This window comes from Promicromonospora sp. NPDC059942 (assembly GCF_042731755.1).
In the GTDB taxonomy this organism is placed as follows: domain Bacteria; phylum Actinomycetota; class Actinomycetes; order Actinomycetales; family Cellulomonadaceae; genus Promicromonospora.
This window is the reverse complement of the sequence record NZ_JBHWLR010000009.1, coordinates 92,076-148,897: the sequence shown is the minus strand read 5'-3', so window position 1 is coordinate 148,897 and position 56,822 is coordinate 92,076. Positions and strand designations below refer to the sequence as shown.

The window sequence follows — 56,822 nt, the reverse complement described above, 5'->3', positions numbered from 1 at the left end:
GTCGCTGTAGGCGTTGCCGATGCCGGCGATGGCCCGCTGGTCGCGCAGCAGGCCTTTGACCTGCTGGTTCTTCGCCGCGAGCAGCCCCGCCAGCACCTCGGTGGTGAACTCCGGCGCGAGCGGCTCCACGCCCAGCGAGGCGATCATCTCGACGTCGGCCGGGTCGCGGACCACGTGCACGGCGAGTCGCTTGCGGGTCCCGGCCTCGGTCAGGTCGAACCCGGAGCCGTCGTCGAGCCGCACACGCAGTGCCAGGATCGCCCCCCGGCTGGAGCCGCCGAGCGACGGCCGGACGGGCTTGGTCGACAGGGCGTCCGACCAGCGCACCCAGCCGCCCCGGGAGAGATGGAAGACCAGGTGGAGCGGGGCGCCGTCGGCCACCGTGCCGCCAGGAGCGGGCGTGACCTCCAGGTCCAGCCACTTGCCGTGCCGGGCCACACCGGTCACCCGGCCCCCGGCGAGCGCCGCGGGCGGTGGGTCGAACGTCTTGAGCGCCGCGATCGAGCCGACCTCCACCGCGCTGACCGTGCGCCCCGCGGTCCGGGCGCGCAGGAAGTCGGCGAGCGCGGCGACCTCGGGCAGCTCCGGCATGGCCTCATCCTCCGCAACTTCCCGGGACACGGCAAGGTAAGCACCACAAATTCCAGGCGAGCCGCGAGGCTCCGCGCGGATAGGCTGTGCCCCATGTCTTCCGCACGCCTCACTCAGGGCGACGTGCTGCGCATGTCGTCCCTCTTCGTCCGTACCCTGCGCGAGGACCCGGCCGAGGCCGAGGTCGCCAGCCACAAGCTCCTCGTGCGGGCCGGGTACATCCGCCGGGCCGCCCCGGGCATCTACTCGTGGCTGCCGCTCGGCCTGCGGGTGCTGGCCAAGATCGAGGCGATCGTCCGCGAGGAGATGGTCGCGATCGGCGGCCAGGAGGTGCACTTCCCGGCGCTGCTGCCGCGGGAGCCCTACGAGGCGACGGGCCGCTGGGAGGAGTACGGCGCCGGCCTGTTCCGGCTCAAGGACCGCAAGGACGCGGACTACCTGCTCGCGCCCACGCACGAGGAGATGTTCGCGCTGCTGGTCAAGGACCTGTACTCGTCGTACAAGGACCTGCCGGTCACGCTCTTCCAGATCCAGACCAAGTACCGCGACGAGGCGCGCCCCCGCGCGGGCCTGATCCGCGGCCGCGAGTTCATCATGAAGGACTCGTACTCGTTCGACGTCAAGGACGAGGGCCTGGACGTCAGCTACCAGAAGCACCGCGAGGCGTACGAGAAGATCTTCACGCGCCTCGGCCTGGACTACGTGATCGTCTCGGCGATGTCGGGCGCCATGGGCGGCTCGCGCTCCGAGGAGTTCCTCTCGCCCTCGCCCATCGGCGAGGACACGTTCGTGCGCTCGCCCGGCGGCTACGCCGCCAACGTCGAGGCCGTGGTCACGCCCGTCCCCGAGGCGATCCCGTACGACGACGCCCCCGCGGCCCACGTCGAGGACACGCCCGACACCCCGACGATCGCCACGCTGGTCGACGTCGCGAACGCGAAGTTCCCCCGGCCCGACCGGGCCTGGACCGCCGCCGACACCCTGAAGAACGTGGTGCTCGCGCTGGTGCAGCCCGACGGGACCCGCGAGCTGGTCGTCGTCGGCCTGCCCGGCGACCGCGAGGTCGACCTTAAGCGCATCGAGGCCGCGCTGACCCCGGCGGAGCCCGAGGCAGCCACCGAGGAGGACTTCAAGAAGTTCCCCGAGCTCGTGAAGGGCTACATCGGCCCGCAGGCGCTCGGCCCCCAGGGTGAGCAGGTCGAGGGCGAGGACGGCGAGAAGGTCCCCGCCATCCGCTACCTCCTGGACCCGCGCGTGGTGCCCGGCACCCGCTGGATCACGGGCGCCAACGAGCCCGGCAAGCACGTCTTCGACCTGGTGGCCGGCCGTGACTTCACGGCCGACGGCACCGTCGAGGCCGCCGAGGTGCGCGCCGGCGACCCGGCCCCCGACGGCTCCGGCCCGCTGGAGCTCGCGCGTGGCATCGAGATGGGCCACATCTTCCAGCTCGGCCGCAAGTACGCCGAGGCCCTCGGCCTGGTGGTGCTCGACGAGAACGGCAAGCAGGCCGTGGTGACGATGGGCTCGTACGGCGTCGGCGTCACGCGGGCCCTGGCCGCGCTGGCCGAGGCCAACCACGACGAGCGCGGGCTGGCGTGGCCGGCGCACGTGGCTCCGGCGCACGTGCACCTGGTCGCGGCGGGCAAGGACGCCGCGGTGTTCGAGGCGGCCGGGAAGATCGCGGACGAGCTCGCCGCCCGCGGCGTCGAGGTGCTCTACGACGACCGGGCCGGCAAGACGTCGCCGGGCGTGAAGTTCAAGGACGCCGAGCTGCTGGGCGCCCCGCTCGTGGTCACTGTGGGCAAGGCTCTGGCCGACGGCGTGGTCGAGGTCCGGCCCCGCGCCGGCGAGGCGGAGCAGTTCCCCGTCGACGGCATCGTGGACGCCGTGGTCGAGCGGGTCGAGGCCCTGCTCGGCTGAGGCCGGGGTCGAGCCCGACCGTCACGTGAGGCCGTCAGGCGAGCTCCGGCAGTCCCGGGAACGGGACTGCCGGGGCGCCCCAGCGGGCGCCGGCGAGCGTGGAGTCGGTCAGCAGCGCGACCAGCACGGCGCGGGTGCCCGGTTCGGCGAGGCCGACCAGCGAGGCGTAGTTCTGGGCCAGGCCGTTCTCCAGATCGCGGGCGAGGTCCGTCGTGGCGGCGTCCGGTCCGGGCACCGCGTAGGCGACCCGCCGCGGGTCCTGGTCGGTCCCGGCCGTCCCCGCGAGGACGGCCCAGTCCTGGGCCCGTGCGCGGTGCACGACGGCTCGTTCGAGCGCCTGGGTGCGGATCGGCTCGTCGGCCTGCGCCGCCCGTACCTCGAGCGCGTAGGCCGCCGTGTCCTCGGCCAGGACCAGGGCGCTCAGGTCCTCGGCCGCCAGGCCGGTGGGCGCCACGGGTGCCTCGTCGGTCTTGGCCGAGGCCGGCGTCGCCGAGGCCTCGTCGCCGTCGCTGGGCTCCGGGGCGGGATCGGTGGGCTCGGGGATCTCGGTGGAGGGCAGGGCGGGGCCTTCGGCGCCGGTGAGCTGCGCGAGGGTCCTGGCGTGCTGCGTCTGCGACGTGGAGATCGAGGCGAGCAGCCGGCCCAGCGGCCCGGACGGCGCCTGGTCGGCGGCTGCCCGGGTGCGCGTCGCGGCGTCGCGCAGCGACGTGACGACGGCCCGTGGTGTGGGCTCCTCGGCGGTCGCCGAGGGGGAGGAACCGGAGTCGTCGGCCACGATGTCGCCGAGACCCGAGTCGTACTCGCCGCCGAGCTCCTCCGCCTGCAGGGTCGCCGTCTCGGCGATGACGCCGAGCTCCGTCTTGACGTCGGCCCTGATCGTGTCCGACGTCGCGGCGGTCTCGGCCTGGTCGGCCACGAGCAGCGCGTCGGCCACCGCCGTGCGCCGCAGGACCTCCGCCGCGTCCGGCACGGGCTCGGTCGGCGGCGGCGTCTCGAGCCGTACCCCGCAACCTGAGAGAATGATCGCGCAGGTCAGGGCCAGCGCGGTCAGGCCTGACCGGCGTCGGGTACGGGCCGTGCGGTTCGAGGCGTTCATCGTGGCCGATGATGCCATGTTCCGGAACTCCGTTCGTCCCTGACCGGTTGCGGTCGGGTCACGGACATCACGTTCTTCGCGAAGTGCCGAGGTCCGACGCTTCGTTAGGCTTGACGCAGACAACAACAGCACATCGGTCGAACCGTTCCGGCTCGAACCGTGCCCCCGCCCGGGGGAACCGACGGGAGGCAGTCGATGACACAGCAGGCGGATGCGGTCCGCGAGGTGGTGGGACCGGTGGTCGAGGCCGCAGGGCTCTACCTCGAGGAGGTGAGCGCCACCCGGGCGGGCAGCAAGTCCGTGGTCCGGGTCACCGTCGACCTGCCGGACGACGCCGTGGGCAGCCTGGACTCCGACGCCCTCGGCGACGTGTCGCGCGCGATCTCCGCGGCGCTGGACACGGACGACGTCGTCGCCGGCGCCTACACGCTCGAGATCTCGACGCCGGGCACCTCCCGGCCGCTGACCGAGCTGCGGCACTTCAAGCGCGCCCGGACGCGGCTGGTGACGCTCAAGCTCACCGACGGCAGCCTCGTCGAGGGCCGGCTGACCGACGTGCTCGACGGCGCCGACGGGGCCGTGCTGGTGCTCGACGAGGACCGTCAGGTCCCCGTCGGCGACGTCCGCCGGGGCAAGGTCGAGGTCGAGCTGCGACGGCTCGAGGACGCCCAGGATGCCGAGGATTCGGAACTGGGCGAGAGTGCAGGTGAAGACACCGACGAGGACTCGGACGGTGCCGCTACGGACAACACGACCGAGGGTCACCCCGGCCGCAACGAGGAAGGCTGACATGGACATCGACATGAGCACGCTCCGGATGCTGGAGCGCGAGCGGGACCTCAGCCTGGACGTGCTCGTCGCGGCCATCGAGCAGGCCCTCCTCTCGGCCTACCACCGCACCCCGGACGCCTACAACCGGGCCCGGGTCGAGGTGGACCGTGCGTCGGGCCACGTGACGGTGTGGGCGCGCGAGGAGCTGCCCGTCGCCGAGGACCCCGAGGACCCGGACGCGCGCCCCGTGGTGGAGCTCGGCCCCGAGTTCGACGACACGCCCCAGGACTTCGGCCGCATCGCGACCGCGACGGCCCGCCAGGTGATCGTCCAGCGGCTGCGCGACGCCGAGGACGACCAGGTGCTCGGCACCTTCCGCGGCAAGGAGGGCGAGGTCCTGGCCGGCGTCATCCAGCAGGGCCGCGACCCGCGCATGGTGCTCGTGGACGTGGGCGGCACCGAGGCCGTGCTGCCCCCGCACGAGCAGGTGCCCACCGAGGAGTACGTGCACGGCGAGCGGCTGCGCGCGTACGTGGTGGAGGTCAGCCGCGGAATGAAGGGTCCTCAGATCACGTTGAGCCGTACGCACCCGAACCTCGTGCGCAAGCTCTTCGAGCTCGAGGTCCCGGAGATCGCGGACGGCTCGGTGGAGATCACCGCCATCGCCCGCGAGGCGGGGCACCGCACCAAGATGGCCGTGCGTTCCCGCGTGTCGGGGCTCAACGCCAAGGGTGCGTGCATCGGCCCGATGGGCGCCCGCGTCCGCGCGGTGATGGCCGAGCTGCACGGCGAGAAGATCGACATCGTCGACCACAGCGACGACCCCGCCTCCTTCGTGGCGAGCGCGCTGTCGCCGGCCCGTGTGTCGTCTGTCACAGTGGTCGACGCCGACGCCCGTGCCGCACGGGCGATCGTCCCCGACTACCAGCTGTCCCTCGCGATCGGCAAGGAAGGGCAGAACGCCCGGCTCGCCGCGAAGCTGACGGGATGGCGGATCGACATCCGCTCGGACGAGGCGGCTGACGCCGACGCAGGTGGCGCCGCCGCCGACGCACAGAGCGGTCGGTAACGCCCGGTGGGTCGGCGCGGTAGACTGTCCGAGTCTGGGCCGCGTGCTCGTCCTTCGACATACCCCGCTCCGCCTGTCATGGGCCCGGTGCGGACGTGTGTCGGATGCCGGGGGCGCGACCAGCGGTCTGCACTCCTGCGTCTGGTGCTGGACACCCCGATGCATGATGTCGACGTGGCAGAGCCACGGCGCGTCGTGGTCGACGTCCGTGCCTGTCTGCCGGGTCGCGGCGCCTGGGTCCACCCGGTGTCGCAGTGCCTGGAGCTCGCCGAGCGCCGCAGGGCCGTCCCCCGCGCACTGCGCGCCGACGGGCCCCTCGACCTCGGCGAGGTGCGAGCACACCTCGGCCGGTGAGGGTGCCGACCGCAAGACCGTTCCGACCGGGCGCGACAGAGCGCCCGGCCGAATCATGAAGTTCGTCGACAAGGAAGCGGGTTTGAAGCCGATGGGCACCCGATGAGTCCCCAGCGATGAGTACGCAGTACTAACGGTGGTCCTCCCTGTCCCGGGACGGACCGAGACAGGAGAGATGTGGCGAAGATCCGCGTTCACGAGCTGGCTAAGCAGCTCGGAGTGGAGAGCAAGACCCTGATGGGCGAGCTGAAGGCCGCGGGCGAGTTCGTCCGCTCGGCCTCCTCGACCCTCGAGGCCCCGGTCGAGCGAGCGATGCGCGACAAGTTCCCCGTCGGTGGCGCCTCCGGCGCGTCCGACAAGGGCGCAGCGGCGAAGCCTGCCGCGAGCGCGCCGAAGCCGGCCGCGAAGCCCGCGGCCCGGAAGCCTGCCGAGGCGGCACCCGCCCCGGCGCCGGCTCCCGCCCCGGCCCCGGCCCCCAAGTCCGAGGCGGCACCCGCACCTGCGCCCGCCGCGGCACCGACCCCTGCGCCGGCGGCTCCCGCCCCGGCCCCGGCGGCCGAGCAGACCCCTGTGGCCCCTGCGGCATCGGCCTCGCCGGCCGCCGCGGCGCCCAAGCCCGGCGCGCCGAAGCCGGCCGCCGCGGCCCCCAAGCCCGGTGCCCCCAAGCCCGCCGCCGCCCCCTCGGGCGCGCGTCCGGGTGGTCGCGACGGCGGCCGTGACGGCGGCCGTGGTGGCCGTCCGGGCGGCGGCAACCCGCGCCCGGGCAACAACCCGTTCGCGACCAGCCAGGGCATGCCCCGTCCCGGTGGCGGCCGTGGTGGCCGTCCCGCGGCCGGTGGCGGCGAGCGCCCCGGTGGCGGTAACCCGCGTCCGGGCAACAACCCGTTCGCGACCAGCCAGGGCATGCCGCGTCCGGGGCAGCGCCCCGAGCGCAGCGAGTCGGCCGGCGAGCGCCCGGGCGGTCCCCGCCCCGGTGGCCCGCGCCCCTCGGCGCCCCGTCCCGGTGGCACCGGTGGCGGCGGCCCGCGCCCGAACCCCGGCATGATGCCGGGCAAGACCAACATGCCGCGTCCGGGTGACCGCCCGGCTCCGGGTGGTGGCCGTGGTCGCCCCGGTGGCGGCGGCGGTGGCCGTCCCGGTCCTGGTGGCGCCGGCGGTGCCGGTGCTCCGGGTCGTCCCGGCGGTGGCGGCGGCGGCTTCGGCGGCCCGCGCCGGGGTGCCGGTGGTCGCGGTGCGACGCAGGGTGCCTTCGGGCGCGCCGGCGGCAAGCCGGTCCGCGGTCGTAAGTCGCGCCGGGCGAAGCGCCAGGAGTTCGAGGCGATGCAGGCCCCGTCGCTCGGCGGCGTGCAGGTTCCCCGCGGCAACGGCAGCACGGTCGTGCGCCTGCGCCACGGTGCGTCGCTGAACGACTTCGCCGACAAGATCGACGCGAACCCCGCGGCGCTCGTGACCGTCCTGTTCCACCTGGGCGAGATGGCCACGGCCACGCAGTCGCTCGACGAGGACACGTTCGGCACGCTGGCGACCGAGCTCGGCTACCAGATCGAGATGGTCTCGGCCGAGGAGGAGGACCGCGAGCTGCTCGGGGCCTTCGACATCGACCTGCAGGCCGAGGAGGCGGGCGAGTCGGACGACGACCTGGTCGCCCGTCCGCCGGTCGTGACCGTCATGGGTCACGTCGACCACGGTAAGACCAAGCTGCTCGACGCCATCCGCAAGTCGGACGTGGTGGCGGGCGAGCACGGTGGCATCACGCAGCACATCGGTGCCTACCAGATCACGCACGAGCACGAGGGCACCGAGCGTGCCATCACGTTCATCGACACCCCGGGTCACGAGGCGTTCACCGCCATGCGTGCTCGTGGTGCCCAGGTCACGGACATCGCGATCCTCGTGGTCGCGGCCGACGACGGCGTGATGCCGCAGACGGTCGAGGCCGTGAACCACGCGCAGGCGGCCGGCGTGCCGATCGTCGTCGCGGTCAACAAGATCGACGTCGAGGGTGCCAACCCGGCGAAGGTGCGTCAGCAGCTCACCGAGTACAACCTGGTGGCCGAGGAGTACGGCGGCGACACGATGTTCGTCGACGTCGCGGCCAAGCCGGGCATCGGCATCGACGACCTCGTCGAGGCCGTCCTGCTGACCGCCGACGCCGCTCTCGACCTGCGCGCCAACCCGTCCAAGGACGCGCGCGGTGTCGCGATCGAGGCCAACCTCGACCGGGGTCGTGGCCCTGTGGCCACGGTGCTGGTCCAGTCGGGCACGCTGCACGTCGGCGACTCGATCGTCGCCGGCACGGCCCACGGCCGTGTGCGTGCGATGTTCGACGAGCACGGCAACGCGGTCGACGCCGCGACGCCCGCCCGTCCGGTCCAGGTGCTGGGTCTCACCAGCGTCCCGAGCGCCGGCGACACGTTCCTCGTGGCGCCGGACGACCGCACGGCACGTCAGATCGCCGAGAAGCGTGAGGCGGCCGAGCGCGCCGCGACGCTGGCCAAGCGCCGCAAGCGGATCAGCCTCGAGGACTTCGACACCGAGCTCAAGAAGGGCAAGGTCGAGAGCCTCAACCTCATCCTCAAGGGCGACGTGTCCGGTGCCGTGGAGGCACTGGAGGACGCGCTGCTCAAGATCGACGTGGGCGAGGAGGTCGAGCTGCGCGTCATCCACCGTGGTGTGGGTGCGATCACGCAGAACGACGTCAACCTGGCCACCGTCGACAGCGCCGTGATCATCGGCTTCAACGTGAAGTACGGCGAGCGCGTCGAGGAGCTGGCGGAGCGCGAAGGCGTCGACGTCAAGTTCTACTCGGTCATCTACCAGGCGATCGAGGACGTCGAGGCGGCCCTCAAGGGCATGCTCAAGCCGGAGTACGAGGAGGTCCAGCTCGGGACCGCGGAGATCCGCCAGGTCTTCCGTTCCTCGAAGTTCGGCAACATCGCCGGTTCGGTCATCCGCTCGGGCACCATCCGACGCAACTCGAAGGCGCGCGTGCTGCGCAACGGCACCGTCGTGGGGGACAACCTCACGATCGAGTCGCTGCGTCGCGAGAAGGACGACGTCACCGAGGTCCGCGAGGGCTTCGAGTGCGGTATCGGTCTCGGGTCGTTCAACGACGTCACCGAGGGCGACATCATCGAGACCTTCGAGATGCGCGAGAAGCCGCGCGACTGACACCACTGTCGCCGAGTCAGCATGCTGGTCCGTCCAGATCCCGGGATTTCCCGGGGTCCGGGCGGACCAGCATGCTGACTCGGCGGAGTCGGAAAGGATATGGACCATGGTCGACAATCCGCGGGCTCGTAAGCTCGCCGACCGCATCAAGGTGATCGTCGCGCAGATGATCGACTCGCGGATCAAGGATCCGCGGCTCGGCTTCGTGACGGTCACGGACGTCCGCGTCACCGGTGACCTGCAGAACGCCTCGGTGTTCTACACGGTCTACGGCTCCGACGAGGACCGCGAGGGCACGGCCGCGGCGCTGAAGAGCGCCACGGGCATGATCCGCTCCGAGGTGGGCAAGCAGACCGGTGTGCGCCTGACGCCCACCATCGAGTTCCACCTCGACTCGGTCCCCGACACGGCCGCCCACCTCGACGCCGCGCTGATCGAGGCGCGCAAGCGGGACGCCGAGCTCGAGGCACTGCGTGCCGGGGCCCGGTACGCGGGCGACGAGGACCCGTACAAGAAGCCGCGCGAGGACGACGCCGAGGCCGAGTGACCTCCGACCCCACGCTCGCGCGTGACATCGACGCCGCCTGCCGCCTGACCGGGAAGTTCACGCTCCGGTCGGGCCAGGTGGCGTCGGAGTACTTCGACAAGTACCTGTTCGAGAGCGACCCGGCGCTGCTGGCCCGGGTCGCGCGCCAGATGGTGCCGCTGGTCCCCGCGGACGCCGACCTGCTGGGCGGCCTCGAGCTCGGCGGGGTGCCGATCGTGACCGTGCTCAGCGGCCTGACCGGCACGGGCGCGCTGTACGTGCGCAAGCAGGCCAAGGAGTACGGCACCGCGAAGCTCGCGGAGGGGCCCCCGGTCGAGGGCCGCAGGGTCGTGCTGGTCGAGGACGTGATCACCACCGGCGGCGCCGTCCGCGACGCGACGTCGGCGCTCCGGGCTGCCGGGGCCGTGGTGGAGACGGTGGTCTGCGCGATCGACCGCAGCCCGGCCGGCAGCACGCCCCTCGCCGACGTCGGCGTGGAGGTCCGCGCCGTCCTGACCAAGGCCGACCTCGACGCCGCGCGGCACTCCTGAGCCACGGGATACTGAACCCCATGACCTCTCCCACCCCGCGGGCTCCCGCGCGCCGTCCCACGGCCGCCGACGGGTTCGTCGTGGTCGACAAGCCGCAGGGCTGGACCAGCCACGACGTCGTCGGGCGGATGCGGCGCCTGGCCGGGACCCGCAAGGTCGGCCACGCCGGCACGCTCGACCCGATGGCGACCGGCGTGCTCGTGCTCGGGATCGGCAAGGCCACGCGCCTGCTCACGTACGTGGTGGGCGCCGACAAGGACTACGACGCCACGATCCGGCTGGGCGTGGCCACGACCACGGACGACGCCGAGGGCACGGTGGTCGAGGTGTTCGGCCCGGACGCCGTCGGGCGCGTGGACCGGGCGGCGCTGGACACCGCGGTCGCCGACCTCACGGGCGACATCCTGCAGGTGCCCACGTCCGTGTCCGCGATCAAGGTGGACGGCAAGCGCGCCTACGCGCGCGTCCGGGCGGGGGAGGAGGTCGCGCTGAAGGCGCGGCCCGTCACCGTGTCCCGGTTCGAGGTCGTGGACGTCCGCGCGGCGACGGCGACCGTGCCGGACGGCGACCTCGAGGAGTACGTCGATCCGGGGGACGGCGATCCCGGCGCCGAGCCCGGCATCGCCCCGACCGCCGCCGAACCCGGCGACGGCCCCACCCGGGAGGTGCCCGTCGTCGACGTCGACGTGCGCGTCACCGTCTCGTCCGGCACCTACGTGCGCGCCCTGGCCCGCGACCTCGGCGCGGCGCTCGGCACGGGCGGTCACCTGACCGTGCTGCGCCGCACCCGGGTGGGCGGTTACCCGCTGGACGGCGCCCGCACGCTGGAGGAGCTGGAGGCGCAGGCCGACGCCGACGGCACGCTGGCCACGCTCCCGCTGGCCGACGCCGCGCGCGGCACGTTCCCGGTGCGTGAGCTCGACGAGGCCGAGGTGCGCGCGCTCGGCTACGGCCAGTGGGTCGAGCCGTCCGGGCGCGCCGACGTCGTGGCGGCGCTCTCGCCGTCGGGCACGCTCGTGGCGCTGCTGGAGGACACGCGGCGCCGCGGCGAGAGCCTCGCCAAGCCGGTCCTGGTGCTCGAGCCCGCCCCCTGACCGGGCCGGCGCGCGCCGGGTGCGCGCGCCGGGTGCGCGCGCCGGCCCGGTCAGACGAGCAGGCCAGACCAGCGGGTCAGGCCGGCACGGTCATGACCGGTGCCCGCCGGGTGCGGCCCGTGGTGCGGGCGTGGCCCACGACGGACAGCAGCACCCCGGCCCCCGCCCAGAGCGCGAGCGCCAGCCAGGCCGCCGACGCGTCGGCGTCGGGGAAGTACGAGACGTCGCGCAGCAGGGTGGCGCTGGCGCCCGGCGGCATCCACTGACCGATCGCGCCCCAGTGCCAGGGCAGGAACTCGGGCGGCATCGCCGCGCCCGAGATCGGGTTCCCGATCAGCATCATCAGCACCGGGCCGAGCGCGATGCCGGGCCTGCCGAGCACCGCGACGAACCCGGTGATGGGTGCGGCGATCGCGGCGATCGAGAGGGCGAGCGTGGCGCCGTCGAGCAGCCAGTCGCCCTGCACGGTGCCGAACCAGAAGTGCAGGATGCCCACGAGGATCCCGCCGCCGACCACCGAGTACACGGTGACGGCGAGCACGCGACGCAGGGCCCCGTTGACGGCGAGCGAGATGCCGATGCCGCCGATCATGCCGCCGAGCAGGATCGGGAACATCGCGGCCGCCAGGCCGGAGCCGCGGGGGTCGTCGGCGGACAGCGGGACCACGTCCGTGACGGTCACCTGGGGAACCTCGGGCAGCGACGGGGCCTGGGCCGCGCCGGGCTCCGGCGCCTGCGGCTGCTCGCCGCGTGCGGCGGCCTCAAGCGCCTGCTGGACGGCGGCCTGCGCGGCCTGGGCCGCCTGTTCCTGGGCGGCGGCGAGCGCCGCCGCCGTCGCAGCGTCGGCCTGCTCCTGGATCCCGCGCTGGAGCTGCGCGGCGATCTGCGTCATGAGCTGGTGCGTGGCCGTGCTCGCCGCGGAGGCGGTGAGCACCTCGGGCGCCTCGCCCGCCTTCGGGTCGCCCAGCACGACGCCGCCGTAGACGTCGCGGTTCTCGACGGCCTCGACGGCTGCGGCCCGGTCGTCGGCCTCGATCAGCTCGACGGCTCCGGGCTGGGCCTCGTCGAGGTTCTCGCGGACGGCGCTGACGGCCTCGGCGGACCCGACGACGGCGACGGGCAGGTCGCGTGGCTCGGCCGTGACCGAGGGCCACGAGAAGGCGAGAACGAACACGGTCAGCACGAGGGTGAGGGCCAGCGCGACGCCGACGACCCGGCCTGCCGGGGTGTGGGGCGCTGGTGCTTCGTAGGACAAGGGTTGCTCCATATCTAAAAAAACGAACGCTCGTTCTTTATGGGCAACGATGCTCCGCGACCTTATGCTTGTCAATCTCCTGGGCGTCCCCCAGGTCCCGACGACGGAGGTGCCGGTGCCGAAGATCAGTGACGCTCGTCGGGACGCCCGCCGTGCCGAGATCCTGGAGGCGGCCCGCCGCGCGTTCGCCGCGAAGGGCTACCAGCACACCTCGATGGCCGAGGTGATCGCCGAGGCCGGGCTGTCGACCGGTGCCGTCTACGGGTACTTCGAGGGCAAGCGCGAGCTCTTCGCGGCTGTGGCGAGGACCACCCTGAGCCGCCGGAGCGCCGACCTCGAGGAGGCCGCGGCGGGCGGCGACCCGCCGGCTCCCGCCGAGATACTGGAGATCGTGCTCCGGGGTGTGCTGTCCGAGGGCTTCGAGCTCCCGCTCCTGCTCCAGCTCTGGGGCGAGGCGACCGTGGACCCCGAGATGCGCGGCGTGGTGAACATGGGCTTCAAGGAGCTCAGGAACGCCTTCCGCGCCGCCCTGACGCGCTGGTTCGCGGCGCACCCGGAGCACGCGCCAGACGGCGCCGAGTCAGCCGCGGAGGACCTGCTCCCGGCCCTCATGGGCCTCGGCCAGGGCTACATCTTCCAGTCGGCGATGTTCGACGAGTTCGACTCCCGGGCCTACCTGGACGCGGCGCGCCGGATCCTGCCGCGCTGACCGCGGATCGCCCCGACGGCGCCGGGCGGGCGCACGACCGCCGAAACACGCCGTAGGCTTTTGGCGACCGGTGCGGGGCGCGGCGTGAGCGGCTCCCGCACCCGCGCCACCCGATTCATGAGGAGCAACCCGCGTGCAGCTGTGGACGGACCTGGAACAGGTTCCCCCGGGATTCGGGCCATCAGTGGTGACGATCGGCAACTTCGACGGCGTCCACCGCGGCCACCAGGCGGTGCTCGACCGCATCCTCCGGCTCGCCCGGAGCGACGCGGCCCGCGCCGTCGCCGTGACGTTTCACCCGCACCCGTCCGCGGTGCACCGGCCCGACTCGGCCCCCGAGCTGATCACGGGCCTGGAGGACCGCCTCGCGCTCATGGAGCGCACCGGTCTCGACGCGACCCTGCTGGTCAGCTACACCCTCGACTTCGCGGCTCAGACGCCCGAGGAGTTCGTGTCCCGGTACCTGGTCGACGGCCTGCGGGCCCGCACCGTGGTGGTGGGGCACGACGTGCGCTTCGGCAAGCAGAACGCGGGCACGCTCGCCACGATGGTCGAGCTCGGCGGGCAGCACGGGTTCGAGGTCGTCGCCATCGAGGACGTCGGTGACTCGGCCGGCGAGGGCGACGGGCACCAGCGGTGGTCGTCGACGGCGGTGCGCGCGCTGCTCGCGGAGGGCGACGTCGACCAGGCCGCCGACGTGCTGGGCCGCCCGCACCTCGTGCGCGGCACCGTGGTGCACGGCGACGCCCGCGGCCGCGAGATGGGCTTCCCGACCGCCAACCTCGGCGACATCACCGGCCTGGTGCCGGCGGACGGCGTCTACGCGGGCTGGCTGCGCCGCGGCACCGCCGCGACCTGCGCGAGCCTCGCCGGGCCGGAGCACGACCGGGCGACCGCCTCCGGGGCGGGCCTCGGGCAGGAGGAGATCCTGCCCGCCGCGATCTCCGTGGGCACCAACCCCACGTTCGACGGCGTGGAGCGCCGCGTCGAGGCCTACGTGCTCGACCGCACCGACCTCGACCTGTACGACCAGACGGTCGTGCTCGAGTTCGTGGCGCACCTGCGCCCGACGCTGCGGTTCGACGGCATGGAGCCGCTGATCGCCCAGATGAACGACGACGTGGCGCGTGCCCGCAAGATCCTGCGGCCGTAGGGCAGTGCGCCGGGCAAACTAAGATTCAATCTTACTAAGATCCGATCTTAGTTTGCGGGTGCGCGCGGCCTGGAGATGAGGCCCGGCGGGAGATCTTCCGGCCGCTCGCGCGTTGGGGTGGACATGACGTACCTCGAGCTGTCCGACCTGGTGGTCGGGTACGGCGGCAACGCCGTCTGCGCACCCGTGAGCCTCACGCTGGGGGCCGGCGACATCGTCGCCGTGATCGGCGCCAACGGCACCGGCAAGTCCACCCTGCTGCGCACCGTGCTCGGCCTGCAGGAGCCGCTGTCCGGCACGGTGGGCGCCTTCGGCCGGGCGGTGGACGAGCGGGAGCGACGCTTCCGCGCCCGCGTCGCGGGCGTGCTGGACGACGACGCGTTCTTCCCCGGCGTGACCGTCCGCGAGCACCTCGTGCTCACCGCGCGCGGCCACGGCGTGCCGGACGCCGGTGCCGTCACCGACCGGGTGCTCGACCACGTGGGCATCACGGAGCGCGCGGGCGCCATGCCCCACACGCTCTCGTCGGGGCAGCGCCGCCGGTTCCTGCTCGCGAGCGCCCTGGTGCGCCCGCGCGACCTGCTCGTGCTCGACGAGCCGGAGCAGCGCCTCGACACCGCGATGCGGGCCCGGCTGGGCGACACGCTGCGCGCCGAGGCGGAGGCCGGCGCGGCCGTCCTGTTCGCCACGCACGACGACCGGCTCCTGGCCGCGACCGGCGCGAGCGCGCTGTACCTGTCCGACGACGACGCCGTGCTCCTGGAGCCGGCCGAGGCGCCGGGCGTGCTGGCGGGCTTCCGGTGACGGGCGAGGCGCCGGACGCCGGGGCCACCGCAGCCGCCGGGGCGGCCGCGCCCGCCGCTCGTGCCGGTGGGGTTCCCCGGCTCGTCGCGTCCGACGAGGAGAGCCTCACCGGCGCCGAGCTGCGCCGGCTGACCGCCCGCGTGCGCGCCCACAACCTCCCGGCCGAACCGGGCCGGGTGGCGCTCGACGTGGCCGAGGTGGTGATCTCGCTCGCCCTGGTCGTGCTGTACCTGTGGGGGTTCGGCGGCCCCGTGCGGGAGCTGCTCGGCTCCGACGCGACCGCCTTCGGGCTCGGGCCGGGCCTGGTCCAGGCCCTCGTGCTCGCGCTCGCGGTGGTGGCCGGGGCGGCGGTCGCGCTCCGGCTCGGCCCCGCCGGCCTGCCCGCGGCGGGGGTGCGCTGGTGGGTGCCGACGCCCGCCGACCGGGCGGGGCTCACCTCGCCCTCGGTGGTCCGCGCGCTGCTCGCCGGGGTCGGCGCGGGGCTCGTCGCGGGCGGCGCGCCCGCCGTGCTGGCCGGCGTCGGCCTCGCGGGGATCGGCCTGGACGCGGCGTTCGGCGCAGCCCTCGGACTGCTCGTCGTCGCCGGCGCGGGCGCGCTCCAGGTGAGCGGGGCGACGTCGGGCAGCCTGCCGGGGCGGGTGCTCGACGTGCTGCTCGCCGCCGTACCAGTGGTCGGCCTGGGCCTCGCGCTGTGGGCGCCCGCCTGGGGCGCCTGGACCGTGCCGTGGGGCGTACCCGCAGCACTGGGCGCCGTCGGCGCCGCCGCCCTCGTCGTGTGGGTGCGCGGCCTGGACCGGCTCCGGGCGGGCGAGCTACGCGCCCGCGCGTCGGCGGCGATGCAGGCCTCCGCCGCCCTTCTGTCGCTCGACGGCGGCGGCGTGAGCCGCGCCCTGGGCACCGGGCCGACGGCGTCGCGCACCTTCGCGTGGGTTCCGCGGGCCGCGCGCGGTCCCGCAGGCGCCCTGCTCGCGGCCGACGCCACGCTGCTGCTGCGCTCGCCGGCGGCCCTCGCCGCGCTGCTCGCGCTGGCCTCCGCCGGGGCCGTGGCCGTGCAGGTGCCCGCGCTGGCCGACGGGATCGGGCTCTGGGCCGTCCTGGCCGGTGCGGGGTACGCAGGGGCGCTCGCGGGCGCCGGCGGGCCGCGCTCGGCGGGGGAGAACCCGCGGCTGGACGCCCTGGTGCCGCTGGGCGGCCGGGCCACCCGCGCCGTCCGCACGGTGTGGCCGGTGCTCGCCGCGGGCGTCGTGCTGGCGCTCGTCGCGGTGGTGGGCGGGGGCGGGGCGTGGCTCGCGCTGGCCGGGCCCGCCGCCGTCGTGCTCGGGGCGGCCGCCGTCCGTGCGGCCTACCGCGGACCCGTGCCCTGGGACGTGCCGATGATCGCCACCGCGGCGGGCGCGCTCCCGACGGGGCTGGTGCTGCACCAGCTCAAGGGGCCCGACGTGGCGCTGCTCGGCACCCTCCCGCTCGCCCTGTCCGTCGTGACGGGGGTGACGCCCGCCCTCGTCGTCGCGCAGGTGGTGGCGGCCGCCGGGGCGGTCTGGCGCGCGGCGCGCTGACCTCCGGTACCGGACGGGCCGCGCCGGCCGTCGGCCTGGTCGGGGGCCATTCACCCGCCGGCGTGTACGTGGGTGTGGCCCACGTCACTCCGTCACTGGTGGAGGACCTGCACCCCCAGCGAAGGAGAGACCCATGGTCCAGACCACCCAGGCACCGCCGCAGGGCGACCCGAACCACAGCCCGCACGAGGCGGTCGACCTGGCGCAGACGCCGGCCGGCCGCACGGTCCGTCGGATCGGCCACGGCGGTGTGTTCGTGCCCGCAGACCCGGACGCCCCGGAGGACCCGAAGGACAGCACGGCCACGCTCATGCCGCGCACGGAGGCGGCGGTGCGTCGCGACCTGCGCGAGCACCGGTTCGACGCGACGACGTCGTTCGACTACCTGCTGCGTGACCTCGCGCGGGAGTTCCCGGACGCGCACCTGCCCGTGGGCGAGCGCGTGGCGGCGACCCGGGACGCCCTCATGCGGCTGGGCGCCGGCATGATCGAGGCGCCGGCACCGGCCCCTGGAGCGCCACCGGCGCCGGCCGCGCCGCCCCGCGACTCCACGATCCCCAGCATCTACACGTACTGGGGCCAGTTCATCGACCACGACATCACGCTCAACACGAACGGCCCGGACGACGGCAGCGGCGCGCACGGCGACCAGGCCCTCGGCGACGTCGTGAACGACCCGTTCCGGGTGTTCGAGCCCGACGTCGTGCGCCGCAGCCTGCACAACGGGCGTATCCCGCTGCTCGACCTCGACAGCCTGTACGGCTCGGGGCCGCGGTTCGCGGGCGAGAAGGACCGCGGCACCACACGCAGCGAAGCGGCCTACGTGCCGGACTCGGCCAAGCTGCGGCTCGGCCGGATCGGCACCGAGCCCTTCGGGCCGTTCTCGCTCGTGGCGCCCGGCGACGACCCGCAGCGCGACCTGCCGCGGAGCACCGAGGCGGGCAGCGAGCGCATGCCGCTCATCCCGGACAGCCGCAACGACGAGAACCTGATCGTGGCCCAGTTCCACGTGGCGATGATCCGGTTCCACAACGCGGTCGTGGACTGGGTGGCGCGGCACGAGCCGTGGTTCGCGGTGACGCCGCGCGAGCTGTTCGACCGCGCGCAGGAGCTCGTGCGGTTCCACTACCAGTGGCTGGTGGTGAACGACTACCTGCGCACGCTGACGAAGGCCGGCGTGCTCGACTCGGTCCTGGCCACGGGGCCCACGCTGTTCCGGCCCGCCCGGCGGGTGTCGATGCCGCTGGAGTTCGCGGTGGCGGCGTTCCGGTTCGGGCACTCGATGGTGCGCGGCGCCTACGACTTCAACGTCAACTTCACCGGGAACGGCCCGGGCGGGGTGGCGTCGCTCGACCTGCTGTTCCGGTTCACCGGCAACGGCGGGCTGTCGCCCAACCCGGCGAACCCGAGTCCGGCGCTGCCGTCCAACTGGCCCGTCGAGTGGCCCCGGCTGACCGACAAGGGTGACCCCCTGGCGTTCCGCATGGCCCGCAAGATCGACCCGTTCCTGGCGGACGGGCTGGGCCACCTCCTCAACGAGGGCAACACGGCTCCGGAGCCGGTCAAGGCGCTGCTCAAGCAGCTCGCGCAGCGCAACCTGCTGCGGGGCTACATGCTGGCGATCCCGACGGGGGAGGCCGTGGCCGCCGAGCTGCGCGCCCGTCCGCTCACGCCCGCGCAGCTCCGGCAGAACGCGTCGCCCGAGGTGGTGGCCGCGCTCGACGCCCTGGACGGCACGCCGCTCTGGTACTACGTGCTCAAGGAGGCCGAGGTCCAGGGCAACGGCAACTTCCTGGGCGAGGTGGGCAGCCGCATCCTGGCGGAGACGTTCGTCTACCTGCTGCGGCTGGACCCCGAGTCGTTCATGCGCCGCCCCGGCGGCGACTGGACACCGGCGTACGGGGTCCGGTTCGAGGACGGCCGCCTCATCACGACCATCTCGGACCTCCTGGCGTTCGCCGGGGTCTTCCCGATCGGGCAGGACGACGCGGGAGCCCCGCTCTTCCGCCGCAACGGCGACGGCTACGCGGGCCACGACGGGGCGTGAGCCCGTCCGTGTCAGACGTCCAGGTCACCCGGGTGACCTGGACGTCTGACACGTGGCGGAGGTCTCGGGGCCGCAGTCGGGCGGGGGCGTCAAGCACTGGTAATGTGGTACCGCCGTCAGAACGGCCGCGGATCCAGAGCGCCCCGGTGAATCAAGTCCCGGAGCACCGCGCAACAACACCGAAGGAGAGCCATGCCGCTCGACACTGCCACCAAGCAGCAGATCATTTCCGAGTACGGAACCAAGCCGGGCGACTCGGGTTCGCCGGAGGTGCAGATCGCGCTCCTCACGCAGCGCATCAAGGACCTCACCGAGCACCTGAAGGAGCACAAGCACGACCACCACAGCCGTCGTGGTCTGCTGCTCCTCGTGGGTCAGCGCCGTCGTCTCCAGGGTTACCTCAAGGGGATCGACATCGAGCGCTACCGCGCCCTGGTCGACAAGCTCGGCCTGCGTCGCTGATCATGCTTCCCACCAGCCCGGCCCCCGTCGCGGGGGCCGGGCTGGTCTGGTGAGATGCTGTAGTACGACAACTGAACACCGCCGCCCGTGACCTCGTCCGGTCCTCGGTAGTGGCTTCCTGAGTCTCTTCCGCTCCACGCGAGCGGCGGCTCGGTGGGCCTCGATCGATGACCGTCAGGCACGGGGGCGTTCCAAGAGAACACCGAGAGAAGGAGGGCACCCGTGGAGGGTCCCGAGATCCAGTTCGCCGAGGCCGTGATCGACAACGGTCGCTTCGGCACCCGCACCGTCCGGTTCGAGACCGGACGCCTCGCCAAGCAGGCCGCCGGCTCCGTCGCCGCGTACCTCGACGGCGAGACCATGCTGCTGTCGACCACCGCGGCCGGCAAGCACCCCAAGGACCAGTTCGACTTCTTCCCGCTGACGGTGGACGTCGAGGAGCGGATGTACGCCGCGGGTCGCATCCCCGGCTCGTTCTTCCGCCGCGAGGGCCGTCCCTCGACCGAGGCGATCCTGGCCTGCCGCCTGATCGACCGCCCGCTGCGCCCCCTGTTCGTCAAGGGCCTGCGCAACGAGGTCCAGGTGGTCATCACCGTCATGGCGATCCACCCGGACGACGCCTACGACACGCTGGCCATCAACGCCGCGTCGGCGTCGACCCAGATCTCCGGCCTGCCGTTCGACGGCCCGGTCGGCGCCGTCCGCATCGCGCTGATCGACGGCCAGTGGGTCGCGTTCCCCAAGTACTCCGACAAGGAGCGCGCGGTCTTCGACATGGTCGTGGCCGGCCGCGCCGTCGGTGACGACGTCGCGATCGCCATGATCGAGGCCGAGGCCACGGACGGTGCGTGGAACCTCATCAAGAACGAGGGCGTCGCCGCGCCGACCGAGGAGGTCGTCGCCGAGGGCATCGAGGCGGCCAAGCCGTTCATCAAGGCCCTGTGCGACGCGCAGGCGGCGCTCGCCGCGCAGTCCGCCAAGGAGACGCAGGAGTTCCCGCTCTTCCCGGACTACCAGGCCGACGCGTACTCCGCCGTCGAGGCGGCCGTGACCGCGCCGACGCGCGACGCGCTGACCATCGCCGACAAGCAGGAGCGTGAGAACACGCTCGACGCGCTCAAGGCGACCGTCCACGACCAGCTCGACGCGCAGTTCGAGGGCCGCGAGAAGGAGCTGTCGGCCGCGTTCCGCTCGCTCCAGAAGCAGCTCGTGCGCCAGCGCGTGCTGACCGACGGCGTCCGCATCGACGGCCGTGGCCTCGCGGACATCCGCACCCTCTCGGCCGAGGTCGAGGTGCTGCCCCGCGTGCACGGCTCGGCGATCTTCGAGCGCGGCGAGACCCAGATCCTGGGTGTCACCACGCTGAACATGCTCCGCATGGAGCAGCAGATCGACTCGCTCGGTCCGGAGACGCGCAAGCGCTACATGCACAACTACAACTTCCCGCCGTACTCGACCGGTGAGACGGGCCGCGTGGGCAGCCCGAAGCGCCGCGAGATCGGCCACGGTGCGCTCGCCGAGCGTGCCCTGGTGCCGGTCCTGCCGAGCCGCGAGGAATTCCCCTACGCGATCCGCCAGGTGTCCGAGGCCCTCGGCTCCAACGGTTCGACCTCCATGGGCTCGGTGTGCGCCAGCACGCTGTCCCTGCTGAACGCCGGTGTGCCGCTGCGCGCCCCGGTCGCCGGCATCGCCATGGGCCTCGTGTCCGACACCGTGGACGGCGAGACCCGCTACGCCGCGATGACGGACATCCTGGGCGCCGAGGACGCGTTCGGCGACATGGACTTCAAGGTGGCCGGCACCAAGGAGTTCGTCACCGCCATCCAGCTCGACACCAAGCTCGACGGCATCCCGGCGTCGGTCCTCGCGGCCGCCCTGGGCCAGGCGCGCGACGCCCGCCTGACGATCCTCGAGGTCCTCGCCGAGGCGATCGACGTCCCGGACGAGATGTCCCCGAACGCCCCGCGCGTCATCACGGTGAAGGTCCCGACCGACAAGATCGGCGAGGTCATCGGCCCGAAGGGCAAGATGATCAACCAGATCCAGGAGGAGACGGGCGCGGACATCTCCATCGAGGACGACGGCACCGTGTACATCGGCGCCACCGACGGCCCCTCGGCCGAGGCCGCCCGCGCGGCGATCAACGCGATCGCCAACCCGCACGTCCCCGAGGTGGGCGAGCGGTTCGTCGGCACCGTCGTCAAGACGACGTCGTTCGGCGCGTTCATCTCGCTGTCCCCGGGCAAGGACGGTCTGCTGCACATCAGCCAGATCCGCAAGCTCGTGGGTGGCAAGCGCGTCGAGAACGTCGACGACGTGCTGTCCATCGGCCAGAAGGTCCAGGTCGAGATCGGCGAGATCGACCCGCGCGGCAAGCTCTCGCTGGTCGCCGTCACCGACGAGGAGGAGTCGGCCTCGTCCGACGCCGCCGAGCCGGCCGCCGAGGCCACCGCACCCGCGGAAGCCTGACATGACGTGGCACCTGCCGCTCGTACCCACGGGCGAGCCCGGTGCCGAGCTGACCGCCGGGCAGGACGGCGCGACGATCCGTCGCTCCGTCCTGCCCGGCGGTGTCCGTGTGCTCACCGAGAACATGCCGGGCCAGCGCTCGGCCACGGTGGGCGCCTGGATCGGCGTCGGCTCGCGGGACGAGACCGACGGCCACTTCGGCTCGACGCACTTCCTGGAGCACCTGCTCTTCAAGGGCACGGCACGCCGGTCCGCGATGGACATCGCCGAGGCGTTCGACGCCGTCGGCGGTGAGGCCAACGCGGCCACCGGCAAGGAGCACACCTGCTACTACGCGCGGGTGCTGGACTCCGACCTGCCGATGGCGGTCGACGTCATCTCCGACATGGTCACGTCCGCGCGCCTGGACACCGACGAGCTCGAGACCGAGCGCGGCGTCATCCTCGAAGAGCTCGCGATGAACGACGACGACCCGACCGACGTCGTGCACGAGCAGTTCTCCGCCGTCGTGCTGGGCGGCCACGCCCTGGGCCGCCCCATCGGCGGCACGCCGGAGACGATCAACGCCGTCCCGCGCGACGCCGTCTGGGACCACTACCGCTGGAACTACCGGCCGGAGACCCTGGTCGTCACGGCGGCCGGCGGCATCGACCACGACAAGCTCGTGCAGCAGGTCACGCAGGCCCTGACCGACGGCGGCTGGGAGCTCGACGCCGCGACGCGGCCGCGCGACCGCCGCCCCTCCACGGAGGACCGGGCCGGCGTGCCCGAGGCGGGCGCCGAGCTGACCGTGAAGCGCGCCGTGGAGCAGGCCAACATCATCGTGGGCTCCACCGGCATCTCGGCCACGGACGACCGGCGCTTCGCGCTGTCCGTGCTGAACGCCGTGCTCGGGGGCGGCATGTCGTCGCGGCTGTTCCAGGAGATCCGCGAGAAGCGGGGCCTGGCGTACTCGACGTACTCGTTCGCCTCGGCGCACGGCGGCCTCGGCACGTTCGGCCTGTACGCGGGCTGCGCGTCCGCCAAGGCGGACCAGGTCACCGAGCTGCTCGTCGAGGAGCTCGAGAAGCTCGCGCACGACGGCATCACCGAGGCCGAGCTCAAGCGGTCCGTGGGGCAGCTCTCAGGCGGCACGGTGCTCGGCCTGGAGGACTCCGGGTCGCGGATGAGCCGCCTGGGCAAGGCCGAGCTCGTGTACGGCGACCTGCTGTCGCTGGCCGAGTCGCTCGAGCGCATCCAGGCGGTCACGGCCGCTGACGTGCAGGACCTGGCGCAGGACCTCGCGGCGCGGCCGCGCTCGGTGGTCCGCGTGGGCCCGTTCGACAACTGAACCGCACCGCTGAGTGCTGGCTATCTGCGCTTCCGGACGCCTCGGAGGCGCAGATATCCAGCACTCATCGAGGAACTAGGGTGTAGATCGTGAGTGACATCAAGGTGGCCGTGCTCGGTGCGACCGGGCGCATGGGCACCCAGGCCTGCGCCGCGGTCGAGGCGGCCGACGGGCTCCAGCTCGTCGCCCGGCTCGGGCGCGGCGACACCGTCTCCGCCGAGACCCTGGCCGGGGCCGACGTCGCGGTGGACTTCACCGTGCCGGCGGTCACCGAGGCCAACGTGCACGCGGTGCTCGACGCCGGCGCGCACGCCGTGGTCGGCACCACGGGATGGGACGACGCCTCCCGCGCGCGGGTGTCGGCCCACCTCGCGGAGCTGTCGCCCGGGGGCCAGGGCAGCACGAGCGCGCTCGGCGTGCTCATCGCCCCGAACTTCGGCCTCTCGGCCGTGCTCGCCATGACGTTCGCCGCGAAGGCGGCGCGCTACTTCGAGTCGGCCGAGGTCGTCGAGCTGCACCACCCGAACAAGGTGGACGCGCCGTCGGGCACCGCCCGGCACACCGCCGCGGCGATCGCCCGGGCGCGCGCCGAGGCCGGCCGCGGCCCGTCGCCGGACGCGACCGAGACGGGCTGGGAGGCCCGCGGCGCCGACGTCGACGGGGTGCGCGTGCACGCCGTGCGGCTGCGCGGGCTCGTGGCGCACGAGGAGATCCTGTTCGGCAACGAGGGGGAGCAGCTCGTGATCCGGCAGGACTCGTTCGACCGGGCCTCGTTCATGCCCGGCGTGCTGCTCGCGATCCGGTCCGTGGTCTCCCGCCCCGGGCTGACCGTGGGCCTCGAGAACGTGCTGGACCTGTCGTGAGCGAGTCCGCGCCGACGTCGTCGCGCCGGAAGCTGCCCCGGGGACTGCCCGGGGCCATCGCCGTGACGGCGCTGCTCGCGCTGTACGTGTGGCAGATCGCCGGGCGTGGCGTCTCGATGATGCGCACGGGCGAGCCCGTCCTGATCGCCATCGGCCTGGGCGTGCTGATCATCCCGCTGCTGGTCATCGGGCTGATCGCGCGCGAGTACTGGCTCGCGGCGACCGTGCAGCGCATGGCGGACAAGCTGTTCGCCGAGGGCGACCTCCCCGTGGACGACCTCCCGCGCTCGCCCGGCGGGCGCATCGACCGCGCAGCCGCCGACGAGGCCTTCGAGCCGTACCGCGCGGCCGTCGAGGCGACGCCCGAGAGCTGGCGCGCCTGGTACCACCTGGCCTTCGCCTACGACGCGTCCGGCGACCGCCGCCGCGCCCGCGAGGCTCTGCGCCGCGCGTCGCGGCTGTTCCGCACCGCCTGAGGGCACCGCCCGCCGGGCGCGCCGCCGTGTGGGCGCGTCCCGGCCGCAAGGGAGCGTCGTCAGGCGGCCTCGGACGCCGGTACGGCCTCCGTCCCCAGGTGCGTCGGCACCCACCGCACCGCCACCAGCACGAGCCCGGCGACGAGCAGCACCGACGTGAGCATGAACGGGTAGGTGCGGTCGATCCCGGACAGCCAGCCGGAGATCCAGCCGAACGGCGCCGCGGCGAGCATGATGCACGTGCGCTGGAGCGCCATCACGCGTGACCGCTCGGCCTCGTCCACGTGCAGCGCCACGAGCGACTCCGAGAGCATGAAGAGCATGCCCGCGCCGAAGCTGTCCAGCAGCAGGCACAGGCCGAGGAACGCGTACGTGGGCGCCGTCGCGGCGCCCGCGGACGCGGGGATCGCGACCAGCACGACCTGGCCGGCGAGGTGCACGCCGAACCCCAGCAGCGTGGCGCGCCGCAGGTCCACGGCCGTGGTCAGCAGCGGGATGAGCGTGAAGAAGAAGACCACCGACAGCACCGAGCGGACCATCGGGAAGAACGGCAGCAGCGCGTCCGGCACGTTCAGGTGCTGGCTGGCCACCACCTGCCAGAACGTGCCGTTGACGAGCGTGACCGCCGCCGTCAGCGCGGCGATGGCCAGCGCCAGGAGCGACCCGCGCGAGCGCAGCAGCAGCCCGAGCACCCCGCGGTACCCGGCCAGCAGGTGCCATACGCTGTGCCCGCGGGTGGCGGCCATGCGGACCTCGCCCTGCCGGGTCTCCTTCGACCACAGGTAGAGCCAGACGATCTTCACCGTCATCACGATCGCCGCGTTGATGTACAGGATGCGGACGGCGGGCTCGAGCCCGAGCTGGGCGACCAGGAGGGCGGCGAGCGGCGCGAACAGCGCCGAGCAGTCGGCCGCGACCTTGACCAGCGAGTAGATCCGGGTGATCTGGCCCCGCTCGGCGTCCTCGACCATGAGGCAGTCCCACGAGTTCTGAGTCACCTGCAGGGCGCCGTTCACCAGCGACGCCGCGAGGAAGAACCAGAAGTTCTCCGCGAACGCCCACAGCAGGCACGGGATCACCCAGGCGATCACGTCGAACCATGCCGTCGTGGCGCGCCGCCCGAGCCGGTCCGTGATGATGCCGCCGGCCAGCCCGAAGCCGACCTGGGAGATCATGGCGATGGTCGCGAGCAGGCCGATCTGCTCGTCGTGCAGGCCCAGGGCCAGCATGAACACCGACGCGTACGGCAGCACCAGGGCCATGGACAGCCCCCACAGCGGCTCGGTCCACACACAGGCGCGAGGGTTGCCACGGAGCTCGACGAAGGTCCGCCAGAGCGGGTTGCGGGTGCGGTTCACCGGGAAAGTGAAGCACCTCTCCGGCCCGGGTCGCGCCATGTTTCCACGCTGCGTTCCATGCAGACGAGGTCCTCCCGCTCGTCCCACGGGTCGACGACGGTGAACCCCAGCCTCTCGTACAGACCGATGGCACCGGCGCGCCAGCTCCAGACCGAGAGCGCGACCGTGCCGAGACCGGCGTCGGCCGCGTGGTCCAGCGCCGCGCCGACGAGCCGCGAGGCCACGCCCCGGCCGCGCAGCCCCGGGTCGGTCCAGAGCCGCTTCAGCTCGGCGCGCCCGCCGGCGGCCGTGGTGTTCCCGGGGTCGGCCGTGGTCACCACGAGGCAGCCGACGGCGGCGTCGCCGCAGTGTGCGAGCAGCACGACGTCGTCGGCGAACGCGGCGCGGGGGTCGTCGATCTCCGCCCGGTAGCGCCCGGGCAGGGCCGCCGGGTCCGTGACGGGAACGCCCTTCTCCTCCTCCGTGCGCAGGTGGTAGGCGGTCAGCAGGGCGACCAGGCCGGCGGTGGGGGAGGCGGGCATGAGCCGCCGGACGACGACGGGGCGCGCGTCGAGGGAGTCGGTCATGGTGCGGTGGTGCTCTTCCGGTCGGTCAATCGGTGAGGCTCGTCCAGCAGTACATCCCCAGCCGCTCGTCAGCCGCGCGGGCGGCGAGCGCCCCGAGGGAGAGCAGCGCCGTGACGAGGGCCTGCGGGGAGACGGCGGGCGTCGTCGTGCCGGACCACTCGCGGGCGGCCTGGGCCAGGCGGGTCGGGCCGGCGGAGGCGAGGTCGTCCACGAGGGTCTGGGCGACCGTCACGATCCACGGCCCCTCCTCCCCGCCGCTGCCGACGAGCGCACCGTGGCGCGGGTGCGCCGTGACCTCCGCGTACGGCCGGCCGGACAGCACGCCGGCCAGCCCGCCGAGCATCACGAACGGGTCCACGGCCGGCACGGCGACGGAGTCGAAGCGCGGCTGGTCGGTGCGCAGGTCGGGCTCGGACGGCCCGCCGGGCGCGTGGAGCGCCGTCGCCGCCACCTCGTCGGTGGGTGCTGCGAAGTACTCCGTGCGAATCCCCATGCCGCCGATGGTCGCAAGGTCGTGTCACGGGACTGTCACGCGGGCGTGAAACCTTCAGTTCGCCTGCCGAACACGGCGGGGCCGAGCGCGGCGGCGCGGACGACCCGCGACGACGTCAGATCTGCGCGGACCAGCGGTGCTCGACGACCTCTCGCACGCCCGTGGCGAGCGTGCGGCTGCGTCCGTCCTCGCCGAGGCCGCTGGCCTTCAGAAAGGAGGCGCGCGCCGTGTCGTCGACCAGGGCCCACGTGGTGACGGTGTCGGAACCGTCCGCGCGGAGCCGGTCGACGGCGGCGGCCAGCAGCCGCGAGCCGTGCCCGCCGCGCTGCACCTCGGGCAGCACCTCGAGCGAGAGCACCTGGCCCGGGGAGACGGCGGCGAACCCGACGACCTTGGGCCCGGCGAGCGCCACGAACACGGCGAACCCCGGCCCGGGCGGCGACGTGATCGCCGACGCCCAGCGCTCGCGCATGGCGGGCACGTCGAGCGCCTCGAGCACCCCCTCGCCCAGCACGCCGGTCGCGCGCCAGGACGCGACCTGCACGTCGGTCACCGCCGACTCGTCACCGGCGACGGCGGGGCGGACGGACACGTCTGCGGTCTCGCGGAACAGGGCCATCACAGAACCCTAGCGCCCGCCGCCGGAGCGGTGCGCGTCAGCCCCAGCCCAGGGCGCGCAGGCCGGCCGCCGTGGCCGCGGCCAGGACCACCACCAGGATGAACGGGGCGCGCAGGGCGAGGGCCAGGGCCGCGACCGCCAGGGCGGGCACGCGGGCGTCGACGACGAGCGTGCGGCCGTCGGCGAAGCCCTGGACCACGACGAGCGAGACCAGCAGCGCCACCGTGACGAGCGTGGTGACCCGCGAGACGCGCTCGGAGGCGAGCCACGAGCGCGGCACGAGGTGCCCGCCGAGCTTGAGCGCGAAGCAGGCCAGCGAGGCCACGAGCACGGTGGTCCAGAGGGCGGCGGTGGTCATCGGGCGGGCTCCCGGTCGGTCTCGTTCTCGGGGCTGTCGGTGGAGGCCTCGTCGTCGGGCACGTCGTCGGCGAACATGTCGTCGTCGGGCAGGTCGACCGGCGGCACGACGGCGGACGACGTCGGCGCGACCAGCCCCACGACGATCGCGACGGCGGCCGCGGCCAGCACGGGGATGCCTGGTGGCACGAACGGGATGAGCGCCGTGGTGGCCACGACGGCGAGCCCGGCCACGACCTGGGCGCGGCGCGGCGCCAGCCGGGGCCAGACCAGGGCGAGGAACGCGGCGGCAGCGGCGGCGTCGAGCCCCCAGGCCCGCGGGTCGCCCAGGGCGTCGCCGGCGAGCGCCCCGAGCAGCACGAACGCGTTCCAGAGCACGAAGACACCGACCCCGGTGACCCAGAATCCGATCCGGGACGCGGCGGGGTCGGGCTGGGCGACGGCGACCGCGGTCGACTCGTCGATCGTGACCTGCGCCGCCGCGAGGCGCCGCCAGCCGCGCACCTGGAGCAGCGGCGAGACCACCGCGCCGTACAGGGTGTTGCGCAGGCCGAGCAGCGTGGCGGTGGCGATCGCGGCCACGGGCGTGCCCGCCGCACCGATCACGCCGATCAGCGCGAACTGCGAGCCGCCCGAGAACATGAGCAGGCTCAGGGCCATCGTCGGACCGAGGCCTACGCCTGCCGCGACGGACAGGGCGCCGAACGAGATGCCGTACAGGCCGGTCGCCACGGAGACGCTCACGCCCTGGCGGACGGCGGCCCGGGCCGCCGGGTCGGTGGGGAGGACCTTCACGTGGTGAGGCTACGTGGTCGCCGGCCCGGCCCGGCACGGCGCCCGCGCTCCGGACGCCGCCGCCCGGGTCGCGACCACCGGCCGCGCGGCCCGGCTACATCGCCACGTACACCGTCTCCTGGTACTCCTCCATGCCCGCCTCGGCGCCCTCGCGGCCCAGGCCGGAGGCCTTGACGCCGCCGAACGGGGCGCTCGCGTCGGACACCAGGCCGCGGTTGATGCCGATCATCCCGGCCTCGATCTCGTCCATCGCGCGCTGGGCCCGGGCGAGCGACGTCGTGTACGCGTAGGCGGCCAGCCCGAACGGGGTGCCGTTGGCCAGCTCGTACGCCTCGTCGTCGGACCCGAAGGCGACGATCGGGGCCACCGGGCCGAAGATCTCCTCGGTGACGACCCGCGCGTCCGCGCTGACGCCGGTGAGCACCGTGGGCTCGTAGAAGTGGCCGGGGCGGTCGAGGCGCCCGCCGCCGGTGAGCACCTGCGCGCCGTGCGCGGCGGCGTCGTCCACGAGGTCGCTCACCTTCTCGACCGCGGCCTCGTTGATGAGCGGGCCCACCTGGGCGCCGGGCTGGTTGCCCGGGGCGGTGACCAGCGCGCCCACCGCGCTGGCGAACTTCTCCGCGAAGGGGCGCGCGACGGCGTCGTGCACCAGGAAGCGGTTGGCCGCCACGCACGACTGGCCGGAGTTGCGCAGCTTGGCGATCAGGGCGCCCTGCACGGCGGCGTCGAGGTCGGCGTCCTCGAAGACGACGAACGGCGCGTTGCCGCCCAGCTCCATCGAGCTGCGCAGCACGTTCTTCGAGGCCTGGGCGAGCAGGATCTGGCCCACCCGGGTCGAGCCGGTGAACGAGACCTTGCGCAGGCGGGGGTCCTCGAACAGGGGCTCGGTCACGGGGCCCGCCTGCGTGGTCGGGACCACGTTGACGATGCCCGTGGGCAGGCCCCGGCCGGCCGCCTCGGACCGGATGATCTCCGCGACCAGGAGGGTGGTCATCGGGGTGAGCTCGGCGGGCTTGACCACCACGGTGCAGCCGGCCGCGAGCGCGGGGGCGATCTTGCGGGTGGCCATGGCGATGGGGAAGTTCCACGGCGTGATGAGCAGGGACGGCCCCACGGGCCGGCGGCTCACGTACTGCTTGTTGCCGCCCGACGGCGCCGTGCGCACCAGGCCGTCGGCGCGTACGGCCTGCTCGGCGAACCAGCGTAGGAACTCGGCGCCGTAGATCACCTCGGCGCGCGCCTCGGCCAGGGGTTTGCCGGCCTCTGCGGTGATGAGGGCGGCGATGTCGTCGGCGCGCGAGATGAGGCGGACGAACACGGCGCGCAGCAGCTCCGAGCGTTCGCGGGGCGGCACGGCGCGCCAGGCGGGGGCCGCGGCGTGGGCGGCGTCGAGGGCGCGCACGGCGTCCGCGGGTGTGGCGTCGGAGACGTCGAAGATGGGCTGGGCCGTCGCCGGGTCGGTGACCTCGAACGTGGCGCGGCCGGACGCGGGGCCCCAGTGCCCGTCGATGAGCAGTCCGGTGGGCAGGTGCGCCACGAGGGCGGGGGAGAGCGTCGTCGCCGTCATATTCCGAGTATCCATGTCGGCGCAAGCGCCGTCAGGTGCCGCCTACGCGGCGGGGTTGGCGGACGTCGCGCGCACCTGCGACCTGCTGCGCCTCGTCAACGACGACGTCGCCGGCGCCGCCGCGCGGCTGGAGCTGCTCGTCCAACCGGTGTGAGCGCGGTGCGTGAGCCCTTGTGCCCGTCGGGAGAACGCCCGGCGGGTCGGCGGCCACAAGCCCGGTGACGGGGCGGAGAACGGTACGGTAGGGCCATGGTTCTTCCCACTGATCCCGCGCGCCCGTTCGGCGCGGTCCTGACTGCCATGGTCACCCCGATGACGCCCGACGGCGCCGTGGACCTGAAGGCAGCGGTCAAGCTGGCGAAGAAGCTCGTGGACGACGGCAACGACGGCATCGTCCTGTCCGGCACCACCGGTGAGTCGCCGGTCACGCACACCCCGGAGAAGGAAGAGCTCGTCGCCGCCGTCGTGGAGGCCGTGGGCGACCGCGCCGCCGTCGTGGCGGGCGCCGGCTCGAACGACACGGTGCACGCGATCCGCATGGCCGAGCAGGCCGCGGAGTCCGGCGCGGACGGCCTCCTCGTCGTCTCGCCGTACTACTCCCGGCCCAGCCAGGAGGGCCTGTACCAGCACTTCGTCGCCGTCGCCGACGCGACCGACCTGCCCGTGATGCTGTACGACGTGCCCGGCCGCACCGTGGTGCGCATCGCGCCCGAGACCTACCGGCGCCTGGCCCGGCACCCCCGGATCGTCGCGAACAAGGACGCCACCGGCGACGTCTACTCCGCCAGCAAGCTCATCGGTGAGACCGGTCTGGCGTGGTACTCCGGCGACGACGGCCTGCTGCTGCCGTTCCTGAGCGTCGGTGGTGCGGGTATCGTGTCCGTGTCGGCCCACGTGGTCGGCGCTCACTTCGCGGAGACGGTCCGCCGGTTCGACGCCGGCGACATCGCCGGGGCGATCGAGGTCTTCCGTACCACGACCGGTGTGATCGACGCGCTGAACGGCGCGGGCGCCCAGGCCGTGATGGCCAAGGCCGCCGTCGAGATCCTCGGCGTCACGGACAACCGCTTCCTGCGTCTGCCGAACGTCGCCGCGTCGGACGACGAGGTCGCCGCACTGCGCGCGGTGCTGGCCGAGGCCGGCCTGCTGCGCGTCGACGACACCGCACACCAGCCCGAGGTGAACGAGCTCGCTCAGGCGAGCTCCGCCGGGCACTGAAACTTTCTGTTGGAACGAGGCCTTGGAGGCCACGTGAGTCATCCTCACCCCGAACTGTCCCTGCCCCCAGCACTGCCCGAAGGCGGTCTGCGCGTGGTCGCCCTCGGCGGCCTGGGCGAGGTGGGACGCAACATGGCGGTCCTGGAGCATGCCGGCAAGCTGCTCGTCATCGACTGCGGCGTGTTGTTCCCCGAGGACAACCAGCCCGGCGTCGACCTGATCCTGCCGGACTTCGACTACATCAAGGACCGTCTCGACGACATCGAGGCGATCGTGCTGACGCACGGCCACGAGGACCACATCGGTGCCGTGCCGTACCTGCTGCGCCTGCGCAAGGACATCCCCCTGGTGGGCTCGCGCCTGACGCTCGCGTTCATCGAGGCGAAGCTCAAGGAGCACCGCATCAAGCCCTACACCCTCGAGGTGAAGGAAGGGCAGCGCGAGAAGCTCGGCATCTTCGACTGCGAGTTCGTCGCGGTCAACCACTCCATCCCGGACGCGCTCGCCGTGGCGGTCACCACCGCCGCCGGCACCGTGCTGCACACCGGTGACTTCAAGATGGACCAGCTGCCGCTCGACGGCCGCATCACGGACCTGCGCGCCTTCGCCCGTCTCGGCGAGAAGGGCGTGGACCTCTTCATGGTGGACTCCACCAACGCCGAGGTGCCCGGCTTCGTGACGCCCGAGGCCGAGATCGGCCCCGTGCTCGACAACGTGTTCGCGCACGCCGACAAGCGGATCATCGTCGCGTCGTTCTCCTCCCACGTGCACCGCGTGCAGCAGGTGCTGCGCGCCGCGCACGCCCACGGCCGCCGCGTCGCCCTGGTGGGGCGCTCCATGGTGCGCAACATGGGCATCGCCGCCGACCTCGGCTACCTCGACGTGCCGCCGGGCGTGCTGATCGACCTGAAGAAGGCCGACTCGGTGCCCGACGACCAGATCGTCTACATGTCCACCGGCTCGCAGGGCGAGCCGATGGCGGCGCTCTCGCGCATGGCCAACGGCGACCACAAGGTCCAGGTCGAGTACGGCGACACCGTGATCCTCGCCTCGTCGCTGATCCCGGGCAACGAGAACGCCGTCTTCCGCATCATCAACGGGCTCACCCGCCTCGGCGCGCGCGTCGTGCACGGCGGCAACGCCAAGGTGCACGTCTCCGGGCACGCCTCGGCCGGCGAGCTCATGTACTGCTACAACATCCTCAAGCCCAAGAACGTCATGCCGGTGCACGGCGAGGTGCGCCACCTCGTGGCCAACGGGGCGCTCGCGGTCCGGACCGGCGTACCGGCCGACCGCGTGGTGCTCGCCGAGGACGGCGTGGTCGTGGACCTCGTGGACGGCAAGGCCTCCGTGGTCGGCGCCGTGCCCTGCGGGTACGTGTACGTCGACGGCTCGTCCGTCGGGGAGATCACCGAGGCCGAGCTCAAGGACCGCGTGATCCTGGGCGAGGAGGGTTTCGTCTCAGTCTTCGCCGTGATCGACACGGCGACGGGTAAGGTGCTGGCACCGCCGCAGGTGCTGGCGCGAGGTATGGCCGAGGATGCCTCGGTGTTCGACAAGGTGATGCCGGAGGTCACCGCGGCGCTGGAGAACGCGATCGCGGGCGGGGCCACGGACACGCACCAGCTGCAGCAGATCATGCGCCGGACCATCGGTCGCTACGTAGCCACCCGGCTGCGGCGCAAGCCGATGATCGTGCCGGTGGTCGTCGAGGCGTGATCGGCACGGCCGGGGCCCGACCACTACGGTCGCGGCCTCGGACCGGCAGGTAAGCACTACCCCTCGGGCGGGGTAACGCTGAGGTAGCACTGCTACCTCAGCGTTACCCCGCCCGTTGTGTTGTCGTCCCCTCGGCCGGGCCGGATGTCGCGATCTGCGAAGATCACCCGCTTATTGGCTCAACGTCCTGGTTTCCCGGGGCTAGCGTTCGGGTGTTTCACACCGCACGCACCCCGAAGGGCACCACCCGTGACGCAGCCGTTCGACCCGTACGCCCCGCACGAGGGTTCGACGCCGCCCGTCAAGGCCGGCGCTCCGCAATACCCGTACGGGTCACCGCTGTACACGGTGCCTCCGGTCACGGTGCACGCGGGGCTCGGTGCTGCCGCCATCGCTCTTGCCGTGGCCTGGACCGTCGTCCAGGTGATCCAGACCGCGCTCGCGCCCCAGGCGGCGGAGGCCTATGCGGTCGCGGCGGACCTCGGGCTGAGGCCCTACGAGTCGGCGTTCACCGCCTACGACCTGGTCGGCATGTTCATCACTCCGACCATCCTGGCTACGTATGTCGTCTCATGCCTGTGGCTGTACAAGAGCAGGGTGTCCGCAGCAGGCGCGACGCCGACTCTCGTCCACGAACGATCGAAGGTCTGGGCCTGGCTCGGCTGGTGCGTACCTCTCGTCAACCTGTGGTTCCCGTACCAGGTGGTCCGTGACGTGCGGAGAGCGACGTCACCGCGGGTGGTCACGGGGATCGGCTGGTGGTGGGCCGCGTGGCTGGTCGGCTACTTCGTCGGTGAGGCGGCGGACAAGCTGTCGAGTCGCACGTCGGCAAGCATGACCGGCACGGCGGCGAACCTCGTGGTGCCGCTGGAGGTCGTATCGAGCATCGGGATGGTTGTCGCGCTGGTCCTCTGGATCCGGATCGTCCGCGAGATCACCGGCTGGCAGCGCGAGCGCGTCGCGGCGCAGGGCGGCGTGAACCCCTACTGATCGCCTGGCGTCAGGGCGCTCAGTTTTCGGGCGCCGACCGTCTAACCAGGTAGGACGCCGGCAGCCCGCCGGCGCGACGGCCCCGGAGGATGGCATGGCACAGGAGACGGAGTTCGACACGGCGGCCGCGGTGACGCGGTCGATGCTCGGCTGGGGCGTGGTGGCGGGGCCGTTCTACCTGGTGGTCGGGCTGACCCTGGCGCTGACCCGGGACGGCTTCGACTTCTCGCGGCACCCGCTGAGCGTGCTCATGCTGGGCGAGCTCGGCTGGATGCAGGTCACGAACCTGGCCCTGAGCGGTCTGATGGTGCTCGTCGCGGGCGTCGGCATGGCGCGGGCCCACGCCCGCGGCACAGGGATCGCCGTGGGGATCTACGGCGTCGCGATGATCGCGAGCGCGGTCTTCCCGCCCGACCCGATGCCAGGGCTCCCGCCCGGCCAGGACGGCGCCACGACGCCGGGCACCTCCGGCATCCTGCACCTCGCGTTCGGCGGCGTCGGGTTCGTCTCGCTCGGGGTGGCAGCACTGCTGCTCGGCGCCTGGTTCGCCCGGCGCGGCGAGGGCCGGGCCGCCGTGTGGTCCCGGGTGGCGGGCGTCGTGGTCCTCGTGGGCTTCGTGGGTGGCGTCGCACTGGGTACAGCGGGCGTGGCCGGGTTGTGGCTGGCCGTGGTGGTCGGGTTCGCCTGGCTCCTGCTGGCCTCGGTGCGGCTGTACAAGACCGTGCCGCACCCGGTCGTGGCGCGCCGCTGACCGGGTATGCCGGCCGGACGCGCCACGAGTCGGTCAGCTGGTGACCTGGTCGCGGATCCAGCCCGCGTGGCCGCCGAAGCCGCGCAGCTCCTCGTCGCCCTCGATCCGCGCCTCCACGGCCGCGACCAGCTCCAGGCCGCTCGCGGTGCTGCCCGACTCGACCGCGAGCTCCGCGGCGAGGAGGGCGCCGCGGCACCAGCGGGCGACGTCGTCGGACTCCCGCAGGAGGGACTCGGCGCGGCTCGCCAGCGCGTACGCCTCCTCCAGGGCGCCGGCGTAGAGCCCGCCGAAGCGGCCGGTCTCCACGTCCTCGTCGGCGATCACCCGGGCGTGCTGTTCGAGCGTCTCGGGCAGCTGGAGCCGCAGCTCGGCGAGCTCGTCGGGGTCGGTCGAGTCGGCGAGCGCGGCCTCGCACACCCGGGTCGCGCCGGTCATGATCCGGCCCGCCTCGGCGACGTCGCGGCCGCGGACGGCCCACGCCCAGGCGCGGGTGGTGCGCACCTGACGGAGCGCGTCGCCGGTCTCGACCCAGAGGTCCGCCGCCCGCTCGTACGCCAGCTCCGCCGACAGGTTCTCCCCGGCCCGCTCCAGGGCCTCGGCGGCGAGGGTGGCGAGCATCGCGTGGTCGTCCTGCTCCGGCCAGTGCTGTGCCACCTGCGCGGCGGCGAGCCAGTGCTTGGCGGCCTCAGCGGGTTCGTGGCGGTCGGCGGCGCAGTCGCCGAGCCACCAGCGGACCTGCACGAGGGTGCCCTCGCCGTGCACCTCGGGGGAGGGGTCCAGGTCGGTCAGGGCCTGTTCCAGCACCGGTGCCGCCTCGTCGAACCGGCGGCCCGCCATCAGGTGGGCGCCGAGCCGGGTCCTGGCCACGACCGCGACGTTCCGGTCGGAGAGGTCGGCCCAGGCCACGGCCTCGTAGGCGTGGTGCACGGCGCCGGGCAGGTCCTCCTCGGCGGCCAGCACCTCGGAGAGCTGCAGGTGGGCGCCCGCGCGCCAGCCGGGCGCCGGGGCCTCGCCGGCCTGGTCGATCGCCTCCGACATGCCCGCCCGCATACCCGTCAGGTCCTCGTTCTCCCGGGCCTTCTCGTACCGGTCGAGCGCCGCGCGGACGGCAGCGGGCATCTCGTCGCCGCCGTCAGCACCCTCGGCATCCGCCACGTCGCCGGCCTCCGCCGTCGCGACGCCGGCGGTGCCCGCGGGCGTGCCGACCAGGCCCTGCGCCACGGCGGACGTCGGCGTCCCGCCGGCCGGGGACACTCCGGCCCCGGCCGTCGGCAGCACCGCGCGCAGACCCAGCGGCAGCCGGTCCAGCAGCGGCCGGGCGTCCAGCCCGGCCTGCACCCGCTCGCTCACGGCCGTCGTGCCGTTGCGTGCGTCGAACCGGCCCGCCAGCGTGAGCGCCTCCGTCCGGGCGTGCCCGGCCAGCTCGGCGGCGGTCCACGCGCGGCCGGCAGGGCCGGTGACCCGCAGGTCGCCGCGGCCGAGGGCGACCAGGCGGTCCATGAGCAGCGCGGTCACGGCGTAGAAGCCCATGCGGGGCTCGGGCTCGCCGTCGGCCTGGAAGTAGCCGGGGGTGTCGGCGAGGAGCTCGAGCGCGCGTGCCTCGTTGCCGGTCAGCGCGCAGAACTCGATGTGCTTGGCCACGGAGTGCATCAGGCTCTCCGAGCCCTTGACCATGGGGTAGCCGCGCAGGTGGTTCGTCCGGGCCTCGTCGAGGCGGCCGAGCCGGACCAGGGGCAGCAGCGACCGCGCGAGCGCCCGGTGCGGCTCCTCGGCGCAGGTCAGCCGGCCGTCGAGGACCGGCTCCCAGTGCCGGACCGCCTTGGCGTCGTCACCCTGGTCGGAGTAGAACTCGCCCTGCCGGGCGGTCTCGCAGGCGTGGCAGTCCGCCATCTCGTCGCGCTCGGCGGCGAGCCAGCCGTCGAACGCCCGCCCCGCCCGCTCGGTGTCGCCCACATGGTCGGCGATGTAGAACTCCGACATCCGCACGGCCCGGTCGGTGTGGCCGGCCAGCCGGTAGCGCCGCTCCATCTCCGTCTGCCAGTTCTCGATGGCGGCGAGCGGCACCCGGGGCAGGTCGAGCATGCCCGTCGTCACCCACTTGAAGTCCCAGAACAACGCGCGGGTGGCGGCGTGGTCGAACACGCTCGGGTCCTGGTCCCACAGCCGCAGGGCGCGGGCGAACGGGACCAGCACCTTGTGCCGGTCCGCGCTGAACTCGTAGGCGCTGATCAGGTGGAAGACCGCCTTGATCTCGGCCTCGGGCCCGAGGAGCTCGGCCTGGGCGAGGATGTTCTCCGCCGCCGCGGCCTGCGAGGTGCCGTGGGGACGCTGGTTGTTCTCCCAGATCGCCTCCTGGAGCATCGCGAGGTCGGTGATCTCGGTCATCGGTCGGTCTCCTGGGTGTCGGGCCGGTCGCCCGGCCGGTCGTGGCGGGCGGGTGGCACGACGGGCGCGGCCCACTCCAGCAGCTCGCCGAACGCGCGGTTCACGAGCGCCTGGTCCACCGGGCGCAGGGGGCGACGGGCCTGGAGCAGCGACTGCCCGTACAGGGCCTCGACGGCCACGCCGGCCAGGTCGGGCTCGGCCAGACCCGCGATGCGGCGCACCAGCGGGTTGAGGTGGTTCAGCACGAGCCGGGCGCGGGGCGCCTCGTCCCGCAGGGAGCCGAGAATGCCGGCCCACAGGTCGTCGGCCTGGCTCTCGGCCTCGGCGCGTGCACGTTCGTGCCGGGCGGACCGGTCGTCGAGGTGGATCGCGGCCAGGGACGCCGGGTGGAACGCCCGCACGGCGACGTCGCAGTCCAGCGGGTCGAGGCGCGCCCGCGCGGTGGCGAGGAACGGGGCCAGCGCGAGCTCGGCCGCCGGGTCCACGTGGTCGAGGTGCGCGGTGACGACCGAGGCGTCGAGCTCCTCGACGCTGATCTCGGGCCGGACCAGCGGGAGCGCCTCGACCAGCGCGGCGTCGTAGGTGTACCCGCCGTTGACCACGGCCATGCCCTGCGCCGCGGCGATGGCCGAGACCTGCCGGAACTCGTCGACGGTGCGCGTGAAGTGCACGGTCCGGTGCCGGCGGGCGAGGTCGTCGAGCGTCAGCTCGCCCTCCGACGTCTCGAACGGCAGCCAGGGGAGCATGGTGCGCAGCACGTCGTCGTCGTGCAGGGCGAGCGCCTTGACCCCCAGGTGGTGCACGGCCAGGAAGCGCCGCAGGCGCTCCGGCGAGGTGGTCGCGAGCTGCGCGAGCCAGCCGCGGACCCGGTCGCCCAGCGCGTCGCGGACGGCGGCCAGCGTCTCGTCCTCGTAGAGCTGCTCACGGCTGGCCGTCGGGCGCAGGGTGTCGGTGTCGAGCACGCACCGCACGAAGAACGCCCAGTCGGGCAGCAGGGTCTCGGCGCGGTCGGTGAGCAGCATGCCCTTGAGGTGCACGCGGTGCCCGCCGCGCTGCGCGGGGCTGACGACGCCCGGCAGCACGTAGGCGACCCCGCGGATGCCGACCAGCGGCAGGTCGAGCTCGACCGAGTCGAGCGGCGCGAACCCGAACGTGTCCTGGCAGTAGGCGGACAGCGCGGCGGCGCGCGCCGTCGGGCTGGGGTGCTCGGCCTCCCACGGCGGCCGCTGCCCGGTGATCGGCTCGTCGCCCACGCGGACGTCGTACGGCAGGAGCGCGCCGAAGTCGGCGGCGAGGTCGGCCACCCGGTCGGCCTCGAACCACTGCTCGCTGCCGCGGCGGGCCGCGAGATGGACGGTCGTGCCGGGTTCCGGGTGCTCGGCGACGTCGAGGGTGCGGACCGTGTACGAGCCGTCGCCGCGGGCCACCCACTCGACCGGCAGGGCGTCGGGGGTCCGCGCCGAGCGGCTGACCACCCGGATGGTCTCCGCCACGACGAAGCAGGCCAGCAGTCCGATGCCGAACTGGCCGAGGAACTCCTTGCGGGCCTCCTGGAGGCCGTCACGCTTGGAGCTGCGCCCGATCGTGGCCAGGAGCTGGTGCACCTCCGGCTCGGTCAGGCCGATCCCGGAGTCGGTGACCCGCAGGTCGGTGCCCGTCGCCCGGATGCGCACCGTGCCGGGAGCGCCGGGGTCGAGGGCGCGCCGCGCGGTGATCGCGTCGACGCCGTTCTGGAGCAGCTCGCGCACGTAGACGCGGGGGCTGGCGTACAGGTGCTGGGACAACAGGTCCACCAACCCACGAAGGTCGACCTGGAACGTGTGCGGTGAATCCGTCGGGGTCTCTTGCGTCGTCATGGTGGGCGCGATGCTAGTAGCGCCCTCTGACACTCCCCACGAAAGTCCGCCACGTAACCTGCCGTCATGACCACGAGCGCACCGTCGTCCCGTCCGCCGCGGGCAGAGCTGCACGTGCACGTCGAGGGCACCCTGGAGCCGGAGCTGGCCTTCGAGTTGGCGGCCCGCAACGGCGTCGTCCTGCCCCACCCGGACCCGGAGAGCCTGCGCGCCGCCTACGACTTCGCCGACCTGGGCTCGTTCCTCCAGCTCTACACCGCGAACATGGCCGTGCTGCGCACCGCGGCCGACTTCGCCGACCTCACCCGCGCCTACCTGACCCGCGCGGCCCGCGCGGGCGTGCGGCACGCGGAGCTCAGCTTCGACCCGCAGGCGCACCTCGCGCGCGGCGTCCCGCTGGACGACGTCGTCGGCGGCATCGCCGGCGTGCTGGAGACCAGCGCCGCGGACCACGGCATGTCGACCCTGCTCATCGCCTCGTTCCACCGCGACCGGCCCGTCGCCGACTCGCTCGACGTCCTCGACCGCCTCCTCGCGATGCGCGCGCCGATCGTCGGCATCGGGCTGGACAACGCCGAGATCGGCTACCCGCCCGCCCTGTTCACCGACCTCTACGCGCGTGCGCAGGCGGCCGGGCTGCGCCGCACCGCCCACGCGGGGGAGGAGGGCCCGTCCGCGAACGTCCGCGACGCCCTCGACCTGCTGCACGCCGAGCGCATCGACCACGGCATCGCCGTGGTCCAGGACCCCGCCCTCGTCGCCCGCGTCGCCGCCGACCAGGTCCCGTTCACCGTCTGCCCGGTGTCCAACGTGCGCCTGCGCGCCGTCCCCTCCCTGGCCGAGCACCCGCTGCCCGCCATGATCGACGCGGGCATGCTCGTGAGCATCAACTCCGACGACCCGCCCTACTTCGGCGCCTACGTGGACGACGTCGACGACGCCGTCACCGCCGCCTTCGGCCTGACCCGCGACCAGCGGGCGGCGCTCGCGGCGGCGTCCTTCCGGGGGTCGTTCCTGCCCGGCGACCGGGTCGCGGCACACCTGGCCGACGTCGAGGCCTGGCGCGTGGCGGGGGACTGAGCGCCCGGCCGCAGAGCGCCCGGCCGCTTCGAGCGCTCAGCCCCGCAGCAGCGCGGACCCGACCGTCCCGGCGGCCGCGTCGAACGCGGCCGCCCGCGCCGTCTCGTCGCCCGGCAGCAGCCCGGCGAGCTCCAGCGACACCAGCCCGTGCACCAGACCCCACAGCCCCAGGGCGGCGGTCCCCACGTGCTCGGGTGGCGCGTCGCGCAGCACCCGGGCGACGGCGTCGCGCAGCACGCGGAACGTCGCGCTGTCGACGGCGGCCGCCGGCTCGTGGTCCGCCGGCGCCACCCCGCGGTAGAACATGACGCGGTAGAAGTGCGGGTCCGCCAGGGCGAACCTCCGGTAGACGCGGCCGAGGTCGCGCAGGTCCGCCGCCGGGTCGTCGCCCTGCCGGACGGCGGCGAGGTGCTCCGCGAACCGCCGGAAACCTTCCTCCGCGACCGCCCCGACCAACGCCTCGCGTGAGCCGAGCAGCGCGTAGACCGCCGACGCGCTGGTCCCGGCCTGGGCGGCGACCTTGCGCACGGTGACCGCTCCCTCGCCGTCGGACGAGACCACCTGGGACGTGACCTCCAGGAGCCGGGTGCGCAGGGCGTCGTCGTGCAGTCGGGGTCGGGCCATGCCGTGAGTCTAGAAGCCTTGACGGGGGTTTGCGAACGATGTTTGATAACACTGTTACAGAACAACGGACCGCTCCCTGGAGGACGTCGTGCTCGAGCTCTCCGACCCCGCCCGCATCACCGCGGGCATCGTGCTGCTGACCGTCGTCGGGATCGAGTCCGGCGGCTTCTTCCTGCTCAAGGTCTTCGGCGGCCGGATGCCCACCACCGACCTGCAGAAGAGCTTCTTCCGCGCCGGTCACGCGCACGCGGGCGTGCTGGTGATCCTCGGCCTGCTCTGCCTGCTGCTCACCGAGGCGACCGACCTGACCGGCTTCGCCCGCTGGCTCGCCGCCACCGGCGTGCTGTGCGCCGCGATCCTCCTGCCCGCGGGGTTCTTCCTCTCCGCGATCGGGCAGGGGCGCACCCGCCCCAACCGCGCCGTCGTGCTGCTGCCGGTGGGCGCGGTGGCCCTCGGCGCGGGCGTCGTGATGCTCGCGATCGGCCTGCTCCTGGCCTGAGCGGGTCGGGCAAACCGGACGACGGCCCGGTCCGGGACACACCGCGAGGGTTCCTGGGCCGGGCCGTCGCCGCCGGTTACGGTGGCGACATCATGGCGACCCGCACGTCGGCCCGGCGAGGTTCCGGGAAGAGCTCCGGGCAGGGCGCGAAGAGCGCCAAGCCCCGGGCCGCAGCGTCGAAGCGATCGACACAGCGCCGGGGGGCTACCCGCCCGGCGGCCAAGGCTGCGCCCGCACCGTCCCGCCCGCCGTGGCCGGTCCGGGCGGTCCGGGGCCTCTGGATGGGCATGGCGCACGCGGTCGGTGGTGCCACCCGCGCCGCCGGGCCGAGGACCGCGCCTGACGGTTCGGGCACCGGGACGGGCGCGGGCGCGCAGAACGCGGAAGGGCAGGGAGGGCAGGAACTGGAACCGGACCACCGGCGCGACGGCGTCGGCTTCGCACTTCTCGCCGTGGCGGTCATCGTCGCGGCGCGTGAGTGGTGGGGGATCGACGGCCCCTTCGGCGACGGCGTGCACGCGGTGGTCGCGGGCACGCTCGGCGTCGCGGGCGTGGCCCTCCCCGTGCTGCTCATGTGGCTCGCCTTCCGTGTCATGCGCCATCCGGAGCGCACCCAGCAGAACGGCCGGGTGGCGATCGGGCTCAGCTTCCTGGTGGTCGCCACGTGCTCGCTGGTGCACATCGGCGCCGGCCTGCCCTCGCCCGTGGACGGCTTCACCCCGGTGCAGGACGCCGGCGGCGTGATCGGCTTCCTCTTCGCCACGCCGGTGGTCACGGGGCTCACGCAGTGGTTCGCCATCCCGCTCTACGTGCTGGCCGGGTTCTTCGGCATCCTCATCGTCACGGCCACGCCGGTGCACCGGATCCCCGCCCGCCTGCGCGGCCTCTACGACCGGCTCACGGGCAACCACCGCGAGGCGGACGAGGTCGGCGAGGACGGGCTCGCCCTGGCGGACGGCGTCTCCGCCCACGACGGCACGCCGGAGCCCAGGCGCCGCAAGCGGCGCACCAAGCAGGAGATCGCCGCCGAGAAGGAGCGCCTCGCCGGGTTCACCGGCGACGAGGCCTTCGAGAAGGCCGCCGAGGTCGAGCAGCGCGCCGGCAAGACGGGGAAGGCCACGACCCAGCGCATCCCCACCAGCCAGTCCGCCGGCAAGGTCACCGGCGCCCCCGCCATCGGCCCCGGCGTGCTCGGGCCGGACGGCGAGCCCACGTCGTCGGCGAAGAAGGACGGGCCCAGGCCGCCCCAGGCGGGCGAGCCCATGCCGCGGGGCGTGCAGCCCATGCTGGAGGGCGACACGGTCTACCTGCTGCCGGACGAGGACGTCCTCGTGCAGGGTCCGCCGCACAAGGCGCGGTCGGCCGCGAACGACCGCGTGGTCGAGTCGCTGACCGGCGTGTTCGAGCAGTTCGGCGTCGACGCGAAGGTCACCGGCTTCAGCCGGGGCCCCACCGTCACGCGGTACGAGGTCGAGGTGGGCGCCAAGACCAAGGTCGAGCGCATCACGTCGCTGTCCAACAACATCGCGTACGCGGTGGCGAGCGCGGACGTGCGCATCCTGTCGCCCATCCCGGGCAAGTCCGCGATCGGCATCGAGATCCCGAACTCCGACCGCGAGACCGTCGTGCTGGGCGACGTGCTGCGCTCCGGCGCCGCGCGGCGCACCGAGCACCCGATGGTCATGGGCGTGGGCAAGGACGTCGAGGGCGGCTACGTCGTGGCGAACCTCGCCAAGATGCCGCACATCCTGGTGGCGGGCGCCACCGGCGCCGGCAAGTCGAGCTTCATCAACTCGATGATCACCTCGATCCTCATGCGATCGACGCCCGAGCAGGTGCGCCTCATCCTCGTGGACCCCAAGCGCGTCGAGCTCACGATCTACGAGGGCATCCCGCACCTGATCACCCCGATCATCACCAGCCCCAAGAAGGCCGCCGAGGCCCTCGACTGGGTGGTGCGCGAGATGGACGCCCGGTACGACGACCTGGCGACCTTCGGCTACAAGCACGTGGACGACTTCAACGTCGCCGTCCGCGCCGGCAAGGTCAAGCCCCTGCCGGGCTCGGAGCGCAAGATCGCGCCGTACCCGTACCTGCTCGTGGTGGTCGACGAGCTCGCGGACCTCATGATGGTCGCCCCGCGCGACGTCGAGGCCTCGATCCAGCGCATCACGCAGCTCGCCCGCGCCGCGGGCATCCACCTCGTGCTGGCCACGCAGCGCCCGTCCGTCGACGTCGTGACCGGCCTGATCAAGGCGAACGTGCCCTCGCGGCTCGCCTTCGCGACGTCGTCGCTCGCCGACTCGCGCGTGGTCCTGGACCAGCCCGGCGCCGAGAAGCTCATCGGCCAGGGCGACGCCCTGTTCCTGCCCATGGGCGCGGCCAAGCCGATGCGCGTCCAGGGCGCCTGGGTCACCGAGTCCGAGGTGCACCAGGTGGTCGAGCACGTCAAGAGCCAGCTCAAGCCCGTCTACCGCGAGGACGTCGCGGCGCCCGCCGCGGCCAAGAAGCAGGTCGACGAGGACATCGGCGACGACCTCGACCTGCTGCTGCAGGCCACCGAGCTCGTGGTCACCACCCAGTTCGGGTCGACGTCCATGCTGCAGCGCAAGCTCCGCGTGGGCTTCGCCAAGGCGGGCCGTCTCATGGACCTGCTGGAGTCGCGGGAGATCGTCGGGCCCTCGGAGGGGTCCAAGGCGCGCGACGTGCTCGTGGCCGCCGACGACCTGCCCTCCGCGCTCGCGCTGATCCGCGGCGAGCAGCCGGCCCAGGTCTTCGACCAGGCGTCGCCCGACGCCGAGCCGGACGACGGCGGGTCCTACGGCTCGGCCGACCAGTACGCCGACGGCACGGACGGGCACATGCCGCCGGTCGCCCGCGACTACCACGACGACGCCGAAGCGGTGCGCTGACGTGTCAGGCGCTCAGGTCCCGCGGGGGAGCTGAGCGCATGACACGTCCGGTCAGCTCGTGCGTCTGACCACCACGGGCGGCTCGCCGGCGGGACCCTTGGGCGGGCGGCGCTGCTCGTCCGCCGCGTCGCCCGCCGACTCCTGGGCGATCCGGAGGCGGTCGGTGAGCTCGCCCTTGCCGAGCTGCCCGCGGTCCGGGTGGGCCAGGGCGTCGCGGGTCCAGTGCAGCCGGTGCCCGGCGGCGCGGTCCACGGTGGTCGCCGCCCAGCGCGCGTCCGTGACCCGGGCGGGCCCGCCGGGGTGCTGCACGACGTCCGCGACCAGCAGCAGCCCGACGGCGGACGCCGCCACGCAGCACTGGGTCCCCTGGTTGGACAGCAGGTTGCCGAGGCCGTAGGCCACCCACATGCCGTCCCCGCCCGGGCCGCCGCGCAGGTGCTCCAGAGGTTGCGGCACGTGCGCGTGGTGCCCGATCACGAGATCCACCTGGCGGGACTTCGCGAGGGCCTTGGCGGTCTCCTTCTGGTGGTCGGTGGGCTGGGTGACGTACTCGGTGCCGTCGTGCAGGCTGACCACCACCAGGTCCGCGCCGGCCGCCCGCGCGGCCCTGGCCTGCTCGACGATCCGCCCGGAGTCGATGAGGTCCACCGACCAGGAGCCGTGCGGCGGCTCCAGTCCGTTCAGCCCGTAGGCGGCCGACAGGTGGGCGATCGTGACGGTCCGGCCCTCCCGCCGCAGCTCGTAGAGCTGGGGGCTGCTCGACTCGCGCTTGTTGCGCGCGGTCCCGGCGTGGCCCATCCCGGCCCGGTCGAGCGCCCCGAGCGTCGCGGCGATGCCGTCGTAGCCGGAGTCGGCCGCGTGGTTGGACGCCGTCGAGCAGCCGTCCCAGCCCTGCTCGCCCAGGTCGCGGACGATCTCCTTGGGCGCGCGGAACACGGGGTAGCCCGCCGGCTGCGTGCCCTTCGGCGCGACCGGCACCTCCAGGTGACACAGGGCCAGGTCCGCCCGGGCGACCCAGGGGTCGATGCCCGCCAGAAGCGGCGAGTAGTCGAACCCGTCCGGCCCGGTCGCCGAGTCGTTGACCGGTTCGTGGGTCAGGACGTCGCCCGCGGCGAGCAGCGTGAGCTCGACGTCCTGCGGCGTGGGGGTGGGCATGGGCTCAGGGGAGGGGGTGGCGGACGTCGGGGGCGTCGCCGGGGCGGACGTCGTGGAGGCGCCCCCGGAGCCGGTGGGCCCCGGTGCGCCCGGAGCGGGCGTGCAGGCCGCCGGCGTGGCCGCTAGGGCGCAGGTCACCGCGGCGGACGCGAGGAACCGCAGCGGGCGGACGTTGACCACCCCCGGATGTTATGGCAGGTCGGGGGAGCGAGCGACCGGGCGCGGACGGTGCTCGGTCCGGGGCGCGGGTGAACCGCGGCTAGGCTTGAGCAATGGTCAACGACGCTCCGTCGCCCTGGAACATTGCGAACATCGTCACGATGATTCGCATCGCCATGGTCCCGTTCTTCGCCTGGGCACTTCTCGTCGAAGGCGGGGACGACACGACGTGGCGGCTCGTGGCCACGGCGATCTTCGTGGTCGCGGCGGTGTCGGACAAGGTCGACGGCTACCTCGCGCGGTCGCGCGGCCTCATCACCGACCTGGGCAAGCTGCTCGACCCGATCGCCGACAAGCTGCTCGTCGGCGCCGCGCTGATCCTGCTGTGGATCCCGCTCGGCGAGCTGCCCTGGTGGATCCCCGTGGTGATCCTGGTGCGCGAGCTCGGCATCACGTTCATGCGCCTGGGCATGGTCAAGTACGAGGTCATGCCCGCGTCGCGGGGCGGCAAGCTGAAGACCGTGCTGCAGACCGTGGCCATCTCGCTGTTCCTGCTCCCGCGCGAGGGCTTCGACTGGCTCACGGTGATCGCCTGGGTCGTGCTCATGGCGGCGTTCGTCGTGACGGTCGTGACCGGTGTGGAGTACGTGTACCAGGGCTGGAAGATCCGGCGCGACGCCCGGGCTCGGACGCCGCAGGCATGACGGCGCCGCGCCTGCTGGAGGCTGCTGCCGCCCGCGGCTGGACCATCGGCGTCGCCGAGTCGCTGACGGGCGGTCTGGTCACGGCCACGCTCGTGTCGGTGCCGGGCGCGTCCAAGGTGCTGCGCGGCGGCGTCGTCGCCTACGCCACCGACCTGAAGGCCGGCCTGCTCGGCGTGGACGCGGACCTGCTCGCCGAGCGCGGGGCCGTGGACGAGGCCGTGGCCGCCCAGATGGCGGACGGCGTGCGCCGGGCGACGGGGGCCGACGTGGGCCTCGCCACGACCGGCGTCGCGGGCCCGGACCCCCAGGACGGCCAGCCGCCGGGTGTGGTCTTCGTCGCAGTAAGCACTCCGGTCGCGTCCGAGGTGCACCGGCTGGAGCTGGCGGGCGACCGCCCGCAGATCATCGGCGACGCGGCGCGCGGGGTCATCGAGCTCGCGTCACTGCTCGTCAGCGAGGCGCAGGGTGAAAAAACCGACTCGCACCCAGATCAGTTCCCTGAAGTTACAGACAAGTGAAACTTCTTGGCTTAATCTTGCACAGGGCTTGACGCGGGAACACTTCGGGAACAAGGCTCATACCAACAGCGTTGGTCCCGGTGTGATCACGAACAGGCCGACCACTCGGGGCCGGCGGAAGAACTCTTCGGGCGCGGGGTACGGTAGAACGACCTCCGCACAAGGAGGCCGTACCACACGCAAGGCACGTCCGGTCCAGGCAGGGCAGGGCGTGAGGTCAGGGACAGGCACTGAAAGGGGGCGCGAGATGGTCGTACTACGGCGAGAAATCGGAGACGTGCTGCGAGACACGCGGCAGCGTCAGGGGCGCACCCTCCGTGAGGTGTCGTCGGCGGCGCGAGTGTCGCTGGGTTACCTCAGTGAGGTGGAGCGCGGGCAGAAGGAGGCGTCGTCCGAGCTTCTCGGTTCCATCTGCGAGGCGCTCGACGTGCCGCTGTCCTTGGTGCTGCGTGAGGTGAGCGACCGCGTCGCGGTGGCCGAAGGATTCCAGATTCCCGACACGATCCCGGCGGACTTCGTCGCCGGGCTGCTGGCCAGGGGAGGCGACCGGACCGCAGCGCGGCGGGAGGTCGACCCGTCCGACCTGGCACCGGTCGGCTGACAGGCCGGCTGGGCGAGAGCCGCAGCAGGGCAGAACCGGAGCGGGGCACCACCGAGGTGGTGCCCAGCTCCGGTGTGTTCGCACCGCTCCGTGCGTTCGCGCCCCGGGCCGGGCAGCCGGCGTCCTAGGCCGGGCCTGCCTGGCACGTGGGGCACCAGAAGACCGGGCGCTCGTAGGGCTTCTCGTTCGCCGTGCCGACGGCGACCGGGGTGCCGCACCGGTGGCACGGCCGGCCCGCGCGCCCGTGCACGTGCATCTCGACGGAGCCCAGGCCGCGCGCCCGCCCGACGGTGACGCTGCGCTCCATGAGCCGGCGCGCCGTGCGCAGCAGCACCGCGCGCTCGCCCTCGGGCAGGGTGCCGGCGGGTCGCCACGGCCACAGGCGCCGCGCGAAGAGCGACTCGGCCATCCAGATGGTGCCGATGCCCGCGACGGTGCGCTGGTCCAGCAGGGCGGCGCACAGCGGCCGCTCGGGCTCGCGGACGAGCCGCGCCACGCCGTCCGCCAGGCCGGTGGTGGGGAAGTCGGCGCCGAGCACGTCCGGGCCCAGGCCGTTGAGGATGCGGCTCTCGTCGTGCGTGCGCAGCAGGTCGAGCATGCCGAGGTGCCAACCGGTGGCGGTCCAGGCGTCCGTGGCGAGCACGGCGCGGATGGCGGGGTTGCGGGCCGACGCGTCACGGGAGCCGGTCCGGTGCACCTTCCAGAGCCCCTCCATGCGCAGGTGCGTGTGCAGGGTGCGGCCGTCGTCGAGCCGGGTGAGCAGGTGCTTGCCGTACGCGCTGGTCTCCAGCGCGGTGGCTCCGGTCAGGTTGGCGGCGCCCGCGCTGGGCCAGCGCAGCTCCGCGCGGACGAGCGGCAGGCCTCTCAGCGCTGCGGTGAGTCGCTCGGCGGTGAGGCGCAGGACATCCCCCTCGGGCACGGACGCTCCCCTCGTCGTGGGGCTTCAGCGTAGTGCGCGGTCGGCCGAGGAAGGCGGCACAACCGGCATATCACCCATGTGATCTGAGTCGGGGCCGCAACCGCGCCACCGGGCCCCCGGTGGCCGGTCAGGGATGGCCCCCAGTGCAGGTCAGGGCGTGACCGGGGGTAAACCCGATGGCTTTCCGGCGCGCGCTCGGCAACTCTTGTCCCATGACCGTTGTAACCGCTGACCTGGGCGAACGCCCGGACCAGTCGATGGCCTCCCCAGACCCCCGCAACACCCGGACCGTGAGCTGGTTCGGTGCGACCGCTCTGCTGCCGATGATCACCGCGCACGTGCTCGGCGCGTCCGTGGTCGACCCGGTGCTCGACCCGATCAGCTGGTACGCCTTCGTGCCCGGCGGCGGCGAGATGATCCTCGCCGGCGGGGTGGTCCTGGCCGTCCTCGGCCTCATCCTCACCGTCCGGATGTACCGCACCGGCCTCGCCGTCGGCCTGGTGCCCGCGGGCACGATGATCGTCTACGCCATCGCGATGGTCCTGGTCGGGGCGTTCCCCACGGACCCGCCCGGGACGGACGCCTCGCTGTCCGCTGTCATCCACCGGGTCAGCGCCGCCACGGCCTTCTGCGTGCTCCCCGTGGTCGGGCTGAGCCTGGAACGGTCGATCGCGCGGCCGCGCTCGGCCTTCCCACGGGCCCTGCGGTCGGCGGCCGGCGCGCTCGGCGTGGCGGTCGGGCTGTTCCTGGTGATCCACCTGTCGCTGGTCTACCTCGCGGACTCGGGCATCGCGGCGTTCGGCCTCATCGAGCGGGTGGGGTTCGTCATCATGATCGCCTACCTGTTCCTGCTCGGGGCGACCATCGACCGCGAGGGCCCGGACGGGGCCCACGACGAGATCGGGCCGCTCGACGCGGTCGGCCCGCTCGACGGCGTCGGGTCGCTCGACGGCGCGAGCCCCGCCCTGGCGTTCAGCGGACCGAGATCCGCAGACCGCGTGGAGTGATCGCGAAGCCCGCCTCGACCAGCGCGCGCGCCGTCGGATGGTGCCGCGCGGCCTCCAGGGCGGGCACGCCGTCGACGCGCTGGACCACCAGCCGCCCGAGGCGGCCCTCCCGGACCGTCCTGGCCAGCGCGGCGGCCGCCGTCGCGAGCCGGGCGGGGTTGTCGGTGAACGACAGCACCGTGCGCCCGCCGCGCTCCACGAACAGGGCCAGGTCGCCGTGGGTGAGCACCACGACGGCACCGGCCTTGCGGCCGGGCCGGTGGGCGGACCTGCTGCCGGGCGCGCCGTCGGAGGCCGGTCCGGGCTCCGTGGCGGTCGGTTCCGTCGCCGTCGGCCCGGGTACCGCCGCCCCGGCGTCCGTCGCCGGGCCTGCCGGCCAGGCGAGCGCCGCGCCGTAGGGGTTGCCGGGGTCCATCGCGGCCAGCACGACGACGCCGCTCGTGCCGGCGGCGCCGGTGGGGGCCGCGACGGCCGCCGTCCGCTCCGCGACCTCCAGCTCCGCCTCGACGACCCGCGCCCGGTCTGCCGCGTCCACCCGTAGGCGGTCGACGGCGCCGGGCAGGGCGAACTGCGACCCGCCGAGGTGCTCCACGAAGTACCCGCGGCGCACCGCTCCGCGCTCCTCCAGGCCGGACAGCACGCGGTACACGTCGCGGTAGCCCGCCCCGACGCCCTCGGCGGCCGCGGCGGACCGGGTCAGCACCCCGTGCCGTTCGAGCAGCACCTGGGTCAGGGCGTGGGCGTGCAGCGTGGGGTCGGCCTCGCGTTGCGGCAGGGCGGCCCAGCGGCCGCTCCCGCCCACGGTCGAGGCGCCGGACCGGAGGGCCGAGGCGGGACGTCCGGGGGACACGGCGAACCGGGACCGGCGCACCGGCCGGGCCCGGGCGGCGGTGCGGGGTGCGCGGTGGGCGCCGCCGCCGCTGACCCGCTCGCGCAGCGCGCCCAGCCCGTCGTTGGTGACCTGGCCGGCCCAGACGAGGTCCCAGAGCACCTCCAGCACGGCGTCCGGCTCGGCGGAGGTGAGCTCGGCGACCCGGGGCAGGAAGAACCCGCCCGACCCCGTCAGCAGGTCCAGCACCGCGCGGTGCAGGTCGGAGTCGATCGGGCTCTCCTCCTCGACCGGTTCGAGCGGGGGCAGGGTGAGCGGGGCGCCGTCCGCCAGGTGGAGGGAGACCAGCCCGTCGCCGCCGCCCGACCCGGGCAGGCGGGAGTGCCCGGCCCACAGCACCTCGCCCGCCACCGTCAGCTCGTCGAGCAGGGCGGGGGAGTAGTCGGTCACCCGGGCGGGCAGCACCAGCGTCTCCAGGGCCGACGCCGGGACCGCCGCACCCGCGAGCTGCTCGATCGCCTGCACCAGCCCGTCCGCACCGCGCAGCAGCCCCGTGGACACGTTCTGCCAGCGGGGCAGGAACGCGCCCAGGGCCTCCTGTTCCACGGGCTCCACCTCGGCCCGCAGGACCGCCAGGGAGCGCCGGCGCAGCAGGCGCAGCACACCGGGGTCGCACCACTCGTCGCCCGTGCCGCCGAGCGCGCCGGGCCGCAGCCGCCCGCGGGCGAGCGTGCCGTCGGCCTCCAGCCGGGCCAGGCCCTGGGCGACGACCGCGACGCCCAGCCCGAACCGCTGGGCCGGGGCCTGCGCGCCGAACGGCCCGTGCGTGCGCGCGTGGCGGCGCAGCAGGTCGCCGAGCGGGTCGGGGACCAGCTCGGTGAACGTCTCGGGGATGCCCACCGGGAGCGCCACGCCGAGCGCGTCGCGGAGGCGGCCCGCGTCCTCCGCGACCGCCCACTGCTCCAGGCCGGCGAACCGGACCCGGATCACGCGGCGTGTGGCCTCCAGCTCCTCGAGCCAGTGGCCCACGGCGTGGCGGGCCTCCTCGCGGGTGCGTGCCTCCAGGGCCTCCAGCGGGTGCGGTCCCGTGCGGCGCAGCAGGTCCCACAGTCCCTCGGCGTCGCGGGCCTGCCGGTCGGGGGCGAGCCCGGCGAGCTCGGCCTCGGTGCGTTCGACGGCCCCCGGGTCGAGCAGGTCGGCCAGGTCGGCCGAGCCCTGCTCCCCGAGGAGCTCGGCGAGCAGCTCCGGGTCCAGCGACAGGGCCGCCGCGCGGCGCTCGGCCAGCGGCACGTCGCCGTCGTACAGGAACTGGGCGGTGTAGCCGAACAGGAGCGACTGGGCGAACGGCGACGGCGTGGGGGTGGTCACCTCGACGACCCGGACGCCGCCCTGGCCGATCTCGCGCATGAGGTCGGCCAGGGCCGCCACGTCGAAGTCGTCCTGGAGGCACTCGCGGGCGGCCTCCAGCACGATCGGGAAGTCCGGGAACTGGCTGGCCACCTCCAGGAGCTGGGCCGACCGCTGGCGCTGCTGCCACAGGGGCTGCCGCTTGTCCGGCCGGCGTCGCGGCAGCAGGAGGGCGCGCGCGGCCGCCTCGCGGAACCGCGCGGCGAACATCACCGAGGAGCCCAGCTCGTCGCGGACGGCGCCCAGCACCTCGTCCGGGTCCAGCAGCAGGTCCTCCAGCGTGACCCGGCCCGGGACGTGCTGGGGGTGCGCCTCGCCGTCGAGGGCCGCGTAGCCGGTCCCGTCGCTCGTCCCGGCACCGAGCCCGTCGACCTCCTCGGTGCCGGCCCCGTCCACGCCCCACGGGTCGCCGTCCCAGCCGCCGCCCGAGTCGGGCAGCCGCAGCACGATGCCGTCGTCCGAGTGCATGGCGGCAACGTCCAGGCCGAACCGGGCCCGCAGGCGGGCGCTGATCACGAGGGCCCACGGCGCGTGCACGCGCGCTCCGAGCGGCGAGTGGATCACCACGCGCCAGTCGCCCAGCTCGTCGCGGAACCGCTCGACCACGACCGTCCGGTCGTCGGGCACGCGGCCCGTGCCGAGCCGCTGCTCGGTGAGGTAGGCGGCGAGGTTGTCCGCGGCCCAGTCGTCGAGCCCCGCATCGCGCAGGTGCTTGCGCCCGGCGGCGACGTCGGCGGCGAGGGCGGCGTCGGCCTCGCGGACGAAGGCGCCCACCGCGCGCCCGAGCTCGGCCGGACGGCCAGGGGCGTCGCCCTTCCAGAAGGGGAGGCGACCGGGCAGGCCGGGCGCCGGGGTGACCAGCACCCGGTCGGTGGTGATCTCCTCGATGCGCCAGGTGCTCGACCCCAGCGTGAACGTGTCGCCCACGCGGGACTCGTAGACCATCTCCTCGTCGAGCTCGCCCACGCGCCGGCCCCCGCGGGACCTGGTGCTCGCGCTGCCGTTCGTGCCGTCGGCGAGCACGCCGCCGTCCGCCGCGTCGGTGGCGAGGAAGACGCCGTACGCGCCCTTGTCGGGGATGGTGCCGCCGCTCGTGGCGGCCAGGCGCAGCGCGCCGGGGCGGCCGCGCAGCAGACCCGTGGCGCGGTCCCAGGTGATGCGGGCCCGCAGCTCGGCGAAGTCCTCGCTGGGGTAGCGCCCGGCGAGCATGTCGAGCACGGCGCGCCAGGTGGCGTCGCCGAGGTGCGCGAACGGCGCGGCCCGGCGGACGAGGGCGAGCAGCTCGGCCTCGTCCCAGTCATCCACGGCCAGCGCCGCGACCACCTGCTGCGCCAGGACGTCGAGCGGGTTGGCCGGCACGTGCATGTGCTCGATGGCGCCCGTGCGCATGCGCTGCGCGATGACGGTCGCCGGCACGAGGTCGCCCCGGAACATCGGGAACACCACGCCCTTGGAGACCGCGCCTACCTGGTGGCCCGCGCGGCCGATGCGCTGCAGCCCGCTCGCGACCGACGGCGGCGCGCCCACCTGCACCACGAGGTCCACGGCTCCCATGTCGATGCCGAGCTCCAGGGACGACGTCGCGACCACCGCGGGCAGCCGGCCCTCCTTGAGCTCCGTCTCGGTGCGGGTGCGCTCCGCGCGGCTCATCGACCCGTGGTGGGCGCGCGCGAGCACGGTCTCGGGCCGGGTGGCCCCGTCCGGGCCCGGCGGCTGTCCGGGGACGGCCTCGGGCATACCGCGTTCCCCGGGTACCGGCCGGGGGATCCCAGCGGCCGTGCCCGACTGGCCCGGTACGAGCGCGGCCCAGGTGCTGGCCGGGTCGGCGACGTCGAGCCCCTGGCGCTGGGCCCACACCTCGTTCATGCGCGCGGTCAGCCGCTCGGCGCCCCGCCGGTTGTTGGTGAAGACGATGGTGGAGGTGTGGTCGGCCACGAGGTCGACCACGCGCTCCTCCACGTGCGGCCAGACCGAGGCCTTGCGCAGCGGCTGGGTCGCCTCGCCCGAGAGGTCGATCTCGTCGTCGCCCGAGCCCGGCCCGGCCCCGTCGGCGCGGCCCGGGTCCGGCACGCCGAGGCTGGGCGCGCTGCCCAGGTCCGCGAGGTCCGGGACCGGCACGACGACGTCGATGGCCCACTCCTTGTGCGACGGCGGCTGCACGACGACGACCTCGCGCGCCGACTCGTCGGAGCGGCCGCCGCCGAGGAACCGGGAGACGGCCTCGACCGGCCGCACCGTGGCGGACAGGCCGATCCGCTGGGCGGGCCGGTCGAGCAGCGCGTCGAGGCGCTCCAGGCTCAGGGCGAGGTGGGCGCCGCGCTTGGTGCCCGCCACGGCGTGGATCTCGTCGAGCACCACGGTCTCGACGCCCGCGAGCCCGGCGCGGGCCGACGAGGTGAGGATGAGGAAGAGGGACTCCGGCGTGGTGACCAGGATGTCCGGCGGGCGCGTGGCGAACGAGCGCCGTTCGTTCGGGGGCGTGTCACCGGTGCGCATGCCGACGGTGACGTCGGGCACCTCGATGCCGTCGCGCGCCGCGGCCTGCCGGATGCCCGTCAGCGGGGAGCGCAGGTTGCGCTGCACGTCCGCGGCCAGGGCCTTCAGGGGCGACACGTACAGCACGCGGCACCGCCGCGCCCGCTCCTGGGGGACGGGCTCGGACATGATCCGGTCGATCGACCAGAGGAACGCCGCAAGGGTCTTGCCCGACCCGGTCGGTGCCACCACGAGCGCGTGCTGGTCGCGCGCCACGGCGTCCCACGCGCCGGCCTGGGCGGCGGTGGGCTGGGCGAAGGCACCGGTGAACCACGTGCGGGTGGCCGGTCCGAACCGGGAGAGCGGGTCGTCGGGCGTGGGCATGGTCCCCATTCTGTCCCCGACCACTGACACGGGCCGGGGGAGGTGCCGGGGCGTCGTAGGGTTGTCGGGTGCGTGAACGGGACTTCTGGCAGCTGGTCGACGAGGTGTTCGGCCCCGCCTACGGGCGTGCGCTGGCACGCGAGCAGGTGCTCCCGGCGCTCGACGGGCGCACCCCGCTGGTCGCCCTGGAGGACGGGGCAGAGCCGCGCGACGTGTGGCACGCGCTGTGCGACGCCCTGGACGTGCCCGACGCCGACCGGTGGGGCACCGACAAGTACCGGCAGGCCCCGCCGCCGCGTCGCTGAGGGCGTCCCCGAGCGGCGTCGACCGACGTTCCCGACCGCAGGGTCCGCCCCTGCGAGATGTCCTGCGACACACCGGTGTGTCGTGTCTTGCCTCGAACACGCGTTCGGCTAGACTTTGACCACAGGCACGGATTTCGGAACGTCGTCCACAGGCGGCGGCCGGAGCAGGCGTCCGTGTCAGTGGCTCCGCGTACGGTCGGCAACGACGTACAGAGGCCATCCATGTCGGCGCACAGAGCGCCCAGAGACCAAAGGTGTTGCACATGCCCGCACCAGCAGACCGCGACAAGGCCCTCGAGGCCGCCCTCGCGCAGATCGACCGTAGTTTCGGCAAGGGCTCGGTCATGCGCCTCGGCGACGAGACCCGCGCGCCCATCGAGGTGGTTCCCACCGGTTCGATCGCCCTCGACGTGGCCCTCGGCATCGGCGGCCTCCCGCGCGGCCGCATCGTCGAGGTGTACGGCCCCGAGTCCTCGGGCAAGACGACCATCGCGCTGCACGCCGTGGCCAACGCCCAGCGACTCGGCGGCATCGCGGCGTTCATCGACGCCGAGCACGCGCTGGACCCGGAGTACGCCAAGAAGCTCGGTGTCGACACCGACGCCCTCCTGGTCTCGCAGCCGGACACCGGTGAGCAGGCCCTGGAGATCACGGACATGCTGATCCGCTCCGGCGCCCTCGACATCATCGTCATCGACTCCGTCGCGGCCCTGACGCCGAAGGCCGAGATCGAGGGCGAGATGGGCGACAGCCACGTGGGTCTCCAGGCCCGCCTCATGTCGCAGGCCCTGCGCAAGATCACCGGTGCGCTCAGCGCGTCCGGCACCACCGCGATCTTCATCAACCAGCTGCGCGAGAAGATCGGTGTGTTCTTCGGCTCGCCCGAGACCACCACCGGTGGAAAGGCGCTGAAGTTCTACGCGTCGGTCCGTCTCGACATCCGCCGCATCGAGACCCTCAAGGAGGGTACGGATGCGGTCGGTAACCGCACCCGCGTGAAGGTCGTCAAGAACAAGATGGCGCCGCCCTTCAAGCAGGCGGAGTTCGACATCCTGTACGGCCACGGCATCTCCCGCGAGGGTGGGCTCATCGACATGGGCGTGGAGCACGGCTTCGTGCGCAAGTCCGGCTCGTGGTTCACCTACGAGGGCGACCAGCTCGGCCAGGGCAAGGAGAACGCGCGGTCCTTCCTGCGCGACAACCCCGACCTCGCCAACGACATCGAGAAGCGGGTCAAGGAGAAGCTGGGCGTCGGACCGAAGGTCGACGCCCCGGCGGACCCGGCCGCGGGTGCTCCTGCACCGTCGGCGACCGAGACGACGCCGCCCACGGGCACCGTCGCGGCGGCCAGCTCGTCCTCGCGGACGACCACCACGGCCAAGGCCACGAAGACGACCGCGACGCGCGCGAAGACCGCCACCAAGCCCGCGGCGGCGAAGACCGCGGCCAAGGCGGAGGCGGCCGCCGAGAAGGCTCCGTTCTGACGTGCAGTACGGTGATCCAGCGGATGGTCCCGGCGTGGGGAAGCGTCGGGGCCATCCGGCCTTTTCGGAGGGTGACGAGGAGGGCCGTCCCACGGGCGGACGCGGGCGCCGCAACGGCGGTCGCGGCGGCGAGCGGGCACCCCGCAAGACCGTCGCGGAGCGCCTGGAGGGCGGCGAGATCACCCGGGACGACGCCGTTGAGAAGGCTCGTGAGGTAGTCCTCCGGATCCTGACGGCGGCGCAGAAGTCCCGCCGTGAGCTCGAGCAGTCCCTGGCCCGCAAGGGGTACCCGGAGGACGTCGTCGTGCAGGTGCTCGACCGGTTCGGCGAGGTGGGCCTGGTGGACGACGCGACCTACGCCGAGACCATCGTCCGCACCCGGCACGCCGAGCGGGGCCTGGCCAGGCGTGGCATCGCCGCGGAGCTGCGCCGGCGCGGCATCGACGAGGACACGGCCGTCGAGGCCCTCGACCAGCTCGACCCCGACGACGAGCGGGCGGCGGGTGCTCGGCTGGCCGGCAAGCTCGTCACCCGCACGCGCGGCCTCGACCGGCAGGTGCGGGTGCGCCGCGCCGTCGGCTCGCTCGCGCGCAAGGGCTACGGGCCCGGCCTGGCCTTCGAGCTGGTCAAGGACGCGCTCGCCGCGGAGGGCGAGGAGACCGACGACCTGGGCTACGCCGAGGACTGAGCCCGACCTTCACGGGGACCGGGCAACGACGAGGGGGGGGGGGGGGTAGGGGGGGTTTTTTTCGTCCACCCCCCCCCCCCCCCCCCCCACCCCCCCCCCCCCCCGCCCCGCCCCCCAGGGTGACCCGCCCG

At 73.8% G+C, this 56,822-nt stretch carries 49 protein-coding genes (1 of these 49 only partly in view); 33 read left to right on the top strand and 16 right to left on the bottom strand.

From position 1 onward, the window contains the following. Positions 1-591, bottom strand: the 5' portion of a protein-coding gene (locus ACFV9Q_RS16380; protein WP_377235277.1) for a DNA-formamidopyrimidine glycosylase family protein. Its footprint begins 336 nt before the window's first position; only the first 591 of its 927 coding nucleotides appear in the window; its start codon is at positions 589-591; the stop codon falls past the left edge of the window. Between the two features lie 93 nt (positions 592-684). On the opposite strand from ACFV9Q_RS16380, the gene ACFV9Q_RS16375 reads away from it, so the two are divergent. Next, the gene (locus ACFV9Q_RS16375) at positions 685-2,511 is read left to right on the top strand and encodes a proline--tRNA ligase (protein WP_377235276.1); all 1,827 of its coding nucleotides are present in this window, start codon (positions 685-687) and stop codon (positions 2,509-2,511) included. Between the two features lie 34 nt (positions 2,512-2,545). On the opposite strand, the gene ACFV9Q_RS16370 is transcribed toward ACFV9Q_RS16375, so the two are convergent. Further along, positions 2,546-3,607: a DUF4439 domain-containing protein gene (locus ACFV9Q_RS16370; protein WP_377235275.1), complete on the bottom strand. Its 1,062-nt coding sequence runs from the start codon at positions 3,605-3,607 to the stop codon at positions 2,546-2,548. 195 nt (positions 3,608-3,802) lie between these two features. Here ACFV9Q_RS16370 and rimP point away from each other — a divergent pair, with 195 nt between their 5' ends. The 7 genes from rimP to truB all read left to right on the top strand — a co-directional run bounded on the left by rimP (position 3,803) and on the right by truB (position 11,143). Further along, positions 3,803-4,396 (top strand): ribosome maturation factor RimP, encoded by a 594-nt coding sequence (gene rimP, locus ACFV9Q_RS16365; RefSeq protein WP_377235274.1) that lies wholly within the window; start codon positions 3,803-3,805, stop codon positions 4,394-4,396. 1 nt (position 4,397) lies between these two features. Continuing rightward, on the top strand, positions 4,398-5,447 hold the full coding sequence (gene nusA, locus ACFV9Q_RS16360; RefSeq protein ID WP_377230106.1) for a transcription termination factor NusA: 1,050 nt from the start codon (positions 4,398-4,400) through the stop codon (positions 5,445-5,447). A gap of 78 nt (positions 5,448-5,525) precedes the next feature. Next, positions 5,526-5,801, top strand: coding sequence for a YlxR family protein (locus ACFV9Q_RS16355; RefSeq protein ID WP_377230105.1), 276 nt, complete (start codon positions 5,526-5,528; stop codon positions 5,799-5,801). Positions 5,802-5,978: 177 nt separating this feature from the next. After that, entirely contained in the window at positions 5,979-8,972 is a 2,994-nt protein-coding gene (gene infB / locus ACFV9Q_RS16350) for a translation initiation factor IF-2 (protein WP_377235273.1), read from the top strand. Positions 8,973-9,078: 106 nt separating this feature from the next. Continuing rightward, positions 9,079-9,519, top strand: coding sequence for a 30S ribosome-binding factor RbfA (gene rbfA / locus ACFV9Q_RS16345; protein WP_377230103.1), 441 nt, complete (start codon positions 9,079-9,081; stop codon positions 9,517-9,519). Beyond that, positions 9,516-10,049, top strand: a complete 534-nt coding sequence (pyrE, locus tag ACFV9Q_RS16340) for an orotate phosphoribosyltransferase (RefSeq protein ID WP_377235272.1) — start codon at positions 9,516-9,518, stop codon at positions 10,047-10,049. Before rbfA ends, pyrE begins: the two co-directional genes overlap by 4 nt. A 20-nt stretch (positions 10,050-10,069) precedes the next feature. Beyond that, on the top strand, positions 10,070-11,143 hold the full coding sequence (gene truB, locus ACFV9Q_RS16335; protein ID WP_377235271.1) for a tRNA pseudouridine(55) synthase TruB: 1,074 nt from the start codon (positions 10,070-10,072) through the stop codon (positions 11,141-11,143). Between the two features lie 76 nt (positions 11,144-11,219). Here the strand turns inward: truB and ACFV9Q_RS16330 are convergent, their stop codons facing one another. Beyond that, positions 11,220-12,398, bottom strand: coding sequence for a hypothetical protein (locus tag ACFV9Q_RS16330; protein WP_377235270.1), 1,179 nt, complete (start codon positions 12,396-12,398; stop codon positions 11,220-11,222). Positions 12,399-12,513: 115 nt separating this feature from the next. Between ACFV9Q_RS16330 and ACFV9Q_RS16325 the strand changes: the two genes are divergently transcribed. The 10 genes from ACFV9Q_RS16325 (at position 12,514) to ACFV9Q_RS16280 (ending at position 24,267) form a co-directional block, all read left to right on the top strand. Next, entirely contained in the window at positions 12,514-13,107 is a 594-nt protein-coding gene (locus tag ACFV9Q_RS16325; RefSeq protein ID WP_377235269.1) for a TetR/AcrR family transcriptional regulator, read from the top strand. Positions 13,108-13,240: 133 nt separating this feature from the next. Beyond that, positions 13,241-14,260, top strand: coding sequence for a bifunctional riboflavin kinase/FAD synthetase (locus tag ACFV9Q_RS16320; protein WP_377230098.1), 1,020 nt, complete (start codon positions 13,241-13,243; stop codon positions 14,258-14,260). 123 nt (positions 14,261-14,383) lie between these two features. Next, complete coding sequence (locus tag ACFV9Q_RS16315) at positions 14,384-15,064, top strand: ATP-binding cassette domain-containing protein (RefSeq protein WP_377235268.1); 681 nt, start codon at positions 14,384-14,386, stop codon at positions 15,062-15,064. Then, a complete protein-coding gene (locus ACFV9Q_RS16310; protein WP_377235267.1) occupies positions 15,061-16,620 on the top strand; it encodes a DUF6297 family protein in 1,560 nt (519 codons plus the stop codon). Before ACFV9Q_RS16315 ends, ACFV9Q_RS16310 begins: the two co-directional genes overlap by 4 nt. A 133-nt stretch (positions 16,621-16,753) precedes the next feature. Continuing rightward, positions 16,754-18,667, top strand: a complete 1,914-nt coding sequence (locus ACFV9Q_RS16305) for a heme peroxidase family protein (RefSeq protein WP_377235266.1) — start codon at positions 16,754-16,756, stop codon at positions 18,665-18,667. A 192-nt stretch (positions 18,668-18,859) separates the two neighbouring features. Then, positions 18,860-19,129, top strand: coding sequence for a 30S ribosomal protein S15 (rpsO, locus tag ACFV9Q_RS16300; RefSeq protein ID WP_020016810.1), 270 nt, complete (start codon positions 18,860-18,862; stop codon positions 19,127-19,129). A gap of 222 nt (positions 19,130-19,351) precedes the next feature. Continuing rightward, positions 19,352-21,598, top strand: a complete 2,247-nt coding sequence (locus ACFV9Q_RS16295) for a polyribonucleotide nucleotidyltransferase (RefSeq protein WP_377235265.1) — start codon at positions 19,352-19,354, stop codon at positions 21,596-21,598. A 1-nt stretch (position 21,599) separates the two neighbouring features. Further along, positions 21,600-22,928: a M16 family metallopeptidase gene (locus ACFV9Q_RS16290; RefSeq protein ID WP_377235264.1), complete on the top strand. Its 1,329-nt coding sequence runs from the start codon at positions 21,600-21,602 to the stop codon at positions 22,926-22,928. An 89-nt stretch (positions 22,929-23,017) separates the two neighbouring features. Continuing rightward, positions 23,018-23,791 (top strand): 4-hydroxy-tetrahydrodipicolinate reductase, encoded by a 774-nt coding sequence (gene dapB / locus ACFV9Q_RS16285; RefSeq protein WP_377235263.1) that lies wholly within the window; start codon positions 23,018-23,020, stop codon positions 23,789-23,791. Beyond that, positions 23,788-24,267 (top strand): hypothetical protein, encoded by a 480-nt coding sequence (locus ACFV9Q_RS16280; protein WP_377235262.1) that lies wholly within the window; start codon positions 23,788-23,790, stop codon positions 24,265-24,267. Before dapB ends, ACFV9Q_RS16280 begins: the two co-directional genes overlap by 4 nt. Positions 24,268-24,326: 59 nt before the next feature. Here the strand turns inward: ACFV9Q_RS16280 and ACFV9Q_RS16275 are convergent, their stop codons facing one another. The 7 genes from ACFV9Q_RS16275 to ACFV9Q_RS16245 all read right to left on the bottom strand — a co-directional run bounded on the left by ACFV9Q_RS16275 (position 24,327) and on the right by ACFV9Q_RS16245 (position 30,022). Further along, positions 24,327-25,625: an MFS transporter gene (locus ACFV9Q_RS16275; RefSeq protein ID WP_377235261.1), complete on the bottom strand. Its 1,299-nt coding sequence runs from the start codon at positions 25,623-25,625 to the stop codon at positions 24,327-24,329. Further along, on the bottom strand, positions 25,622-26,191 hold the full coding sequence (locus tag ACFV9Q_RS16270) for a GNAT family N-acetyltransferase (protein ID WP_377235260.1): 570 nt from the start codon (positions 26,189-26,191) through the stop codon (positions 25,622-25,624). Before ACFV9Q_RS16270 ends, ACFV9Q_RS16275 begins: the two co-directional genes overlap by 4 nt. Positions 26,192-26,216: 25 nt before the next feature. After that, a complete protein-coding gene (locus tag ACFV9Q_RS16265; RefSeq protein ID WP_377231385.1) occupies positions 26,217-26,684 on the bottom strand; it encodes a hypothetical protein in 468 nt (155 codons plus the stop codon). 115 nt (positions 26,685-26,799) lie between these two features. Beyond that, positions 26,800-27,303: a GNAT family N-acetyltransferase gene (locus ACFV9Q_RS16260; RefSeq protein ID WP_377235259.1), complete on the bottom strand. Its 504-nt coding sequence runs from the start codon at positions 27,301-27,303 to the stop codon at positions 26,800-26,802. A 37-nt stretch (positions 27,304-27,340) separates the two neighbouring features. Beyond that, on the bottom strand, positions 27,341-27,661 hold the full coding sequence (locus ACFV9Q_RS16255; RefSeq protein WP_020016801.1) for an AzlD domain-containing protein: 321 nt from the start codon (positions 27,659-27,661) through the stop codon (positions 27,341-27,343). After that, positions 27,658-28,455, bottom strand: a complete 798-nt coding sequence (locus ACFV9Q_RS16250) for an AzlC family ABC transporter permease (RefSeq protein ID WP_377235258.1) — start codon at positions 28,453-28,455, stop codon at positions 27,658-27,660. Before ACFV9Q_RS16250 ends, ACFV9Q_RS16255 begins: the two co-directional genes overlap by 4 nt. A gap of 94 nt (positions 28,456-28,549) precedes the next feature. Continuing rightward, positions 28,550-30,022: an NAD-dependent succinate-semialdehyde dehydrogenase gene (locus ACFV9Q_RS16245; RefSeq protein ID WP_377235257.1), complete on the bottom strand. Its 1,473-nt coding sequence runs from the start codon at positions 30,020-30,022 to the stop codon at positions 28,550-28,552. Between the two features lie 13 nt (positions 30,023-30,035). On the opposite strand from ACFV9Q_RS16245, the gene ACFV9Q_RS16240 reads away from it, so the two are divergent. The 5 genes from ACFV9Q_RS16240 (at position 30,036) to ACFV9Q_RS16220 (ending at position 34,700) form a co-directional block, all read left to right on the top strand. Further along, positions 30,036-30,176: a hypothetical protein gene (locus ACFV9Q_RS16240; protein ID WP_377235256.1), complete on the top strand. Its 141-nt coding sequence runs from the start codon at positions 30,036-30,038 to the stop codon at positions 30,174-30,176. A gap of 95 nt (positions 30,177-30,271) precedes the next feature. After that, positions 30,272-31,240 (top strand): 4-hydroxy-tetrahydrodipicolinate synthase, encoded by a 969-nt coding sequence (gene dapA, locus ACFV9Q_RS16235; protein WP_377231380.1) that lies wholly within the window; start codon positions 30,272-30,274, stop codon positions 31,238-31,240. Positions 31,241-31,273: 33 nt separating this feature from the next. Then, the gene (locus tag ACFV9Q_RS16230; protein ID WP_377231379.1) at positions 31,274-32,959 is read left to right on the top strand and encodes a ribonuclease J; all 1,686 of its coding nucleotides are present in this window, start codon (positions 31,274-31,276) and stop codon (positions 32,957-32,959) included. 249 nt (positions 32,960-33,208) lie between these two features. Further along, positions 33,209-33,949 (top strand): DUF4328 domain-containing protein, encoded by a 741-nt coding sequence (locus ACFV9Q_RS16225; RefSeq protein WP_377235255.1) that lies wholly within the window; start codon positions 33,209-33,211, stop codon positions 33,947-33,949. 94 nt (positions 33,950-34,043) lie between these two features. Next, positions 34,044-34,700: a DUF998 domain-containing protein gene (locus tag ACFV9Q_RS16220; protein ID WP_377235254.1), complete on the top strand. Its 657-nt coding sequence runs from the start codon at positions 34,044-34,046 to the stop codon at positions 34,698-34,700. Positions 34,701-34,733: 33 nt separating this feature from the next. Here ACFV9Q_RS16220 and ACFV9Q_RS16215 read toward each other — a convergent pair whose 3' ends face one another. Both ACFV9Q_RS16215 and ACFV9Q_RS16210 read right to left on the bottom strand, forming a co-directional pair. Further along, positions 34,734-37,085 carry a hypothetical protein gene (locus ACFV9Q_RS16215; RefSeq protein ID WP_377235253.1) on the bottom strand — a complete coding sequence of 784 codons (2,352 nt, stop codon included), beginning with the start codon at positions 37,083-37,085 and terminating at the stop codon, positions 34,734-34,736. Next, positions 37,082-38,941 carry an HSP90 family protein gene (locus tag ACFV9Q_RS16210; protein ID WP_377235252.1) on the bottom strand — a complete coding sequence of 620 codons (1,860 nt, stop codon included), beginning with the start codon at positions 38,939-38,941 and terminating at the stop codon, positions 37,082-37,084. The genes ACFV9Q_RS16215 and ACFV9Q_RS16210 overlap by 4 nt, the downstream gene beginning before the upstream one ends. Positions 38,942-39,007: 66 nt before the next feature. On the opposite strand from ACFV9Q_RS16210, the gene add reads away from it, so the two are divergent. Next, positions 39,008-40,021 (top strand): adenosine deaminase, encoded by a 1,014-nt coding sequence (gene add, locus ACFV9Q_RS16205; RefSeq protein WP_377235251.1) that lies wholly within the window; start codon positions 39,008-39,010, stop codon positions 40,019-40,021. Between the two features lie 36 nt (positions 40,022-40,057). Here add and ACFV9Q_RS16200 read toward each other — a convergent pair whose 3' ends face one another. After that, the gene (locus ACFV9Q_RS16200; protein WP_377235250.1) at positions 40,058-40,645 is read right to left on the bottom strand and encodes a TetR/AcrR family transcriptional regulator; all 588 of its coding nucleotides are present in this window, start codon (positions 40,643-40,645) and stop codon (positions 40,058-40,060) included. 88 nt (positions 40,646-40,733) lie between these two features. Here ACFV9Q_RS16200 and ACFV9Q_RS16195 point away from each other — a divergent pair, with 88 nt between their 5' ends. Both ACFV9Q_RS16195 and ACFV9Q_RS16190 read left to right on the top strand, forming a co-directional pair. Then, the gene (locus ACFV9Q_RS16195) at positions 40,734-41,144 is read left to right on the top strand and encodes a hypothetical protein (RefSeq protein ID WP_377231171.1); all 411 of its coding nucleotides are present in this window, start codon (positions 40,734-40,736) and stop codon (positions 41,142-41,144) included. A 92-nt stretch (positions 41,145-41,236) separates the two neighbouring features. Beyond that, positions 41,237-44,056, top strand: coding sequence for a DNA translocase FtsK (locus ACFV9Q_RS16190; protein ID WP_377235249.1), 2,820 nt, complete (start codon positions 41,237-41,239; stop codon positions 44,054-44,056). 51 nt (positions 44,057-44,107) lie between these two features. Here ACFV9Q_RS16190 and ACFV9Q_RS16185 read toward each other — a convergent pair whose 3' ends face one another. Continuing rightward, complete coding sequence (locus ACFV9Q_RS16185) at positions 44,108-45,391, bottom strand: CapA family protein (protein WP_377235248.1); 1,284 nt, start codon at positions 45,389-45,391, stop codon at positions 44,108-44,110. A gap of 92 nt (positions 45,392-45,483) precedes the next feature. Here ACFV9Q_RS16185 and pgsA point away from each other — a divergent pair, with 92 nt between their 5' ends. From pgsA to ACFV9Q_RS16170, 3 genes are all read left to right on the top strand, one after another. Then, positions 45,484-46,074 (top strand): CDP-diacylglycerol--glycerol-3-phosphate 3-phosphatidyltransferase, encoded by a 591-nt coding sequence (gene pgsA / locus ACFV9Q_RS16180; protein WP_377232463.1) that lies wholly within the window; start codon positions 45,484-45,486, stop codon positions 46,072-46,074. Next, a complete protein-coding gene (locus tag ACFV9Q_RS16175; protein ID WP_377235247.1) occupies positions 46,071-46,592 on the top strand; it encodes a CinA family protein in 522 nt (173 codons plus the stop codon). Before pgsA ends, ACFV9Q_RS16175 begins: the two co-directional genes overlap by 4 nt. 247 nt (positions 46,593-46,839) lie before the next feature. Continuing rightward, positions 46,840-47,193, top strand: coding sequence for a helix-turn-helix domain-containing protein (locus ACFV9Q_RS16170; RefSeq protein ID WP_182614568.1), 354 nt, complete (start codon positions 46,840-46,842; stop codon positions 47,191-47,193). A gap of 124 nt (positions 47,194-47,317) precedes the next feature. Here the strand turns inward: ACFV9Q_RS16170 and ACFV9Q_RS16165 are convergent, their stop codons facing one another. Further along, the gene (locus tag ACFV9Q_RS16165; protein ID WP_377235246.1) at positions 47,318-48,112 is read right to left on the bottom strand and encodes a DNA-formamidopyrimidine glycosylase family protein; all 795 of its coding nucleotides are present in this window, start codon (positions 48,110-48,112) and stop codon (positions 47,318-47,320) included. 212 nt (positions 48,113-48,324) lie between these two features. On the opposite strand from ACFV9Q_RS16165, the gene ACFV9Q_RS16160 reads away from it, so the two are divergent. Further along, entirely contained in the window at positions 48,325-49,119 is a 795-nt protein-coding gene (locus tag ACFV9Q_RS16160) for a DUF998 domain-containing protein (protein WP_377235245.1), read from the top strand. On the opposite strand, the gene ACFV9Q_RS16155 is transcribed toward ACFV9Q_RS16160, so the two are convergent. Continuing rightward, entirely contained in the window at positions 49,085-54,223 is a 5,139-nt protein-coding gene (locus ACFV9Q_RS16155) for a DEAD/DEAH box helicase (protein ID WP_377235244.1), read from the bottom strand. The two genes, ACFV9Q_RS16160 and ACFV9Q_RS16155, sit on opposite strands and share 35 nt — an antisense overlap. 59 nt (positions 54,224-54,282) lie before the next feature. On the opposite strand from ACFV9Q_RS16155, the gene ACFV9Q_RS16150 reads away from it, so the two are divergent. The 3 genes from ACFV9Q_RS16150 to ACFV9Q_RS16140 all read left to right on the top strand — a co-directional run bounded on the left by ACFV9Q_RS16150 (position 54,283) and on the right by ACFV9Q_RS16140 (position 56,691). After that, entirely contained in the window at positions 54,283-54,519 is a 237-nt protein-coding gene (locus ACFV9Q_RS16150; protein WP_377231548.1) for a DUF3046 domain-containing protein, read from the top strand. Between the two features lie 263 nt (positions 54,520-54,782). Further along, complete coding sequence (recA, locus tag ACFV9Q_RS16145) at positions 54,783-56,003, top strand: recombinase RecA (RefSeq protein ID WP_377231549.1); 1,221 nt, start codon at positions 54,783-54,785, stop codon at positions 56,001-56,003. Between the two features lie 34 nt (positions 56,004-56,037). Beyond that, complete coding sequence (locus ACFV9Q_RS16140; RefSeq protein WP_377235243.1) at positions 56,038-56,691, top strand: regulatory protein RecX; 654 nt, start codon at positions 56,038-56,040, stop codon at positions 56,689-56,691. Positions 56,692-56,822: the final 131 nt, after the last annotated feature.

Excerpts from the sequence above, each read along its gene's own strand:
- ACFV9Q_RS16220 (WP_377235254.1), top strand. The coding sequence starts at position 34,044 with ATGGCACAGGAGACGGAGTTCGACACGGCGGCCGCGGTGACGCGGTCG.
- recA (WP_377231549.1), top strand. The coding sequence starts at position 54,783 with ATGCCCGCACCAGCAGACCGCGACAAGGCCCTCGAGGCCGCCCTCGCG.
- ACFV9Q_RS16375 (WP_377235276.1), top strand. The coding sequence starts at position 685 with ATGTCTTCCGCACGCCTCACTCAGGGCGACGTGCTGCGCATGTCGTCC.
- ACFV9Q_RS16240 (WP_377235256.1), top strand. The coding sequence starts at position 30,036 with ATGTCGGCGCAAGCGCCGTCAGGTGCCGCCTACGCGGCGGGGTTGGCG.
- add (WP_377235251.1), top strand. The coding sequence starts at position 39,008 with ATGACCACGAGCGCACCGTCGTCCCGTCCGCCGCGGGCAGAGCTGCAC.
- ACFV9Q_RS16290 (WP_377235264.1), top strand. The coding sequence starts at position 21,600 with ATGACGTGGCACCTGCCGCTCGTACCCACGGGCGAGCCCGGTGCCGAG.
- ACFV9Q_RS16160 (WP_377235245.1), top strand. The coding sequence starts at position 48,325 with ATGACCGTTGTAACCGCTGACCTGGGCGAACGCCCGGACCAGTCGATG.
- ACFV9Q_RS16190 (WP_377235249.1), top strand. The coding sequence starts at position 41,237 with ATGGCGACCCGCACGTCGGCCCGGCGAGGTTCCGGGAAGAGCTCCGGG.
- ACFV9Q_RS16370 (WP_377235275.1), bottom strand. The coding sequence starts at position 3,607 with ATGAACGCCTCGAACCGCACGGCCCGTACCCGACGCCGGTCAGGCCTG.
- ACFV9Q_RS16315 (WP_377235268.1), top strand. The coding sequence starts at position 14,384 with ATGACGTACCTCGAGCTGTCCGACCTGGTGGTCGGGTACGGCGGCAAC.
- ACFV9Q_RS16265 (WP_377231385.1), bottom strand. The coding sequence starts at position 26,684 with ATGGGGATTCGCACGGAGTACTTCGCAGCACCCACCGACGAGGTGGCG.
- nusA (WP_377230106.1), top strand. The coding sequence starts at position 4,398 with ATGGACATCGACATGAGCACGCTCCGGATGCTGGAGCGCGAGCGGGAC.
- ACFV9Q_RS16215 (WP_377235253.1), bottom strand. The coding sequence starts at position 37,085 with ATGACCGAGATCACCGACCTCGCGATGCTCCAGGAGGCGATCTGGGAG.
- ACFV9Q_RS16155 (WP_377235244.1), bottom strand. The coding sequence starts at position 54,223 with ATGGGGACCATGCCCACGCCCGACGACCCGCTCTCCCGGTTCGGACCG.
- pgsA (WP_377232463.1), top strand. The coding sequence starts at position 45,484 with ATGGTCAACGACGCTCCGTCGCCCTGGAACATTGCGAACATCGTCACG.
- ACFV9Q_RS16245 (WP_377235257.1), bottom strand. The coding sequence starts at position 30,022 with ATGACGGCGACGACGCTCTCCCCCGCCCTCGTGGCGCACCTGCCCACC.
- dapA (WP_377231380.1), top strand. The coding sequence starts at position 30,272 with ATGGTTCTTCCCACTGATCCCGCGCGCCCGTTCGGCGCGGTCCTGACT.
- ACFV9Q_RS16255 (WP_020016801.1), bottom strand. The coding sequence starts at position 27,661 with ATGACCACCGCCGCCCTCTGGACCACCGTGCTCGTGGCCTCGCTGGCC.
- rpsO (WP_020016810.1), top strand. The coding sequence starts at position 18,860 with ATGCCGCTCGACACTGCCACCAAGCAGCAGATCATTTCCGAGTACGGA.
- ACFV9Q_RS16270 (WP_377235260.1), bottom strand. The coding sequence starts at position 26,191 with ATGACCGACTCCCTCGACGCGCGCCCCGTCGTCGTCCGGCGGCTCATG.
- ACFV9Q_RS16175 (WP_377235247.1), top strand. The coding sequence starts at position 46,071 with ATGACGGCGCCGCGCCTGCTGGAGGCTGCTGCCGCCCGCGGCTGGACC.
- ACFV9Q_RS16355 (WP_377230105.1), top strand. The coding sequence starts at position 5,526 with ATGGGCCCGGTGCGGACGTGTGTCGGATGCCGGGGGCGCGACCAGCGG.
- rbfA (WP_377230103.1), top strand. The coding sequence starts at position 9,079 with ATGGTCGACAATCCGCGGGCTCGTAAGCTCGCCGACCGCATCAAGGTG.
- ACFV9Q_RS16200 (WP_377235250.1), bottom strand. The coding sequence starts at position 40,645 with ATGGCCCGACCCCGACTGCACGACGACGCCCTGCGCACCCGGCTCCTG.
- ACFV9Q_RS16260 (WP_377235259.1), bottom strand. The coding sequence starts at position 27,303 with ATGGCCCTGTTCCGCGAGACCGCAGACGTGTCCGTCCGCCCCGCCGTC.
- truB (WP_377235271.1), top strand. The coding sequence starts at position 10,070 with ATGACCTCTCCCACCCCGCGGGCTCCCGCGCGCCGTCCCACGGCCGCC.
- ACFV9Q_RS16210 (WP_377235252.1), bottom strand. The coding sequence starts at position 38,941 with ATGACGACGCAAGAGACCCCGACGGATTCACCGCACACGTTCCAGGTC.
- ACFV9Q_RS16305 (WP_377235266.1), top strand. The coding sequence starts at position 16,754 with ATGGTCCAGACCACCCAGGCACCGCCGCAGGGCGACCCGAACCACAGC.
- rimP (WP_377235274.1), top strand. The coding sequence starts at position 3,803 with ATGACACAGCAGGCGGATGCGGTCCGCGAGGTGGTGGGACCGGTGGTC.
- ACFV9Q_RS16170 (WP_182614568.1), top strand. The coding sequence starts at position 46,840 with ATGGTCGTACTACGGCGAGAAATCGGAGACGTGCTGCGAGACACGCGG.